Below are 55,189 nucleotides of genomic sequence, written 5' to 3' on the forward strand. Positions count from 1 at the left end.
ACCGCTGTTGGTGATGGTGTGGTCGGCTGCGCTGACGTTCAGCCCTCCTGCGGACTGCACCGTGCCGGCGTTGGTGAAGTCACCGTCGAGGGTGATGCTGCCGTCAGCGCCCGCTGCTGTGGAGGTGGTCAGCGCCGCACCGGCGTTGTTGACCAGGCTGGCAGCCGTGATGGTGCTGCCGTTCTTGGCTTGCAGCGTGCCGCTGTTGGTGATGCTGCCGCCGCTGATGGCCAGGGTGCTGTTGCTCAGCACGGTGCTGTCCGCACCGTTGTTGTGCAGGTTGAAGGTGTGGCCCGCCTGGCCCAGCGCCATGGCGCCCAGGCTCTGGATCAGGCCTGCGTTGGTCAGCTCGGCATTGGCGGCTGCGTTGGACAGGGTCAGCGCCTGGTCGGCCAGAATCTTGCCGCTGCCGGTGTTCTCGATGGCGCCACCTCCGGTGGCCAAGGACAGTTGCTCGCCCGTGGTGTGGATCTGGCCACTGTTGGTAATGGCAACACCGCTGGTGGCCGTGCCTGTCAGCGTCGTGGTGCCGGAGCCCACGATGTTGCCGCTGTTGTGCAGGGTGTTCCCCGTCAGGGTCAGCGCATAGGCAGCATCGTCTGCGACCGACAGGTTGCCGCTGTTGTGAATCGCACCATCGGCAACGACGGACAGCTCCCCCGCGGATTGCAGCGAGCCCTGGTTGCTCAGCCCTTCACTGAGGCGGATGCTGCCCGCCTGCCCGCTCTCGGTCGAGAGCAGCCATGCTGCGGAAGGCGCATTGTTGTCCAGGCTGACCGCCCGGATGGTCGTCGCATCGGTCGCCTGCACCCTGCCGGTGTTGCTGAGGTGGCCGCCCTCAATCTGCAGGGAAGCACCCGTCAGCAGGGTACCGCTGTTGTTCAAGTCAACAATCTGCCCCGCATTGCCCAAAACCAGGTCGCCAGATGCCTGGAGCGTCCCGCTGTTGTCCAGCAGTGTCGCGGCATCTGTTGCGCGCACATGGATCTGGGTGGCGCCCAGTATCTGGCCCTGGTTGCGGATGGCCGTGCCTGCACTCAGATCCAGTTGCGCGGTGGCATGGATGCGGCCTGCTGCGCCAACGGTGATCTCGCCGGCGGTCGCTTCCACGCTCAATGCGCCCGGCGAGACCAGGGAGGCAGAGCCCAGCTGGAGGTCCCCCTGCGTGGCGGTCAGCTGCAGGCTGCGGTCTGCAGCTGCAGCGTCACTGCCGCTGTAGAGCGAGGTGCCCTTGTCCCCCACGGCCAGACTGCCCACGGTCACATCCAGGCGTGCACCAGCACCGACCTGTCCTCCGTTGATGTCGGCATGGTCTTCGATCTGCCAGGTCTGGTTGCGGCTGGCAAAGCGCTTGGCCTCGGCAGAAGCGGTGTCGGCCAGCGCCTTGGCGCTGATCTGCAGATCCTGTCCCGCATGGAGGGCACCTTCGCTCAGATGCACCTGACCGGCTGTGGCGCTGAGATTCAGGTTCTGGCCAGCACTCAGGCTAGCCCCCTGGCTGTAAATAGCATCTGTGCCGCTGGCGGTGCTGGTGATGGCAGCGTTGCGCGCTGCACTGATGTTGGACTGCAGCTCGATCTTGCCTGCCGCGGTCAATGTGAAGTCGCTGCCGGTCGCAGCCACATCCCCCAGCATGCGCACGCCCACGCCCTGCTCGGTGGCAATGATGTCGATCTTGTTGGCATAGGCCCCACCTAGAATGGTGGAGTCAATGGCATATGCCACGGTCGGTGCACCGGAGGCGGTGACCGCATTGGCCACACGGGTGGCATAGCTGAATTCATTATTACCCACCACCAGCTTGAGGTCGTTGGCATTGACCTGCCCGTCCAGCACCACCGAGCGCGCCACGATATCCAGGATATTGACGCTGTTGCCATTCAGGCCACGGCCATTGATCAGAATATCGCCCTGGTTGGTTCTGAAACTGGAAATACTGCCATCCTGCGCAATATTCGGTGTGCCTGTGGTCAGCATGGCCCGGTCGGTATTGATGAATCCGCAGCCGCTGCAGGTAATACCCCAGGGGTTGGCCACAATCACATCCGCACGCGTCCCCGCCACCTCCATATAGCCTTGCAGCGTGGAGCGATTTTGCATCACCACTTCGTTCAGGATGACCTTGGCCGCGGCATTGAGGTTCATGTTCCGCTCGACCTGCCCCGCCAGATTGGACTGGATCGGTGAGGCCAGCGCATTGTTGTTCAGCACCAACCCCTTGGCATCCACATTGAACTGGTTGTACTTGTTGTGGGAAAGACCATTGGCATTGGCGGTGGCAATATCCACCACCGTCACCCCATTGAGCCCCGAATAAGCCTGCGTATTCCCTGACGACACGCTCACCTGGGCGGCTGCCGATTGCATGAAGAAGACTGCCAGGCTGCTGGCAGCCGCCAAAACCACGGAGCTGCTGCGTTTTCCGCATGCCCGGGCAAACTCCGGTACAGCCACATAGGTACAGAGTTCTTCACTCCAGATCACGCGGTAAGCTTTATTGTTCATTTTGTACGTCCATGCCCACAGTGCTGGTGACTGCCTGAGCTATTTGTTGGGGATTGATCGGCAGAAAATGCGGCTCAGATACTGGCACTCAGGCGCAGCCATACCTTGAAAGGATCAAACTGCATGAAATTGGGCTTGGATAAAGGCTTGGTGGCCTGAATGTCTGCGTTGATCCCGTTGCGGAGATTGAATTGCACACCCAGTGCCAAGCCAGTCAGCGCCCCTTCGGGTACGCCTTCGTTGCGGCTGTAGACCCGCCCGTAATCCAGACCCAGCCAGGGGCGGACGCTTCCTGTCACACCGGCCAGATCGAATGGGCGGCGCATCCCGACTTCATTGCGGACAAAAAAGCCATGGTCCCCAGAAATCGAGCTGCGATTGAAGCCGCGTACCGAGTACAGGCTGCCGATCATCATCTGCTCGGACCCGTACAGGACATCGTGTGAATATTGGGAGGACCATTGCGATGAGAATTCAAACCCTTGCTCGCCCACCTTGAATGGGCGGAAGAAATTCCCACTGAATGTCCACTTCCTGAACTGCGCACGCGGATCGCTGGCGGTCAGCCCATCGGCATCACGCAAAGCACCGAAAGATCTCAGACCTTGCGACACACCCAGGTCCAGATACAGAAAACCACCGGCCACCACCGTATTGACGGAGCCGCCCACGTCCAGAACACTCATTTTCCGGCTGGCCGCTTCCAACAGCGTGTCTTCCAGATAGCTTTTGGATTCTTTGGCGGTCAGGTTGGAATACAGATTCCAACGCGTGGTCGCGTCGCGCGACAAGACATGGTCCAGCCGAATCGAATAACTATCGGTGTCACCACTGTTTTTCAGGCGCGTGCCACTGGCGGTCGAAAAAGAGCTGGCATAACGCGAAACACTGCCATTGATACTGAGGGTGGTGTATCCAAATGGAATGATGTACGTCATCGAATCTGATTCACTCAGACGCTGTTTGTCACCCAAAGGGAATGTCCGGCGCTTGGTGTAGCTGACAAAATCATTGAAACCCAGGATATTGTCGATCGACACCGTCACTCCGGCCTGGGATTCTCCGGTACTTTCGGAACCTTGGTTATCCAGGCTTACCAAGGCGTGCAAGGGAAAAGTAGGCTTGTTGTGCAGCACCACAATGCTGTCTCCCGGGGTATTTCCCGGCAACATTTCCAGCGTGGCGTTGTTGGAGGCCAGGCGATTGGCCTGGTCCAGCGCCTGCTCCAGGTCACGGATATTGAGCGGCGCACCTTCCAGACCCGGAGCGATGGTTCCCACCGAAATGCTGTTTTTGCCACCATCCTCCACCCGGATCTTGGACAGCTTGCCTTCCACCACCAGAATCTTCAGCCGCCCCTCGCTCAGGTCCTGCTGCGGCAGATAGGCTCTCACCCCCACCCAGCCTTTTTGGACATACGCGCGGGTGATGTCACTCAGCAGGGCCTCGATGTGCCCGACGCCCAGACAGCGCTGCAGATAGGGCTGCGTGATGCGGTCCAGATCGGCTGGTGAAAACAGGCTGGCGCCATCCACATGGACCGTCTGAATGTCGCGGCATGCGCCGTTGTCCTTGCTGCTGGACTCTGGCTGCGTGATGGAGATCTGCGCCGGCGGAGAGGCGCTGAGCCGATCTCTGGCCAACTGTTCCTGAAGACGCTGCGCCTGCAATTGCTGCTGCCGCTGCGCATCCTGCGTGGCCTGCTGCAATTCCGAAGAGGTCTGTGCATACGTGTGCATGCACAGCATCGCGGCGGTGATGACCATGCCGCGCTGGGTAAAACGAAGAACTTGCAAGGGAGCCTCTGGTGCCTGTCGGGATAACGATTTCTTTTTTCTGTACGTCCGTCGTCCATATCCAGGAGCTGCCCACATGCATCGTGCATCGCGCAAGCAGCACATGACCCAAGCCGCACCGCACCACCGTGGTGCAATGCGCCAACCTGCTGCTGCTCGGCATCCGGTCTCCCCATCTACGTGGTTACCGTTTGCGCTCTTAAGTAACCCTTGGTTACAGACACCCCGAGTTCACCCGTTTCGAAAAGACCTTGCAATCACAAAACTTAGGTATTTCGCGCAGTTTTTGCGGAGGAAGCACGGTGCCAACCGCCCACACTGCACGGCCTGTCAGGCAACCAGATTCCGGCCCAGGCCACTGCCGGACTCTGGTGGGCACTTCTGCAATGGGAGGCCTGGGACCGCCAGATGCATGCGGAGCGTGATACCAGGCAGCTCCGGCCACCAGCTCTCACAACCGCTCCCAATGCAAAAAACCCCGCTGTGCAGAACACAGCGGGGTGTGGGATGGGCCAGCGCACCCGCACGGGTAGCGGGCATAGGCAAATTACAGAAGGCGCGGAAAATCAAGGCGTCGCAGCATGCGCCCCCTCCCGCGGCCCTGTCATGTGCTCAGTACCGGGGCTCCCCCAGCGACAGCATCAGCCGGTTGGCCCAGTTGAAGAAGGCCGCCGCGTGCAGCAGGTCGGCTGCTGCCTGTGCATCCAGCCCTTGAGCGCGCAGGGCGGCCACATGGGAGGCGTTGAACCGGGACGGGGTGTCCGTCAACGCCACACTGGCATCCACGATGGCGTTCCAGCGCGCGCCCAGATCGGCGTGCACGCCTTCATCCAGCAGGCGCTGCACATCCTCGCGGCGGCGGGCGAAATGGCTGGCGAAGCGCGCGTGCACCGAAGCGCAATAGATGCAGCCGTTGTGGCGCGACGTGGCTGCCGCTGCCAGCTCCCGCTCGGCCCGTGGCAGGCCGGCTTCGGGGTTGTAGAAAATGTCCTTGTCGGTGCGGGTGCGCGCGCCCAGGGTGTCCGGGTCGCGTGCCAGCAGGCGGAAATACGGCGACTTGGCGCGGACCGCATCCACCAGTCCATCATAGTGGCGGTGCGTCAACGCAGCCTCGTCCAGCGGCGCCAGCCAGGGCTGCCAGTCCAGCTCAGCCTGGGTGAACACGACGGGGGCCATGCCCGGCACCACCTCTTCGTGCACAGGCGCCACCTGCGGTGCGCCGGTGCGTTCCGCAGCGGCCACGGTGGTGCCCCAATGCGCCGACAGCACCCCTAGCCCCACCACCACCCGGATCTGGAAGCTGAGGAACGCCACCAGCTGCGACAGCACCACGATGTCGTCGGCCGACCAGCCAGCAGCCTCCAGCGCACGCAGGCGCTGCGGCTGTGCGTCTCGTGGATGGAACACCAGGAAATGCGCGTGCCGCAAGGCAGCATGGAGCCGCCCCCCCAGCACGGTGCGCAGCGTATCGGACAGGTGCAGCTCCAGCCCTTCACGGTCTTCCACCGTCAGCGGCCCTTCGGGAAAGCGCCCGTAAGGCCCTTGCACCGTGCCGACGGCAGCAGCATGGCGCACTGCCTGAGCCCAGGTGGGCGCCAGGGCTTCCAGGGCCTGCAGATGGAAATCCGCCACCGCCGCCTGCTGGTGCAGCAAGGCCACAAAGGCGGCCACCGCATGGCGCTCCGCCGCACTGACCTGGCCCGTCACCGGGGCTACCGGTGCAAACAGCGCATCATGGCTTTTTTGCGCCTGCTCACGGGTCTGTGGACGCGACCGGCGCAACTGGTCCAGCCAGTCGCCTGGCGCAATGCCGGCCAGCAGGTCGATCACATCCGACGTTGCCGCCTGTGCGACCACAGGGGTGTCCCCCTGGGTATCCGCCGCGATATCCGCCTGTGCGGCTTCGGATGCATGCACGATTTCTGTCATGGTTCTGCCTTTCTCAAGCCGCTTGCAATTCGCGTTCAACGCCGGCCGGCGCTGCCGCTGCAGCAGTGCCGCCGCTCCAGCCCAGCGCAGGCGCCACGATGCGGGCCGTCAGCTCCAGCGAGCGCAGGATGGCCGCATGCGGCGGGTCGATCGAATGCACCTGGAACACCAGATCCGTAGTGCGCGCCAGTGCCGTATCGGCCTGCAGCGAGGCGATCACCTCGTCGGGTGTACCCAGATGCACGTCATAGGCTTCGATCAGCCGCTCCAGGGGCGCCTGGGGGTCCACACGCGGGAACGGACCGGCCGATGCATGGGCATGGCGCACCGCCAGGCGGCGCAGCCCGGTCTCCGCCCAGCGCAACGCGTCTTCACGGCGGTCGGCCACCAGCAGCGTGCGCGAACCCAGAATGCGCGGGGCCTGCCCGGCCGGCAGCGCCGCCAGATAGGCATCGATGATGGGGTTCTGGATTTCCGACAGCGACAGCTTGGGCGCATGGTCCGGGCGGGGCTGGGTACGCGACAGCATCAGGCCTTCGCCTGCCGCGCCGGCGCGCTGGCCGCCCTCCACCGAGAACGTGGCCTGCCAGATACGGCCCAGCAGATGGGGGGCCGCGGGGTAGACCCGCACCCCACCTTGCAAGGCATCACCACGCCAGGCGGTACGCAGCACATCCAGATTGCGGCCATAGACCGCGCCCCGCTCCTGGCTGCCCACGCCAAAGGCTTCGAACGATTCGGCCGTACCGCCCGTTCCCAGCCCCACTTCCAGGCGGCCACCGGACAGCAGGTCCAGCACCGCAGCATCTTCTGCCACCCGGATGGCGTTTTCCATGCTCAGCGTCACCACGCCGGTCCCCAGGCGGATGCGCTGGGTGCGCGCCGCCACATGGGCCAGAAACACCAGCGGCGAAGGCAGTCCACCTTCATGTTCATGGAAATGGTGCTGGGCAACCCAGGCGGATTCGAAGCCCAGTGCCTCGGCATGGGCGATCTGCTCGGTCACCAGGCGGTAGCGTTCACCGGCAGAGGCGTCATCCAGCAAGCGGCTGAAGTAGCCCAGGCGTTTCTTCGGGGAGGTGGTGGGATTGGACAAAATCAATGCTCCTTGTGCCGGGAATGGCGGCGATCAGTTCACGGGTGTAATGGCTGCGGGGATGCAGGAACACCTGCTCCACCGTGCCCTGCTCCACCACCTTGCCGTGCTGCAGCACGGAGACGGTGTGGGCGATCTGGCGCACCACCGACAGGTCGTGCGTGACAAATACATAGGTCAGCTGCAGTTGCTGCTGCAGGGTTTCCAGCAAGCGCAGGATCTGGGCCTGCACCGTCACATCCAGTGCGGAAACGGCTTCGTCCAGTACCAGCACCTCGGGTTGCAGCACCAGGGCACGGGCAATGGCCACGCGCTGGCGTTGGCCGCCTGAGAGGGCATGCGGGCGGCGCTGGTGCAGCTCCGACGCCAGCCCCACCCGCTCCAGCGTGGCCAGCACGCGCTGGCGGCGCTCGGCGGCAGGCAGCGGCGCAAAGTTGCGCAGCGGCTCTTCCACAATGCTCCACACAGTCTGGCGCGGATCCAGCGAGGCATACGGGTTCTGGTAGACCAGTTGCACCTTGCGGCGGAACTGGCGCAAAGCCTCACCGCGCAGCGTAGTCACATCCTCTCCGGCAATGCGAATCTGCCCCGCCGTGGGCCGCAGCAGCCCCACCAGGGCGCGGATGGTGGTGGTCTTGCCCGAACCGGACTCTCCCACAATGGCATGGGTGCTGCCGCGCCGCACCTGGAACGACACCCCGTCCACGGCCTTGAACGGCTCGCGCTGGCCCGGCACGGGAAAGTGGTGCGCGACCTCTTGCACCTGCACCGCCCAATCGGTCACTGGCGCGGCATCGTCCGGCTCTGCCGTGCGCAGCACCGGCGTAGACAGGGCCGGTGCATCGGCCAGCAACTGGCGCGCATAGCTGCTTTGCGGCTGGCGCAGCACCTGCAGCGTCTCACCGGCTTCCTGCACGCGCCCCTGGCGCAGCACCACGATGCGGTGGGCCCGGTCGGCCGCCACCCCCAGATCGTGGGTAACCAGCAGCACGGCGGTCCCGGTCTCGCGGCGCAGGGTGTCGATCAGGTCCAGAATGCGCCGCTGCACGGTCACGTCCAGGGCACTGGTGGGCTCATCGGCAATGATCAGCGCAGGCTTCAGCGCCACGGCCATGGCAATCAGCACACGCTGCTTCATGCCGCCCGACAGCTCGTGCGGGTACTGGCGGTAGCGCAGCTCCGGCCGCGACAGGCCCACCTTGCGCAGCAGCTCCACCACCTGCTGTTCCACAGCAGCGGCATCGCGCCAGCCGTGCAGCTGCAACACCTCGGCCACCTGGGCCCCCACGGTGCGCACGGGGTTGAGCGAGGCCGTCGGGTCCTGGGGTACCAGGCTGACCACCCGGCCGCGCAGGCTTCGCCATTGCGCCTCGCCGGCATGGGTCACGTCCTCGCCCAGCAGGCGGATGCGGCCACCCACCACCTGGCCGTTGTTCGGCAGCAGCCCGATCGCGGCCTGCGACGTGGTGGATTTGCCGGAACCGGACTCCCCCACCAGCGCCACCACCTCACCGGCCCGTACGCTCAGCGACACGCCGTGCACCACGGTGCGCAGCCCGTCCGCCTCCCTGTAGGCGATCTGCAGGTTGTCGATTTCCAGCAACGGACCGTCCGCCGGAATCGGCGCGGTGACGGTGGCAGGTTCTGCCGCTGCCGTGCGCAGCAGGCGCTGGCGCCAGATTTGCCAGGCACTCATGGGCGTGCTCCTGACAGCGACACGCTGATGCGGTTGACCGCCAGCACCACAGCCACCACCACCAGCCCGGGGGCCGATGTCAGCCACCAGGCGGTGGACAGGTAATTGCGCCCTTCGGCAATCAGCAGCCCCCATTCCGGCGTGGGCGGCGGTGCGCCATAGCCCAGAAAGCCCAGGGTGGCGATGGCCAGAATCGCCGTACCGAACTGCAGCGCCGCCAGCGCCACCACCGAAGTCAGCGAGTTGGGCAGCACATGGCGCCACAGCACCGCACCAAAGCGCCCGCCGCTGCCAAAGGCCGCTTCCACATATTCCGTGCGGCGCACGCGCACTACTTCCGAGCGCACCAGGCGCGCAAAACTGGCCACCGATGCCACCCCGACAGCAATGGCCGCATTCACGGTGCCAAAGCCCAGCACGATGATGATGGTCAGCGACAGCAGCAGCGACGGCACGGCCAGCAGCACATCCACCACCCGCATCAGCGCCTCGTCGGTGCGGCCGCCCACGGCGCCCGCAATCAGGCCCAGCGCGGTGCCGGCCACCAGGCCCACCCCCACGGCCACCAGCGCGCCGGACAGCGAATGCACGGCACCGTGTACCACCCGGGCCCAGACATCGCGCCCCAGCGCATCCGTGCCCAGCCAATGGCCGGCACCCGGTGCGCGCAGTTGCTGGCCCGCCAGCCCGACCAGCGGGTCGTGGCTGCCGAACCAGCCGGGCACCACGGCCCACAGCAGCACCACGGCCAGCACCGTCCAGGCCAGCCACAGGCCCAGCGGCACCTGCCGTGCACGCTGCAGCAGCAAGCCCAGGCCAAGGCCCTGCGCCCATGGGCGTGCACGGGCGGGGGCAGCAGGCGCGGTAGCCGCTGTGGCCGCTGCGGCCGCCACGGCAACTTGCGGCACGGTGCCCTGCAAGGGATTCGCTGCCGGTGCGCGCAGCGCCAGCCCTTCGTTGTGTGTCAAAGCATTCATCGCGTCAGCCTCCTGCCGTATGGCGAAGCCGTGGATCCAGCCAGGGATAGAGCAGGTCCACGATCAGGTTGATGGTCACAAAGGCCGCGGCAGACACCATGACCACGGCCTGCAATACCGCCGTGTCCTGGTTGCCCACGGCCTGTTGGGTCAGGCTGCCCAACCCGTTGAGGCCGAACACCGCCTCGGTCACCACGGCGCCGGCCAGCAGCTCGCCGAACAGCACGCCAGCCATGGTCAGCACCGGCAGCAAGGCGTTGCGGGCGGCATGGCGCAGCAGCACATGCAGCTGCGAGGCGCCCTTGGCCCGTGCCACGGCCACATAGGGCTGGGCCAGTGCGGCGTCCAGGTTGCGCATCAGGATCTGCGCCAACGGCGCAGAAATGGGCACGGCCAGCGTCAGCGTGGGCAGGATCAGCCCCTGCCAAGGCCCCGGATTGATCACCGGCACCCAACCCCAGCGGAACGACACCCACTGGATCAGCATGATGCCCAGCCAGAACACCGGGATCGACACGAACAGCGAGGGCAGCGACTGCAGCAGCGCACGCACGGCCCGCACCCGCACCACGCTGGCGGCCAGCGCCAGCCCCAGGGCCAGCAGCAGTGCCGCGGCCAGCCCCAGTGCCGCCAGGCGCAGCGTGGGTGGCAGGTTGGTGGCCAGCCCTTCGCTGACCGGTACCCCGGCCTGCAGCGAATAGCCGAAATGGCCTGTCAGAAACTGCCCCAAGGTGTGCAGGTACTGGCGCCAGACCGGCTGGTCCGCGCCATAGGCAGCCTGGATATCGGCAATCTGCTCCGGCCCCAGCCCCAGATCGGGGTTCAGGAACTTGATCAGCACCGCATCCCCCGGCATCAGCTGCAGCAGCACGAACGAGACCGAGAACGCCGCCCACAGCACCAGCAGGGCCTGGCCGGTGCGCCGCAACAGATATGCCGTCATGCGCGCCTCCGCTTAGGGCTTGGCCAGCCAGGTGGCATAGAAGCTGGGTCGGCCCACGGCCTCGAACCCGACATCCTTGACCGTCGTGGCACCGGCAAAGGCCTGGGGCTCCTCGAAGATCGGAATCACATAGGCCTGCGCAATCAGATAGCGCTGCACGTCCCCGGTGAGCTGCAGGCGCTTGGCGGCATCGGTCTCGGCCGCAATCGCGTCCAGCAGACCATTGAGCTTGTCGTCCACAAAGCTGTTGACCTTCTGGCTCACACCGCCTTTTTGCAGCAGCACATTGCGGTTCGTGGGGTAGTAGTTGCTCTTGATCACATCCGGATCGGCGCGTCCCACCATGCCCGGCGCCACCGGTGTCTTGGCCGGATCCAGGCTGTCCAGCGTCTTGCTGCCCGCATCACCGGCCAGCACATTGAGCTTGACCCCCAGCTTGCCCCACTGCTGGGCCACCAGCTGCAGGGTTTCCTTGTTCTGTGGCTGTGGCAGAGATTCATACGCCGTCAGCACCAGCTCCTGGCCGTCCTTCTGGCGCAGGCCGTTGGCGCCCAGGGTCCAGCCGGCCTCGTCCAGCAAGCGTTGCGACTGCTGCGGATCGAACTTCAGCTCGGACGACAGGTCCACATACCCGGCTGCGGACTTGGCAATCACCGAAGTGGCCTGCGGGTAGTTGGCCGAGAACAGGGTCTGTACCACTTCAGCGGTGTTCGTCCCATGCAGCAGCGCCTGGCGCACGCGCAGATCGGCCACCAGGGCGTTGTCCGGCCGCAGGGCAATGCTGTTGTTCACGCCGCGGGTGGACGGCGCATAGATCTGGAAGCTCTGCTCCTGCACCCGCTTTTCGTCATAGGCCTGCACCTGGCGGATCAAGCCCGCCTGGCCCGACAGCAGCGCGCCAATGCGCACGCTGTCCTCCGGCGTCACCACCAGACGGATGCTGTCCAGCCGTGCACGGCCCTGGTGCGCATGCTGGGCCGGGCCCCACTTGTAGTCGGCACGCGCCTTGAACAGCAGCTCCTTGCCCAGCGTCTCCCGCTCCACCACGAAGGGGCCGGAGCCGATGATGCGCGTGGCATCCCCCAGCTCTTCAAAAGGCCGCGCCAGGGTGGCCAGCGACACCAGGCCCGAGCCGATCACCGAGGTGCCCTGCAGGAACCCCGGCGACGGCTTGCTGAAGTAGAACTTCACCGTCAGCGGGTCGACCACCTCGCTGCGTTCGTAGTTGTTGATCACTTCGGACACCGGCAGCTTCAGGGCCTTGTTGCCCAGACCGTAGGTGTCGAAGTTCTTGGCCACGGCCGCCGCATCCAGCGGTGTGCCGTCCGAGAACGTCACGCCGGAACGCAGCTTGAACGTGAACTCCGTGGCCTGGTCATTGATGGTCCAGGACTCGGCAATCCAGGGTTGGATTTCCAGCGTCTTCGGGTCCTGGTAGGTCAGCTTGTCGGTGATCTGGTTGAGCACCCCACCATTGGGATAGAAGCCGCCCGCCGGGGGGTACAGATTGGTGTGGGCCTGCTGCTCCAGGTAGACCAGCTCCCCGCCCTGTACGGCAGCACCTGCCGATGCGCCCTCCGAAGTGCCGCTTTGCTGGGAGCATCCCGCCACCCAGACCCCTGCAGCCATGGCTGCCAGCCACCACCATTGACGTTTGTTTTTGTGTTGCAGTTGCACGAGACCATCCATCCTTCATGCCATTGAGGCGCTGTTATGCAAGAGCCGGAAGACTCCGAGGGAAACCTTCCAGATGGCCTGCATGCTAGGAATACCGCTCGCCTTTTTGAACCTCTGTTTTCGCACTTGGATATGCGGCCAGCAGATATGCAGCACCCGGCACAAAGCGCATAACCAAAGCCGCATTCCGTATTTGCCGCCCGCCGCCGGGCGCGCGAGCATGGCGCTTTCCCACCTCAGAGAAGGCCTCCCATGTCACTGCCCCTGGACCACATCGTGATTGCCGTGCACGATCTGCCCACCGCCATCCACGACTACCGCAACCTGGGATTCACCGTCACCCCGGGTGGCGACCACCCCGGCCGCGCCACCCATAACGCGCTGGTGGTGTTCCAGGACGGCTCCTACTTCGAGCTGATCGCCTGGAAGGCCCCGGAAGACGCCCATCCCTGGTGGCCCAAGCTCAGCCGCTTCGGCCCCGGCATCGTGGACTTTGCGCTGCTGCCCGGCACCACGCCCCAGGTGGTGGCCCAGGCGCTGTCGCGCGGCCTGGCCTACCAGCCCCCGGTGGATGGCGGGCGGCTGCGCCCCGACGGGGTGGAACTGCGCTGGCAGAACGCCCGTCCGACCACACCCGATCTGCCCTTCCTGTGCGGCGATGTCACTCCCCGCGCCCTGCGCGTGCCCGAAGGCTCGGTGCGCGAGCACGCCAATGGCGTGCAGGGCGTGGCCGAGCTGCGTGTGGCCGTGCACGATGTCGCCGCCACGCTGGAGCGCTACCGCGCCCTGCTGGGCCTGGAGGATGTTCCGGCCCCGGTCGAAGGTGCCGCCAGTCTGCAACTGGGCCGCACCGTGCTGAAGCTGGAAACCGCCAGCGCCAATGCCGAGGCTGCACAGCGGCTGGCCCTGCAGGGTGAAGGCCCGTTTGCCATCGGCCTGCACACCACCCAGGCCCACCCGCTGGGCCCCGTGGTGCATGGCCACACCCATGGCACCCGGCTGGAGCTGATTGCCCTGCCCGATGCGCTGGCCGGCACGGCGCCCCGCGCTCATGCGCAAAGCGCATTTGCATAGCCGCAAAGCTTCGTTGCCCGGGCCCCGGCGGCTCGGGATACTGCCTTTCATTTCCTCCCACCGACCGGATTCACCATGAACAAACGCGACTTTCTGCGCACCTCTGCCGCCTTCCTGCTGCCTGCGGCCGCTGGCACCTTCTCTGCCCTGGCGACTGCCGCGGCCACCACCCCGGCCCTGATCCGCGTGGGCGTGCGCGGCGGTGTGGACGAGGAGATCTGGGAAGTGGTGACCAAGGTCGCCAAAGAGCGCGGCCTGAACGTCAAGCCCGTGGTGCTCAGCGGCTCGGTCAGCCCCAACGAAGGCGTGCACAACGGCGACCTGGAAGCCAACTCCTTCCAGCACCAGCCTTTCCTGCGCGACCAGAACCAGCAGCGCGGCTACCAGCTGGTGTCGGCGGGTGACACCTACATCTCGCCCATCGCCTTCTATTCCCGCAAGTACAAGCGCCTGGCCGACCTGCCCGCCGGGGCGCGCGTGGGTATTCCCAACGACCCCAGCAACCAGACCCGCGCCCTGGTGGTGCTGCGCGACCAGGGCGTGCTGGATCTCAAGCCCGGCTTCGACCCTTTCACCGGCACCGCCTCCCTGGCCGATGTGACGGCGCTGCGCCAGAAGGTGGAGCTGGTGGAAGTGGCCTCGGTGGTACTGGCCCGTTCGCTGGACGACCTGGCCGCCGCCGCCATCGTCAACAGCTTTGCCTACCAGGCGGGGCTGGTGGCCACCCGTGACGGCATTGCCGTGGAAAAGCGTGAGCGCAACCCCTATACCAACCTCATCGCCGTGCGCGCCAAGGACCAGGACACCCCCTGGGCCAAGCAGCTCGTGGCCGCTTACCAATCCGAACCGGTGCGCCAGTTCATCCTGCAGAAATACCAGGGCTCGGTGATCCCCGCGTTCTGAGAGAGCTTTCCATGATCCATTTTTCCCGAACTTCGCGCCGCGGCGCTCTGGCCGCCCTGTTGGGCGCTGGCGCCACCACCTGGCTGCAGCTTCCTTCCGCCCAGGCGGCCCAGCGCGTGCGCGTGGGCATCCGTGGCGGCATCGGTGAAGAGCTGTGGGCCGAAGTGGCCAAGGCCGCCAAGGCCAAGGGCCTGGATGTGCAGCTGGTCGTGCTGGGCGGTGCCGTCAGCCCCAACGAGGCACTGAACAACGGCGACCTGGAAGCCAATGCCTTCCAGCACCTGCCCTTTCTGCAGGACCAGGTGCGCCAGCGCGGCTACCAGATCGTCTCCGCAGGCAACACCCTCATCGCCCCGATCGCCTTCTACTCCAACAAGCACAAGCGCCTGCAGGATCTGCCGGCCAAGGCACGCGTGGGCATCCCCAACGACCCCAGCAACCAGACCCGCGCCCTGGTTATCCTGCGCGACCAGGGGCTGATCAAGCTGCGCGACGGGTTCGACCCCTTCTCCGGCACAGCAGGGCTGGCCGACATCACCGCCAACCCGCGCCAGCTGCAGCTGGTGGAAGCCGCCTCCAACGTCCTGGCCCGCTCGGTACCCGATCTGGATGCCGCCGCCGTCATCAACACCTTTGCCTACCAGGTGGGCCTGATCGCCACCCGCGACGGCATCGCCGTGGAAAAGCGCGAGCACAACCCCTACGTCAACATCATTGCCGTGCGCAGCAAGGACCAGGACGCGCCCTGGGTCAAGGCCCTGGTGGCGTCCTTCCAGACCGAAGCCATCCGCCGCTTCATCGAAACCAAGTACGAAGGCACGCTGATTCCGGCGTTCTGAGCGACTGCATGACCACCCTCCCTCCTCCGGTGCAACTGGCACCGCACATCGTGTTCGACGGCGTGGGCAAGTCCTACGCCGGCCGCAGCAGCCAGGTCCAGGCGCTGTCGGGCGTGAACTTTGACATCCACCATGGCGAGGTCTTCGGCATCATCGGCCGCAGCGGCGCCGGCAAGTCCACGCTGCTGCGCACCATCAATGCGCTCGAGACCCCGTCCGAAGGCCGGGTGCAGATCCACGGCGTGGACCCAGCGCAGCTGGACGAAAACGCCCTGGTCGCGCTGCGCCGGCGCGTGGGCATGATCTTTCAGCACTTCAACCTGCTGTCCGCCAAGACCGTGCGCGAAAACGTGGCCCTGCCGCTGCGTGTGGCCGGTGAACGCCCGGCCATCATCAAGGCCCGGGTGGACGAGCTGCTGGCCCTGGTCGGCCTGTCGGACAAGGGCCAGGCCTACCCGGCCCAGCTGTCCGGCGGCCAAAAGCAGCGCGTCGGCATTGCCCGCGCCCTGGTGCACGGGCCTGAAGTGCTGCTGTGCGACGAAGCCACCAGCGCGCTGGACCCGGAAACCACACAGTCCATCCTGTCCCTGCTGCGCGACATCAACCGCCAGCTGCGCCTGACGGTGGTGCTGATCACCCACGACATGGCCGTGATCCGCGCCATCTGCGACCGCGTGCTGGTGCTGGACCAGGGCCAGGTGCAGGAAATTGGCGAGGTCTGGCGCGTCTTCGGTGCGCCGCAGGCCACCGCCACCCAGGCGCTTCTGCAACCGCTGCAGCAAGGCCTGCCGCCCGACCTGGCCCGCCAGCTGCTGCCCCAGCCGTCCAGCAGCGCCGACCGCGCCGTGCTCAGCCTGCGCTTTGCCGGCGCGCAGCGCCCCCAGGGCCTGCCGCTGCAGGCCCTGGCCGCACTGGGCAGCCAGGCCACCTTGCTGCATGGCGGGCTGGACCGGTTGCGCGGCCATTCTCTGGGTCAGTTGCTGGTGTCCACACCAGCCACCGGCCTGCCTTCCCTTGATGCATTGCGCCAATCCACCGGCGCCGACCACCTGGAGCTGCTGGGCTATGTCCGCGCCGATTGACAAATACCTGCAGGCTTTTGCCGAAACCCTGTTGATGGTGGCCACCTCCTCGCTGATCGCCATCGGCCTGGGGCTGTTGCTGGCCATCGTGCTCACCATCACCGGCCCGCGCGGTCTGTACACACGGCCGCGCTTCTACAAAGGGCTGTCGGTGACAGTGAACATCTTCCGTGCCATTCCCTTCATCATCCTGCTGGTGGCCTTGCTGCCGGTCACCCGCAGCATCGTCGGCACCACCCTGGGCACCTGGGCGGCCGTGGTGCCGCTGTCGGTCAACCTGATCCCCTTCTATGCCCGCATCGCCCAGGTCAGCCTCAACGATGTGGATCCAGGTCTGGTGGAAGCCGCGCGCGCCATGGGCTGCAAGCGCTGGCACATCGTGCGCCATGTGCTGCTGCCCGAAGCCCTGCCCGGCATCATCGGCGGGATGACGGTGAGCGTGATCGCCATGGTCAACGCCTCGGCCATGGCCGGCGCCGTGGGCGCGGGCGGCCTGGGCGACCTGGCCATCCGCTACGGCTACGAACGCTATGAAACCCGGGTGATGTTCGAAGTCATCGTGATCCTGGTGGCCCTGGTGTCCATCGTGCAGTTCGCCGGCGAAACCTTGTCGCGCAAGGTCAACCACCGGCACTGACACCGCAGCCGCCCCTGAGGCACGGCACCCCACCGCCAGCGACCCCAGCCACCTGTGGCACGGGTCGCTGGCGGTTTTCACATGGACGCCCGCACGCCGGCCTGGTCCTGCACACGGCCCCCAACCCCAAGCGCTGCATGACCAATCACCAACGACAGAGCACCCAGCACAAACAGCCCTGCAGGCATATTCAGCAATCTAAATATCTTTAGGTAATTAAAAAGTAATAAAACATTTATTGTATTTATAAGAGTCTTTTTTTATAGTGAATGCCATACCCACTTTCTTCCCGGGCGAGGCATTGATGAGCGCCACTGACCTACTCCAGCGCACGGTATTTCCCTGTCCCTGACGGGCTCCTTGACCGCCCCGTCAGACCCCACGGGTTTCTGCCGTCGGTAGGCCCAGCACACGCTGGCGCCGCTTCCCCATCCCTTTGAATACACCAGGCTTGTTGCAACCCGGCAGATCGTCCCGGGCCGCAAGGGCTGCGCACGCACATGATCATCACCTCGGTCAACCATATCCATTTTCAGTTTCCGGCCCATTCGAAGGAAGCCATCCGCTTTTTCTATGCCACGGTGCTGGGCGCCCACGAACTGCATTCCCCCGAAACCAAGCAGCTGCTGCAGTTCGAGATGGGCGAGCAGCGTCTGTGCTTTACACCGGAAACCGGGGCCACGGGCCGCAAGCCCTCGCAGCATGTGGCGTTCAACGTACAAGGCATTGGCGATCTGAAGCAGCGCCTGCATGCCTTTGACCTGGCCTTCATCGAAAGCCACCCCGACCAGCCGGCGCAGCAGATCTACATCAAGGACCCGGCCGGCAACCAGCTGGAGTTTCTGGAACCCGCCCACTGAAAAACCATTACAGACCGTGGAGCCCTCACCATGAATTTCCAGCAACTGCGCTCCATCCGTGAAGCCGCCCGCAACAACTACAACCTGACGGAAGTGGCGTCCGTGCTGTTCACTTCCCAGCCGGCCATCAGCCGGCAGATCCGCGAACTGGAAGAGGAGCTGGGGGTCGAGATCTTCACCCGCGCCGGCAAGCGGCTGACCGGGCTGACCACCCCCGGCAAGACCCTGCTTCCCATCATCGACCGGCTGCTGCTGGAGGCCGGCAACCTCAAGAACGCGGGCAAGGACTTCAAGGAAAAGGACACCGGCGTTTTCTATGTGGCCGCCACCCACTCCCAGGCCCGCTACGCCCTGCCCGCCGTGGTGCGGGACTTCCGCCAGATCTACCCCGGCGTCACCCTGCACCTGCGCCAGGGCTCGCCCCAGCAGATTGCCGACATGCTGCTGACCGGGGAAGCCGACATCGGCGTGGCCACCGAAGCCCTGGCCGATTACGACCAGCTCGTCACCCTGCCCGGTTACCGCTGGTCCCACAGCGTGATCGTGCCGCCCGAGCACCCTCTGCTGCAGCAGAGCACGCCGATTTCACTGGAAGATCTGGCCCGCCACCCCATCATCACCTACGAGCATGGCTTCACCGGACGTGCCCACATCGACGAAGCCTTTGCGCGCGAAGGCCTGGCACCGGAGGTGGTGCTGACCGCCATGGATGCCGACGTGATCAAGACCTATGTGGAGCTGGGTATGGGCATCGGCATCGTGGCCTCCATCGCTTTCGACCCCGAACGGGACCGCCTGCTGCGCGCCATCGATGCCCGCCACCTGTTCGAGATCAACCTCACCCGCATTGCCGTGCGTCGGGGCATCTGGCTGCGCGACTATGCCTACCACTTCATTGAAAGCTTTGTGCCCACCCTGACGCCGGACGTGGTGCGCCAGAAGCTGAACGAAGACAACGACGGCTGAAGACAGAGCCCTTGCGCACTCCCTCTGCCTCAAAAAAAGCAGTCCTGCCGCCATGCAGGACTGCTTTTTTTATCCGCAACCAATGCGACCGCGTTCAGCGGCCGCCGTGCACCCGCCCACCCTGGACATAGCCCAGCGGCTCGGCATCCATGCGCCGCAGAATGCGGGTCAGGCCGTCCTCTTCGGTCTGCCCCCCGGTGGCGGCCGGTGCATCCGTGGTGCGGCACAGCAGATCGTCATCGCTCCAGCTCTCCATGCCCCGTCCGTTGCGTGCCCGCAGCCAGCCGGCCTTGTCCGCCAGCAACTGCACCTCGCGCACGGATTCGCCTGCATTGATCCAGCCCAGCGCCTGCAGCGCGGTCGCCCCGGAAGTGATGGCGCAATCCACCTGCTCGGGCAGCTGCGCAGCGTTCTGCCCCGGCTGGGGCAGCCACAGCGTCACCATGCGCGGGTCCGGTGCCACCTCCTGCACGCGGGCGCTGCTCACCACCCGCAGGCGCTGGCCCTGCCAGTCATGCACCTGCAGCTTGTCCGGGCGGTGGCAGCGCAGCGGCATATCTGGCAAGGCAATCGGCTGGGCCCAGTTGCCCGTGGCGCGCAGCAACTGCCCTGCCGCCTGGGCACGCAGAAAATGCAGCAGCGCCCAGCTCTCGGGAACCGACAGCTGCGTAGCAAAGCCGGGCATGGTCGTGCGCCCCTGCGCATCCTGCATGCCATGGCGCACCGCCTGCAGCAGATCCCCTTCCGCACGGCGCCACAGCAGCGGGCCGGCAAAACTGGGCGGCCAGACCGGCTGGTCCGCCGCATCCGGCCCCTGCCCATTGCCTGCGGCGCCATGGCAGTGCAGGCACATGCGCTGGTAGAGCGCCGCGCCTTGCACAATCGCCGCATCGGAAAAAGGCAAAGGGTTGCGGTGAAAGCTGGTGGGCACGGCCGATGCCAGCACCACCTGGCGCTGCGGCCAGGGCGCCAGCACCAGGGCCAGCAAGGCCCCGGCCAGCAGCCAGGGCCGGCCGCGCCGCCACAGTACCGCAGCGCCCAGCAGCACCAGCACGGCGGCCACGGCCGCCAGACTCCACACCAGCTGGCGTGCCTGGCCCAGGTCCTGCAGCAGGCGCTCGCCCGCCAGGCGCTGTGCCCAGGGCCAGGCGGGCTGCCCGTCCACCTCGCCGCTCAGACCCAGCGCCTGCCACAGCTGCAGCAGGCCCAGCTGGCACCGGTGCACCGCTTCCAGCAGCCAGAACAGCCAGGGCGCGTCCGCAATCCGCTCAGGCATCAGGTTGCATCACCCAGTCCCAGATGGCGCAGCGCCTGCTGGCGCAGCTCCACAAAGCGTGCCTGCGTGCGGTGGCGCGGATAGGGCAGATCCACGGCCAGTTCGGCCACGGTGCGGGCTGGACGGTCGGAGAACACCACCACCCGGTTGGCCAGGAACAAGGCCTCTTCCACGTCGTGCGTCACCAGCAGCACCGAAAAGCCCGCACGCTGCCACAGCTTCAGCAGCTCGGCCTGCATGGTCAGCCGGGTCAGCGAATCCAGCTTGCCCAGCGGTTCATCCAGGATCAGCAATTGCGGCTCGTTCACCAGGGCCCGTGCCAGCGCGGCACGCTGGGCCATGCCGCCCGAGAGCTGGTGCGGGTAGCTGTCCGCAAACTCGGACAGCCCCACCAATGCCAGCACCTCGTCCACCCGGGCATGCTGTGCCTTGGGGACTTTGCGCGCCTGCAGCCCCAGGGCCACGTTGTCGCGCACCGTGCGCCAGGGAAACAAGGTCGGGTCCTGGAAGACCACGATGCGCGAAGGATCGGGCCGCGTGATGGGCTGGCCATCCTGCGTGATATGGCCGCTGCGCGGCGGCTCCAGTCCGGCCACCAGGCGCAGCAGCGTGGACTTGCCGCAGCCGCTGGGCCCCAGCAGGGCCACGAACTCGCCCGGCTGCACCTGCAGGCTGACATCGCTCAGCACCGGCAGCTGGGCGCCGCCCGGCTGGGCGAACTGATGCGACACCTGGGCGATATCGATGCGTGCCCCGGTCTGGGACGCCGGGCTTTCCTGCGCCGGCACACTGTTTGCAATTGCAGCGCTCACCATTTCACAGTTCCTTTCTGCCAGCCCAGCAGCCGGTCACGCACGGTGAACAGCAGAGTGATCAAGCCCGAGCACAACACCGCCATCACCAGCAGCGCGCCGTACATATTGGCGTAGGCAGCCCAGCCCTGGGCCCACTGCAGGTACCAGCCCAGACCGGCCTTCACGCCCATCATCTCGGCCGTGATCAGCACCGAGAACGATGCGCCCAGCCCCATGAACAGGCCCACAAACACCTGGGGCAGCGCGGCCGGAATCGCCACGCGCAGCACCAGAAACCATTCCGATGCACCCAGGGTGCGTGCCACGTCGTAATAGCTCTTGCTGACATTGGCCACCCCGGACCAGGTCAGTACCGCCACCGGGAAGAAGGTGGCCAGCGCCACCAGGAACACGGCGGCGCTGTAGCTGCTGGGCGCAAAGAAGAACGCCAGCGGCAGCAGGGCCGACGCCGGAACCGGCCCCAGAAAGCGCAGCAAGGGATGGACCCAGTAGCCCGCCACGCGCGACCAACCCACCCACACGCCGGTGACAAAACCCACCAGGCTGCCGATCACGATGCCGTGCACCAGCAGCCGCAGCGAATGTGCCACCGACAGCCCCAGCCGGGCGGAATCGTCCAGGTAGACCTCCAGCAGGCTTTGCGGCGGCGCAAAGAAAGGCGGTGGCAGCACGCCCAGCTTGGCCGTCAGCACCTCCCACACCGCCAGCAGCACGGGGGCGGCAATCAACCAGGCCCCCGCCGGTCGCAGCCAGCGCAGCACCCGGCCTGCGCGTTCGCCCGCCAGGGCCAGCGCGGCCAGCAGCACGGCCAGCGTGGCCGTGAGCACGGCAAACTCCGTGGTGTACGCCCAGTCGCTGAAACCGATTTCCTTGTTGGGCCACCACCAGGTCAGCGCACCCAGCAGCAACCAGGCCAGGGCCGCCACCAAGCCCTGGCGCCAGACGCCCTGCGCCGCCGAAGACAGTGCCGGGTCCGCAGCCACGGCAGTGGTCGAGGCAGCGGCTGTGGGCGTGGACGTTGGCGTGGCGGGCTGCAGAATCGGCGCGCCGGCCTGCGGTGCCAGTTCCAGAAGCACGGTGGCGCCGCTCATGACAGCACATCCTGCGTGATGTGGCGCGCAAAGCGTGCCGGGTCGGTGCTCTTCTTCAGGATGCCGGCCGAGCGGAAATCGGCCGCAAATTCACGTACCTCGTCCTGCAGGCGGCTGTTGTGCGGATGGTGCTTGTACGTCAGCTCCGCAATCAGGCGCTGCAGATCGGGCACCTCGAACTTGGGCGTGTACTTGGCGAATATCTTGGCGGACTCGTTGGGATTCTCGGCCACATAGTCCGATGCCTGCGCCAGTGCACGCACCACGGCAGCGGCGCTCTTGCGGTCGTCGCGCACGAACTTGGCGCCGGCGCCCAGCACGCAGCAAATCTTCTCGGCATATTCCCCGGTGGCGCTGTTGCCCAGTTCGGTGAACACGCCGGGGTTGCGCTTTTCGATCAGGTAGAGATTGGGGTCGCCATCGGCAATGGCATGGACCTCGCCCTTCTTCACCGCCACATCCAGCAGATCGGCGGGGTAGACGCGCCACTCCACATCCTTGTCGATGTCCAGCCCCAGCTTGGCCAGGTGAATGCCATAGAACTGCTTGGCCGGGCTGTTCAGGTCGGACACGCCGATCACCTTGCCCTTGAGCGACTTCACATCGCGCGTTACACCCGCTGCATTGACCCCCACCAGACGCAGGCAGCCGCCGTGCACGCTGCCCACGATCTTCACGTCCAGCCCGGCTTCCAGCGGCTTGACCCAGCGGTGGATCAGGCCCACCCCCACTTCGGCCTTGCCGGTGGCCAGCGCCTCCAGCAACTGGTCGGCAGAGCCGCCCCAGTTCAGCACCTCCACCTGCAGACCGTTCTTCTCGAACAGGCCGCGCTCCAGTGCAATCGGCACCGGCACCTGGCAGAAGCTGGCCTGGCTCCAGGCCAGGGTGATCTTGCGCGGCTGCGAATGCACCGCCAGCGGCAGCAGGCCCGCAGCACCGGCTGCACCAGCGGCCGCAGCCGCTCCCAGGAAATGGCGGCGGTTCCAGGGCGTGCCGTGCGCCGTGGGCAGAAATTCGTCCATGTGCTCCCTCCAGGAAACTGTGAAAAGTGGCAGCACGATAGGACGGCGGCCCGCCCTGCGACAACGAACGAAAGCGTGTATCCATATGCGCAAAACACCGCCCGGACAGGCGGCGGCCGCGCAGCAAAAAGCGCATATGCAAACACAAAAAGCTTCGTAGCCTTGCGGTGCAGGCTTGGCCGACCATGGCGGCATTCCAACGGAGCACACCATGAGCCTGAACGACTATCTGTCCCACAAACGCCGCGCCGTCCTGGCACGCCAGCAACGCATTGCCGACGGCAGTGCCCAGGCCACGTCCTTGCACGCCCATGTCACCGCCGAAGGTCGCAGCGGCATCCGCCGCCTGCGCATCCGCGAACACCAGGTCATCAGCGACAGCCCCTATGACTTTGCCGGCTTCAACCTGGGCCCCTCCTCGCCCGAGCTGCAACTGGGCGTGCTGGGCACCTGCGTGACCCATATCTTTGAAATCCAGGCCGCGCTGCTGCAGGTGCCGCTGGACAGCATCGAAGTGGATGTGCGCGGCACCATCGACCCGCGCGGCGGCCACCCCGGCCACGAAGCCACCCCCATCTGGCCGCACAACATCCAGTACGAAGTCCAGGTCGCCTCCAGCGCCTCGGACGCCCAGCTCAACGAGCTGTTCGCGGCGGTCGAGAAGAACTGCCCCATCCTGAACCTGCTGCGCAACCCGCAACAGGTCGTGGGCACGCTGGTGCGTGCCAAGCCAGCGCCCCAGGCCACCGCGGCAGCATCGGCACCCGCCAAGCACGCACAGCCCGCATGAGTGCCGCACCTGCCCAGGGCCGGCTACCGCCTACGCCACAGTCCACACCCGCATGGCAGCCCGACACCGTCGTGCTCCATGCCGGCTACGACGGGCTGCAGCACCAGCGCAGCGCCGCAGTGCCCATCTACCAGACCACGTCCTTTCTGTTCGAGGATGCACAGCACGGTGCCGAACTGTTCGACCTGGTGCAGGAAGGCCACATCTATGCCCGCACCGGCAACCCCACGCAGACCGTGCTGGAGCAGCGCATCACCCAGCTCGAAGGCGGCACGGCCGCGCTGGCCGTGGCCTCCGGTATGGCGGCCATCGACATCACGCTGGCCACGCTGGCCCAGGCCGGTGACCATGTGATCCTGGCTTCGGCCCTGTATGGCGGCTCCCACAACCTGGTGGTGCACGTGCTGCAAGGCCGCGGCATTGCCAGCACCGTGGTGGGCCGGGGCGACCACGACGCCCTGCGCGCGGCCTTCACCCCGCAGACCAAAGCCGTGTTCCTGGAATCCGTGGGCAACCCTTCCGGCGATGTCGCCGACATCGCCGCCATTGCCGCGCTGGCCCATGCCCAGGGCGTGGCCGTGGTGGTGGACAACACCAGCGCCACGCCCCTGCTGATCCGCCCGCTGGAGCATGGTGCCGATGTGGTGGTGCACTCGGCCACCAAGTACATCGGCGGTCACGGCACGGCCATCGGTGGGCTGATCGTGGATGGCGGCCGCTTCGACTGGCAGGCCCGGTCTGCCCGCTACCCCCAGCTGACCCGCCCCGACCCCGCATTTCACCAGGTGGTGTTCACCGAACGCTATCCCGATGCCCCCCTGGTCGCCCGTGCGCGCACCGTCATGCTGCGCAATGCCGGCGCCACGCTGGCGGCGCACTCGGCTTTCTTGCTGCTGCAGGGACTGGAAACGCTGGCGCTGCGCATGGAACGCATCAGCAGCAACACCCGAGCCGTGCTGGACTTTCTGCAGGCCCAGCCCCAGGTGGCACGCATCCACCATGTGGCCCACCCCGGCCATCCCGACCACGGCCATGCCACGCAGTACCTGCGTGGCGGCCTCCTGCCCGGGCTGCTGTCCCTGGAGCTGCACGGCGGCCGGCCCGCCGCCCAGCGCTTCTATGACGCACTGCAGCTGTTTCTGCGCCTGGTCAACATCGGCGACAGCAAATCCCTGGCCGCCATCCCGGCGGAAACCACCCACCATCTGCTGAGCGATGCCGAGCTGGCACGGGTGGGCATTGCCCCGGGGCTGGTGCGCCTGTCCATCGGCATCGAACACCCGGACGACCTGCTGGCCGACCTGCGCCAGGCCTTGCGCCACGCGCAGACCGCCACGGCCCTGCCCGCCACCACACCCCACCTAGACCTTCTCCAGGAGCCTTCATGAGCACCGTCGCACAAGCCCTTCGCCCCGCCACACCCCCCAACGCCCCCCAGGCCCTTTCCGCGCAGGAGTCCCCGCTGGACACCCTGCCGGTCATCAACCTGGCAGAGCTGGGCGACTCCACCCGGCACACCCCCGCCCATGCCCGGCTGGCGCGCATTGCACGCGACATTGGCTTCTTCTATCTGGAAGGGCATGGCATTGCGCCCGAACAGATCGAGCGGCTGGAGGCCGTGGCCCGCCAGTTCTTCGCCCTGCCCGCCGAGGTGAAGCAGCGCATTGCCATCCACCACTCCCGCCATTTCCGGGGCTACACCGGCGTGGGCGGCGAAATCACCCGCCTGCAGCCCGATTTGCGCGAGCAGATCGACTTTGGCGAAGAGCTGGAGCCCGTGGCGCAAGCCGCCGACACGCCCGCATGGTGGGGACTGCAAGGCCCCAACCAGTGGCCCGCCGAGCTGCCGCAGCTGCAAAGCGACATCCTGGCCTGGCTGGATACCACACGCGATGTGGCCAAGCGCCTGCTGCAGGCCTTTCTGGTGGCGCTGGAGCAGCCTGCCACGGCCCTGAACGCGCTGGTGGCGCCGCCGCACAACAACCGCCTGAAGATCATCCACTACCCCGGCCAGGCCCAGGGCCAGTCCGACCAGGGCGTGGGTGCCCACAAGGACGGAGGCCTGCTCACGCTGCTGCTGCAGGACCAGGTGGGCGGGCTGCAGGTGCAGACCCCACAAGGCTGGCTGGATGTACCTCCCCGCAAGAACGCCTTTGTGGTGAACATCGGTGAAATGCTGGAGCTGGCCACCAACGGCTATCTGCGCGCCAATGTGCACCGCGTGCAGTCCCCCCGCTCGGGCGTCAGCCGCTACTCGATCGCATATTTCTTCTCGCCCAGCCTGCACGCCCAGGAAGTGCCGCTGCTGGACCTGCCATCCCATCTGGCGCAGCAGGCCCGTGGCCCCGAAAGCGACCCGCTGAACCCCTTGTTCAGCCACATCGGCACCAATGCGCTCAAGGGCCGGGTGCGCTCCCACCTGGATGTGGCCGAGAAGTTCTACCCGGCGCAATTTGCCCTGCTGGACAAGACCGCCAAGCCCAGCGCCTACTGAAGCTGGTTCAGGATGGAGGAGCGCTGCCAGGCACTGCGGAGCGCTTTGCAAGCCCCACGGGGGCTGCTCCCCCCGCACGGTGAGGCACGGGAACACCGGCGAACGCAGTGAAGAAGGCCCTGGCTGTGCTTGCACCCAGGGCCTTCTTCATGGCGGGTCTCCGCCGTGCGGATGGGCGGTGCACCAGTCGCAGTCGCAGCCGCCGTGGTCCGTGCTCACACCGCTACCCGCCATCAGCCCGCAGGGTTGCTCACTTGTCGGGTCCGGCCTGTAAGGTTTCCAGCTTCAACAGATCGTCCTGCACCCGCAAGGCCATGTCCGACCCGGGCTCCATCTGCGCCAGCAAGGCCTGCCAATGCTGGCGGGCCAGGGCGATGTCCCCGCGCCGCACCGCGGCACTGCCGGCCAAAGCCAGGGCCTTGGCCTGGGTGGGTTGCAGCCGCAGGGCCTGGGCAATGGCAGCGCCCGCTTCGCCTTCCAGACTGCCTCCGGCCGCCGATGCCAGTGCATCGGCCTGGTCCGCCAGCAGCCGCGCCTGGGTGTCGGTGTCCAGGCCGCTGCGGCGAGCTTCCTGCAATGCCTGCTGGTAGGCCTGGGCGGCATCGCCGTAGCGCTCCAGCGTTTCATAGGACCGCGCCAGCATCAGCCAGCCGGGCAGATTCTGCGGCTCCTCCTGCAGCTTGTGGGCCAGGCTGGCCACCATGGCCTGCACCTGCCCCTCCTGGGCCATGTGGTCGCTTTCCTGCACCTGGCCCAGCCGCACCACGGCCTGCGGATCGCCCACCTGGGTATAGAGCAGCAACGCCCCCACAGGCAGCAGCACCGCCAGCAGCAGGCCGCTGCCACGCTGCAGCCACACACTGTGCCGGCGCAGGCCCGCCGGAGTGCGCCGCTCCAGCTCGGCCAGCAGCCGCGCCTGCAACTCCTCCACGGCCTGGGCATGGTCGGTCGCGCTCAGGCGCTCTCCCGCCCGTTCACGCTCCAGCTCGGCCAGCTGCGTCTGGTACAGGCGCCGCAACGCATCGTCGCTGCGCGGCAGCGATTCCGGCGCCACCTCCACCAGCAGCGCCGGCAGCAACACCCCCAGGCTCAGCAGGATCAGGGCCAGCACGCCCACCCACAGCAGTTGCACATCGTTCATGGCTGTTCCTTCCCATCGGACTGCTGCAGCCACGCCTGCACCTGCTGGCGCTGCGCCGCCGACAGCGTGGACGCAGGCGTCTGGCGCCGCCGCAGGGTGCGGCGCAGCAGCAGCAACCCCGCCACCACCACCGCAAAGGGACCGCCCCACAGCAGCCAGGTGGACGGCTTCCAGGGCGGGTTGTAGCGCACGAAGGCGCCGTAGCGCTGCTCGAAGAAGGCCACCACCTCGGCATCGCTGCGTCCCTGCTCCATCTGCACACGGATTTCACGCCGCATGTCCGCCGCCATGGGGGCGTGCGACTCGGCCACGGTCTGGTTCTGGCAGACCACGCAGCGCAGCTGCGCCGCCAGCGCCATCTCCCTGGCCTGCAAGGGTTCGTCCGGGTTGGCATGTACCCCCAGGGCCGCCAGCAGCAGGCCCGCGCCCCATACGGTGCGGATCTTCATCGCACGGCCTCCAGCACCGGACGGATGCGGTCGCGCCAGACCTCGGCCGTCACCGGCCCGGCATGGCGGTAGCGCACCCGCCCCTGTCCATCGATCACAAACGTCTCGGGCACACCCTGTATGCCCCAGTCCATGCCCACGCGGCCATCCGCATCCACGGCCGATGCCCGGTAGGGATTGCCCGCCACGCGCAGCAGCGCCTGGGCCTTGGCCGGCTGGTCCTTGTAGTTCAGGCCATACACCGGCACCTGGTCAGCCTGTGACATGGCCTGCAGCACCGGCAGCTCCTGCCGGCATGGCGCACACCAGGAAGCCCACACATTCAGCACCCAGGCCTGCCCCTGCAGCGCCTGCACGCTCAGCAACTGCTCCGGCTTGTCCAGCAGGGGGCGTTCAATGGCCGGCGCCACCTGCTCCACCAGCGCGGATGGGATGTCGCGCGGATTGCGCTGCAGCCCCAGGCCCAGCATCACCGCCAAGGCCAGAAAGGCCGCCAAAGGCAAGATGAACCGCATCAGGCGCTCCTTTCCTGCAGGGGCTGCACAGCGGCCCGCACCTGGCGGTGCGGCGCCAGTCGGAAACGCCGGTCCAACAGGCTCAGGCCGGCGCCCAGCGCCATCAGCACCGTGCCCACCCAGATCCAGTCCATGAACGGCTTGATCTGCAGGCGCACCGTCCAGGCACGGCCCTCGGGGTCCAGCGGCTCCCCCAGGGCCAGGAACACGTCACGCGTCCAGCCGCTGTCGATGGCCGCCTGGCTCAGTGGCATGCTCTGGGCACGGAAAACGCGCTTTTCGGGGAACATCCGCCACGGCGCCTGGCCTTCGGTGTGCACGCTGAACTGCGCACGCTGTGCGTCGTAGTTCGGTCCTTCCACCGGTGCCAGGCTGTCAAAGCGGAAGTGGTAACCCGCCAGCTCCACCGATTCGCCCTGCGCCAGAGCGGTTTCCAGCTTGCGCTCCAGGCCGTTGGCCAGGCTCACCGCCAGAATGAAAACACCCACCCCGGTGTGTGCCGCCAGCATGCCCCACCAGCCCCAGGGCTGGCGCAGCACACGCTGCCACCCCTGGCCGCTGTCCACCCCCTGGCGCAGGCGCTGCACGGCATGGCCCGCGGTGCCCAGAATGCACCACAGCCCCAACGCCATGCCCAGCAGCGTGGCAGCGGAAACCTGCGCGCCCAGCCAGCCTTCGGCCAGCACCAGCACCGTGGTGCAGACTCCGGTCCACAGCACCGGCATGCGCAAACGGACCCACAGCTCCCGCGCGGTGCTGTGCTTCCAGCGCGCCACCGTGCCCACGGCCATCAACAGCAGGGCCGGCAGCACCAGCGGCACGAACACGGCTTCAAAGTACGGCGGGCCCACCGAAATCTTCTCGCCGCTGAGCACATCCAGGGCCAGCGGGTACAGCGTGCCGATCAGCACCGCCAGCGCGGCCGCGCTGAACAGCACGTTGTTCACCAGCAGCAGCGACTCGCGAGAGAGCATGGCAAACCGGCCTTCGCCCTGCCCCAGCGCCTGGGCCCGCCAGGCAAACAGCCACAGCGAAGTCCCCACCACCGCCACGATGAAGCACAGGATGTACAGCCCGCGCCCGGGATCGACGGCAAAGGCATGCACCGAGGTCAGCACCCCCGAGCGCACCAGGAACGTGCCCAGCAGGCTCAGCGAGAACGCCGAAATCGCCAACAAGGCCGACCAGCTGCGGAAGGCGCCGCGCTGGTCGGTCACGATCAGCGAATGCAGCAACGCCGTGCCCACCAGCCAGGGCATGAAGGACGCGTTCTCCACCGGGTCCCAGAACCACCAGCCGCCCCAGCCCAGCACGTAGTACGCCCAGGCACTGCCCAGCAGAATGCCCACGGTCAGAAAGCCCCAGGCGGCCAGCGTCCACGACCGGGACCAGCGCGCCCAGGCAGCGCCCAGCTCCCCCGAAATCAGCGCTGCCAGCGCAAAGGCGAAGGGCACGGCAAAGCCCACATAGCCCATGTACAGCAGTGGTGGATGCAGCACCATGCCGGGGTCCTGCAGCAGCGGATTCAGGTCCTTGCCTTCGGGTGCGCCAGGCACCAGCCGGGTAAAGGGGTTGGAGAGAAACAGCAGAAACAGCAGCAGGCCCACGCTGATCCAGGCCAGCACCGCCAACACCCGGGCCACGAACGCCGGGGGCAGATGGCGGCTGCGCCAGGCCACCACCCAGGTCCAGCAGGCCAGCAGCACCTGCCACAGCAGCATGGAGCCTTCGTGCCCCCCCCACATGGCGGCCAGCTTGTAGACGGCAGGCAGCGCGCTGTGCGAATTGCCCGCCACATACAGCACGGAAAAGTCATCCCGCCAGAAAGACCAGACCAGGCAGCCGGCCGACAGCAGGCTCAGCACGGCCAGCAGCATGGCAGCAGGCCGCGCCAGGCGCACCCAGCCCACCACGCCCCAGTGCGCGCCGGCCAATGGCACCACGGCCTGGACCACGGCCACGATCAGCGCCAGCACCAGTGCGAACAGTCCCAGCTCCGGAATCATGGCTGCTCCTTGGCAGGCTGGGCCTGTTTCAATGCGTGCGCGGCTTCGGGAGGCATGTAGTTCTCATCGTGCTTGGCCAGCACTTCGCGGGCCTGAAACCCGCCGCCCGCCTGCAGCCTGCCGGACACCACCACCCCCTTGCCCTCGCGGAACAGGTCCGGCAGCAGGCCCCGGTACTGCACCGGCACGCGCTGCGCGCCATCCGTCACCATGAACCGCACCTGCAGCCCATCCGGGCTGCGCTGCAGCGAGCCGGACTCCACCAGCCCGCCCAGGCGGAAAGCGGCAGACGGCGGCGCTTCCCCGGCCAGCACTTGCGTGGGGCTGTAGAAGAACATCACATTGGCATTCAGTGCCCGCAACACCAGGGTCACTGCCGTCGCCACCAGTACCAGACCCGCCAGCACCCACAGCAACCTTCTCTGACGAGGCTTCATTCCGGCAACTCCCCATCGTTGTGCGCAGCCTGCCCACGGCATCGCCGCCACAGCGACCAGACTTCGGCCACCAGCAGCACGGCGCTCACGCCGTAGGCCAGGGCAATGAAAAAAGCATGGTTCTGCATCACAGCTGCTCCTCGCCTGCGCGTTCCACAATCAGGCATCGGGTGCGCACCAGCGCCATGGCCAGGGTGTAGGCCCAGCAGGCCAGCGCCATCAGCAGCATGCCGGCCAGCATGGTGTGCGTCATGCTGGGCGCGGCATCCATGCGGATGGTGGCGCCCTGGTGCAGCGTGCTCCACCACTGCACCGAGAAATAGATGATGGGAACGTTGACCACGCCCGCCAGCAGCACGACGGCGCCGGCGCTGTCGGCACGGCGCGGGTCCTCGATGGCGGACACCACGCCCAGATAGCCCAGGTACAGGAACAGCAGGATCAGCTCCGACGTGAGCCGGGCATCCCACACCCACCAGGCGCCCCAGGTGGGCTTGCCCCAGGCGGCACCGGTCCACAGCGCGATGACCGTGAAAACCGCGCCCGTCGGCGCCAGGGCCCGTGCCAGCAGCGGCGACAGGCGGGTGCCATAGACCAGACCCAGGGCCGCATGCAGGGCGGCCACCAGGTAGATGAACATCGACATCCAGGCCGCAGGCACATGCAGGAAGATGATGCGGTACACCTCGCCCTGCTGGTGGTCGGTGGGGGCCACCGCAAACCCCAGCCACAGACCGGCCACCGCCAGCACCACCGCCAGCACCGCCATCCAGGGCCAGATCCGGCCAGCCCAGTGGTAGAAGACGGGGGGTGATGCCAGCTGGCGCCAGCGCCGGGGCGCGGTGCGGGCCGAAGATGCCACCGTCTGGGAGGAAACGGGGTTCAGGGTTTTCATGTCACTCCAAGGCAAGGCGCAGTGCCGCGCCAATGGCCCACGGCCCTGCCAGCAGGGCCAGGCACAGAAATGCGCCCAGCAGGTTCAGCGCAGGCGCCGCACTCAGCCCCTGCTGGGCCTGGGCCACCGCATGGCTGCCAAAAATCAGAACGGGGATGGACAGCGGCAGCACCACCAGCACCAGCAGCAACTGCCCGCGCAACCCCAAGGTCAGTGCAGCGCCCAGGGCCGCCAGCAGGTACAGGCTGGGCGTGCCCAGCGCCAGGGACGCCAGCAGCACAGCGATCACCGCGCCGTCCAGCCCGTACTGCCAGCCCAGCAACGGCGCCACCAGCAGCAAGGGGGCGACGCCCAACAGCCAGTGCGCCGCGACCTTGGCCAGTACCAGCAACGACAACGGCTGGGGCGCCAGCAGCCACTGCTCCAGCGAGCCATCGGCCCAGTCGCCTTCAAACAGACGGTGCTGACCCAGCAGCACGGCCAGCAAGGCGGCCACCCACATCACACCAGGCGCAATCTGCTGCAGCAAGTTGGCGTCCGGCCCCAGCGCCAGCGGAAACAGGCTGCCCACCAGCACAAAGAACAGCAGCCCGCCCAGCGCATCGGCCGGGCGCCTGGCTGCCAGGCGCAGCTCACGCCCCAAAACCGCGGCTAGCATGGCGCAGCCTCCCGCGCCGGTGCCGGGGCACGCTCTGCCGCCGCAGACAGTGAAAGGGTCTGGGTGCGCTGCGGGGGCAGCGCCAGGCCGCGGTGGCTGACCACCACCGCCAGCCCTCCGGACTCTAGGTGCTGCTCCAGCATCTGCACCAGACGCTGGCAGCCTTCGCCATCCAGGGAATTGTCCGGTTCGTCCAGCAGCCACAACGGCCGCTGGCTGAGCCACACGCGGGCCAGTGCCAGCCTGCGCCGCTGCCCCTGGGACAGCCGGCCCAGGGGGCGCGACACCACATCCTGCAGGGCCAGCTGCAGCAGCACCTGCTGCACCTGACCGGCATCCCAAGGGACTTCCGCCAGGGTCAGCGCAAAACGCAGATTTTCCAGCCCGGTCAAGGTGTCGCTCATGCCGCTGTGGTGGCCCAGATAGGCCAGACGCTGCGCATACGCCGCATCGGTGGGTTTCAAGGCGTGCCCACACCACTGCAACTGCCCGGCCCGCCAGGGCAGCAGACCTGCCAGGCTGCGCAGCAGGCTGCTCTTGCCCGCACCATTGGCGCCATTCACCACCAGGGCCTGCCCGCATTCCAGCACAAAGCCGAGGTCCCGGAACAGCACCTTGCCGCCGCGCACACACCCCAGACCCGATACCGCCAGCGATACCGGTCGGTCCGGGGCTGCGGCACCGTCTCCTGCCATGCCCACTACTTCGCTTGCGCCACCGGTGTGGTGGCCATGGGGACAACCTGGCCCGGGGTGTCGTTGCCAGGACCCTGCCCCGGTGGAATGTGCGGCAGCTTATGGGCAATGCCCTTGTGGCAGTCGATGCAGGTCTTTTCCTTGTTGGCCAGGTAGGTCGCGTGCATGTTCTGCGCGCGCAGACTCTGGCGGGTGAAGTCCATGGAGTCGTAGTTGTGGCAGTTGCGGCACTCCAGCGAATCATTGGCCTTCAGGCGTGCCCATTCATGCTGCGCCAGCTCCAGGCGCTTTTCCTGGAATTTTTCCGGCGTGTCGATGGTGCCGAAGATCTTGCCCCAGACCTCCTTGGAGGCCTGCATCTTGCGGGCCATCTTGTCGGTCCAGTCATGCGGCACGTGGCAGTTGGAGCACACGGCCCGCACACCGGAGCGGTTGGTGTAGTGGATGGTGCTCTTCAGCTCGGCATACACGTTGTCGCGCATTTCATGGCAGCTGGTACAGAATTTCTCGGTGTTGGTGAACTCCATGGCGGTATTGAAGGCACCCCAGAACAGGATGCCGCCAATAAAGCCCCCGATGGTCAGAAACCCCAGGCTGAAGTGCACGCTGGGGCGGCGGATGACCGCCCAGTAGCGCTTGAGAAGTGTCAACATGATGGTTCTCTTGTGCCGCACAAGGCAGCGTCAGTTTTTCTTGGTGGCCTGTGCGCCCGACTGCGACCGCATGGACTTCAGGATCAGGGCATCCACATCCATGAAGGTGTTGTTCACCAGAGGACGCACCGCATCCTGGCTCACATGGCACTGCATGCAGAAGTAGCGGCGCGTGGACACCAGGCCCAGCATGTGACCGTCGCGGTCCATGTAGTGCGTCACCGACACCGGCACCGCCTGCGAGACCTCTGCCTTGGTGCGCGAATGGCAGTCCATGCACTTGTTGAAGTTCTTGTCCACTTGGTAGCCATCCACCCGGTGCGGAATGGTGGGCGGCTGCCAGGTGTAGTTGCGCGTGCGGCGCACATCGTCATTGATGGCATTGCCCAGCACCGGAGGCTTGGTGGTCTCCATGATGGGCGCTGGGCCGCGTGCAGCGTCCGTGAAGGGGCGTGCCACCGGCTGTGCCAGGGCGGCTCCCATGCACAGCATCAGAAAAAGAGTACGAATGAAGTTCATGATCCACACTCCTGCCATCAAACCTTGGTGATCTTGACGGCACATTTTTTGAAGTCCGTCTGCAGCGAGATCGGGTCTGTCGCATCCAGCGTGACCTTGTTGATCAGCTGGCTGGCATCGAACCAGGGCACATAGACCAGGCCGCGCGGCGGCTTGTTGCGGCCCCGGGTCTCCACCCGCGAACGCATGGCGCCACGGCGCGATGCGATCTCCACCTCGCTACCCCGGCGCAGGCCCAGCGCCTTTGCATCCTCGGGGTGCATGTAGCACAGGGCATTGGGCACGGCACGGTGCAGCTCGGGCACGCGGCGGGTCATCGACCCCGAATGCCAGTGCTCCAGCACGCGGCCGGTCGATAGCCAGAACGGGAACTCCTTGTCCGGTGACTCGGCGGCCGGCTCGTACGGCAGGGCAAAGATATTGGCCTTGTTGTCCACGTTGCCGTAGAACTGGTAGCCCGTGCCGGCCTTCACATAGGGGTCGGAGCCTTCGCGGTAGCGCCAGCGGGTTTCCTTGCCGTCCACCACGGGCCAGCGCAGGCCGCGTACCTTGTGGTATTCGTCAAACGGCGCCAGATCGTGGCCATGGCCGCGACCAAAGGCCGCGTACTCTTCGAACAGGCCTTTTTGCACATAGAAGCCGAAGTGGGCCGATTCTTCGTTGTCGTAGGCCTTGTCCATGTCCGTGACCGGGAACTTGTCCACCTGGCCGTTGCGGAACAGCACTTCGTACATGGTCTTGCCGCGGTAGGCGGGCTTCTTGGCCAGCAGTTCCTCGGGCCAGACTTCCTCGATCTTGAAGCGCTTGGAGAACTCCATCAGCTGCCACAGGTCCGAATGGGCTTCCCCCGGCGCCTTCACCAACTGGTGCCAGAAGTGGGTGCGGCGCTCGGCGTTGCCGTAGGCCCCCTCTTTTTCCACCCACATGGCGGTGGGCAGAATCAGGTCGGCGGCCACGGCTGTCACCGTGGGATAGGCATCCGAGACCACAATGAAGTTCTCGGGGTTGCGATAGCCGGGGTAGCCTTCCTGGGCCAGGTTGGCACCGGCCTGGATGTTGTTGTTCACCATCACCCAGTAGGCATTGAGCTTGCCGTCCTTGAGCATGCGGTTTTGCAGCACGGCGTGGTAGCCCGGCTTGCCCGGGATGGTGCCTTCCGGCAGCTTCCACATGGCTTCGGCCATGGCGCGGTGCTTGGGGTTGGTCACCACCATGTCCGCCGGCAGACGGTGCGAGAACGTGCCCACTTCCCGTGCGGTGCCGCAGGCCGAAGGCTGGCCCGTCAGCGAGAACGGGCTGTTGCCGGGCGTGGCGATCTTGCCGGTCAGCAGGTGGATGTTGTAGACCATGTTGTTGGCCCAGACACCACGCGTGTGCTGGTTGAAACCCATGGTCCAGAAGGACACCACCTTGGTCTTGGGGTCGGCGTACAGCTCGGCCAGCGCCTTCAACCGGTTCGCGGGCACACCGGTCAGCTCGGCCGTGTACTCCAGCGTGTATTTAGAGACGTACTTGGCGTACTCCTCATAGGTCATCGGCTTGGCGCCGTTCGGATCGTCCGCATTCTTGGCCGCTTGCTGCAGCGGATGCTCGGGGCGCAGGCCATAGCCGATGTCGGTGTTGCCCAGCTTGAAGTTGCAGTGCTTGGAGACGAAGTCCTGGTTCACGCGCCCGGTGGCGATGATGTGGTTGGCGATGTAGTTCAGGATCGCCAGATCGGTCTGGGGCTTGAACGTCAGCTCGATATCGGCCAGCTCGTAGGAGCGGTGTTCGAAGGTGGACAGCACGGCCACCTTGACGTCCGGACTGCTCAGCCGGCGGTCGGTCACGCGGGTCCACAGCACCGGATGCATTTCCGCCATGTTCGAGCCCCACAGCACAAAGACCGTGGCCTGCTCGATGTCGTCATAGCAGCCCATGGGCTCGTCCATGCCGAAGGTGCGCATGAAGCCCGCCACCGCGGACGCCATGCAGTGGCGCGCGTTGGGGTCGATATTGTTGGAACGGAACCCCGCCTTGAACAGCTTGGAGGCGGCATAGCCTTCCCACACCGTCCACTGGCCCGAGCCGAACATGCCCACCCCCGAAGGACCCTGCTTCTTCAGCGCCTTCTTGAACTGCTCGGCCATCACGTCGAAGGCCTTGTCCCAGGACACAGGCTGGAATTCGCCGTCCTTGGCGTACACGCCGTTTTTCATGCGCAGCAGCGGCTTGGTCAGCCGGTCTTCGCCGTACATGATCTTGGACAGGAAGTAGCCCTTGACGCAGTTGAGCCCCCGGTTCACCTCGGCTTCCGGGTCGCCCTGCGTGGCCACCACGCGGTTGTCCTTGACGGCCACCATCACCCCGCAGCCCGTGCCACAGAAGCGGCAGGGGGCCTTGGACCATGTCAGTTGCGCGCCACCGGCCTGCGGTACGGTTCCCTGCGAAATGGCTTCAATGGGAATGCCGGCCACGGCACCTGCGGCCGCGGCGGCAGATTGACGAACGAAGTCACGCCTTGTGCTGCTCATGCTTTACCTCTTGATGGAGTGAATGCCATGCCTCGGCATGCTGGTAGACCAGAGAGACGTTGATCACGCCCTCCAGGTGTTGGATGTTGGAAACACGGTCCAGGACGGAAGCGGCGCTGGGCCCTTCCAGGGTGACGACCAGCTTGCCGCTGGGGTGGGTGCCGTGCAGCACCAGCCCGTCGACTCCGGTCACCGCCTGCGCCACCCCCGTCAACGACGCGGGCGCCACATGCACGACCAGGCTGGCGATATGCAGTTCATCGCTCATGCATCACTCCCCATCAGGCGTGGGGAGGGCCGGCGAACATTTGATAGAACCAGACGAGAAAACCGTAGGTCACGATGATGGCTCCCGTAATGACGGGGGCCATGACCACGGTCAGGAACGCAAAACTGCGCAGTTCCTCTTGGCGGGTAGAGGGGGATTGAGGGTCGGCCATAAGGACTCCCGTGGGTGTGGCACCGAGGTGCCTTGTAGGTCGCGCCACATGCTTGCCAGCCCTTGCGGGGCAGCCCTTCCAGGCTGGGTCAGCAGTTCAGCGCAACGGGTTTTTATTCATGCGCCCATATTATTTTTGATGGTACGCCAAGTACTTGATGAAAATCAAACGCTGCGCACCAACTTGGTGTCGCTTTCCATATTTCGCACCAATCCGAAGCATTTTCATCCGACGCCTGGCGCGCCACGCACCCACACGCGCCATACCGCAGCAGCCAGCTAACGCCATCGGCGCTACAGTGCAGCCATGCCTGAGACTGCCGCACTCCCTGTTTCCCCTGCCTCCTCCACTTCCGCTGGATCGCCTGAATCGGCCACGCCCTCTACGCCCTGCTGGACTGTCCACATCGATGGCAGCGCCCTGCCCAACCCTGGCCGCATGGCGCTGGGAGCAGTCTTGGTCAGCCCTGCCGGTGTCTGCCACACCGTGTCCCAGGACACCCATCGCACCGGCTGCAACAACGAGGCCGAGGTACTGGCCCTGCTGGCCGCGCTGGAAGTGCTGCACACCCAGCAGGCCCAGCATGCCCATGTCTACAGCGACAGCAGCATCCTGGTGGAACAGCTCACCCTGGCCAAGCCCAAACCCGTGGTGCGTCTCACACCGCTGTATGACCTGGCCCGTGCCGCCGTGCGGCAGTTTTCCGGGGTGACCTTGCACTGGGTGCCGCGCCACCGCAACCAGCAGGCCGATGCCCTGGCCCGCGCGGCCTTGCAGCTCCCGGGGGCTGTACCTGCCCCCACGGCCATCAAGCGCAAGCCGTAAGGCTTATCAGGCAGCCTGTGCCTCATCTGCACGCCTGCCGTCGTTGGCCGGCGGCGTGGCTGGAGCCGCGGCGGGATCGGCAGGGGCGGTGCCAGCAGCCGTGGCAGTACTCGCAGTACCCGCTGTGCTGGCAGTACTGCCGGCACCGGCAGCACCCACATCCGGAGCCGCCCGCACCGAACCTGCTTCGGCCTCGCTACGCTCCTCCATCAACCGGGTGCCGCAACGCCGGCAGAAGCGGGCGTCGTCCTCATGGCGTGCTTCACCGCAGGTCTCGCAGTGCAGCGGCCGCCGGCAGGGCTTGGTGCCAAAGCCGCGCGACAGCTCTACGCCCACAATGCCGGTGGGCACCGCCAGAATGCTCCAGCCCACCAGCATCATCGCGGAGGCAAAGATCTTGCCCAGCGGCGTGGACGGCGTGACATCGCCATAACCCACGGTGGTCACGGTGGAGATGGCCCAGTACATGCCCATGGGCATGCTGGTAAAGCCATGCTCGGGACCTTCGATCACAAAGATCAGCGCGCCCATCACGAACACGATCACCGCCACCACGCTGAGGAAGACAAAGATCTTGCGTGCGCTGTGCTTCAGCGCCCGGCCCAGCATGAAGTAGTCCTCCAGAAAGCCGCGCAGGATGGGGAACACATGGAAGGTGCGCACCAGCCGCAGTGCACGGATGGCGCCCAGGAACTGGTATTCCGGATGGAACAGCGACAGATAGCCGGGAATGATGGCCAGCAGGTCCACCAGCCCGTAGAAGCTCAACGCATAGCGCCATGGCCGGCGCACGGAAATCAGCCGCAGCCCGTATTCCACCGTGAACGCCAGCGTGAACAGCCACTCCAGCGTGCGCAGCCCGTACACCACCCAGCCCTGGGCAATCGACGGGATGCTGTGCGCAATCACCACGCACAGGCTCAGCACGATGGCCACGGTCAGCCGCTTTTCAAAGCGTTTGCCCATGGGGGTGTTGGTCTCGAACACCGTGCGGTAGATGCTCTGGCGCCAGCGCGCCACCGGCACCCCCAGGCGTTCGGCCGAGGGGTATTTATCGTGGAAAAAGTCGATCAGAAAATCCAGCCAGCGCATGGGTCACCATCAGGTGGAGCGCATGACCGGCTGCTGGCACGCGGCACGCCCCGCCTGCCCAAACCCCGCGGCTGGTCGCACGCCCCTGAAAATAAAGCGGCTTGCGCCATCCATCCAGGCTTTCACCGGAAAAACCGCCAGGATCAAAGCTGCAAGCGCACAAGTTGCTCACATTTTGCCTAATCTCGCCTGTGCCATGCCTGGAGCGACCGGCAAAAACCCCGCCCTGTCGCCGCCATCCACCGCTGTGCGCCCCCTCTGCCGCCACTGACGGCGTGGGGCCAGCACCAAATGAAACACCCCGCCAGAAGCGGGGTGTGGTGTCAGCAGTGCGCATGCACTGCTGCAGGGGGCTCCGGGCCTTAGGGACGGATCACGACCTGCGGACTGATCACGATCGCACCAGGTGGCGCTGCCGGATACACCATGACGGGCGGCGGTGGGCGGTGGTAGACCATGGGCTGCGCACGGCACTTGCGCTTTTCCTTGAATTCGCCGTTGCGCTTCCACTTGCGCTCCACCTTGCAGTGGCCGTCCCAGAATTCTTCCTTGTAGCTGCCGCCTTTGTGCTTGTGGCGGTGGCCATGGTCGTCATGGTCCGCCAGCACCGACAACGGGAGCGCGCACAACAAGGCTGGCAACAGCCAGCGGGGAGCCAGGGAAAAGATCATTGTTCGGAACCAGAAAAACAGAACGCGCAAGCCTACTGGAATGCCGTCCGGTCAGGTGTTTCCAATCATCACAGCATCCCGACCCCAGCTCAGCAATTGCCCTTCTTGGCCTGACCGGGCGGGCAGAAGTCCCGGTCGTTTCCACGGCCATGGTCATGACCATAGCCCGGGTACACCACACAGCCCGACAACAGAGCCACCACAGACAGCATCGCACACCATTTCTTCATCGCACAGCTCCTTCGCAAAGCGTGGGAAGTCTAGAAAGTTTGCACCGCCAGCAATGGAAAGTCCTGTAAGAAATTGTCCGCTGCGCCGCCCTGCCCCTTAGCCCGCGGCGCGTGCATGCCTTGCATACCCACGCGATTGGCACACCGCAGCCTGCACGCTGACATGCCAATCAGCTCCCGGCTGACAAGCAGACACCCTGCCTGCCTCACATGGCGCCTCCCGCCGCCACCGATAGTGGACAGACGAACCCACCATCCCATCCCCAGCCAGGAGAACGCCCATGACCGACGCTGATGCTGCACGCCTGGAATCCCATGCACCACCACCCGTCCTGGCGCCCTTGCCGGAACCGCTGCCACCGGAAGAGGTGCTGCAGTTGCTGGCCCAGCAGTCCCCGTTGGGCGAACACAGCGTGGACGCGTTCTGAACTTCCACTGGCTCAGTTCCAGCACCCTGCGCTGCGGTAGCTGCTAGAATTTGCACACCAGCTTCAAGCGCTGGTCGCCCGAGTTATGACTATTGCAGGGGCGTTACCAACTGCTAAAACGTTGAGCCGCGCACTCCTCCCCGCACGTAGCAGACGTTTCAACAGTCTGCGGGGAAACAGGAGTCCACATGGCAATCACCCAAACCACCGTATGCGCACAACTGGATGCCACCATCCAGTCTTTGGGGGCAAACCAGCACCACCTGCTGATCACCAGCGTCATCCCCAGCGCGCGGCGGCCGGAGCACCAGGTGCGCTACAGCAGCGCACTGAGCACCGCAGAACTGCGCCGTCTGCGCGATGTGATCGACCAGGCGCTGACGCAGGCAGCCTGAGCCGTCACAACCCAAAGCCGACAGCCTCTGCATCCTTGTGCGCACCAGGTCAGCCCTACACAGCAGCGTGCCGCTGATCCGTATGGTGGCTATGTTCTGCGCTAGTCGATGGCGGAGGCTTTTCTACCCTTTGTTGAATCCAGCGCAGCGACGGCATGCCGCCATGAAGGCTGCAAGCACACGTGCCCCTGCGATCAGACGCACGGTCAACAAGCAGATGAATAGGACAACCATGCCGGCAGCAGAAACGTTCGAATCCGGATGACCCAAGCCAATTGCATCAATGGCTGATCCATTCTTGCGTGGCTGCCCGCAAGCAGCAGCCCTGGGGGTGCATGCATGGCAAACGGTACCTCCGTGGCCAAGCAAAATCCCCAACCACACCGGTCAACCGCAAAACGCTAATCCATCCTGAACTGCGGACAAATCATTCGATTCATGCCGATCCGAATGCTCTGATCGGGCTGAGAGCAGACAAAAGAACCGGCGTGCTGTGCAAGTAAGATAAAACAAAATATTTCACTCAGGGAGGAAATCAAATGTTTTGCACCCACTGCGGCACCGCACTGCCTACGCAAGCGCAATTCTGCCAAGCCTGCGGCAAGGCAGTGGCCGTTTCGGCAGCCTCGCCGAATTGGCTAGATGCACAGGTAAACAAGCCCACCACCTTCAGTACGCCTGAATCTTTTTCTTCTTCAAAGAGTCAAACGGCCGAGGAAACAGACGTCAATCAAGTGCGACCATGGGTTCGGTTCTTTGCGCGGATCTTCGACATATGGTTATGGTCATTTACCATCGGAGTTCTATGGGGGATATTTGCTCCCCAACTACCTATCACAAAGGAAAATGAATACGCAATTGGTCTGCTTGCACTATTCACGTGGGTTTTTGTAGAACCGTTCTGCCTGTCCACATTTGGCACCACGCCAGGCAAGTTCCTGCTCAAGACCCGGTTGATCTACAACGGCCCCCATGCCCTTACCTACGGTCAGGCATTGAAACGCAGCGCCAAAGTCTGGTGGCGAGGCTTGGCCGCAGGATTCCCTTTCATCAACTTGGGTACATTGATTTACGCCTATAGGATGCTTCGCGCGAACGGTCGGACCACCTGGGATGCGGAAGAAGGATTCAAGGTATCCCATGGGCGGATTGGGATAGGGCGTCGCCTGCTCGTGGTTGCTCTTTTTATCTTTTTTCTTGCAGTGATTGTTGTAGGTTCGATTCCAGATAACTGACTATATTGCTCAATACCTCTCCGACAACGGTGAGCAACAGATCCGACAACGCGTCAAAAACTCCAGGGACAAACTGCTTTTGATGCATGCCCGCCAGCAGCGGCATAGAAAAATAAAAAGGCCCGCAATTGCGGGCCTTTTTAATTTGCAGTGGAGCGCAATGCCCCACCGGACAGCGGGATTATTCCCACTCGATGGTTGCAGGCGGCTTGGTGCTCACGTCATAGGTCACGCGGTTGATGCCACGCACCTCATTGATGATGCGGCCGGACACCTTCTTCAGCAGACCGTAAGGCAGCTCGGCCCAGTCGGCAGTCATGAAGTCGCTGGTCTGCACCGCACGCAGGGCCACCACGTAGTCGTAGGTACGGCCGTCGCCCATCACGCCCACGCTCTTCACAGGCAGGAAGACGGTGAAAGCCTGGCTGGTCAGGTCGTACCAGCTCTTGCCGGTCTTCTCGTCGATCCAGTTGTTCAGCTCTTCGATGAAGATGGCATCGGCGCGGCGCAGCAGGTCCGCGTATTCCTTCTTCACCTCGCCCAGGATACGCACACCCAGGCCCGGGCCGGGGAAGGGATGGCGGTAGACCATGCCGCGCGGCAGGCCCAGGGCCACGCCCAGTTCGCGCACTTCGTCCTTGAACAGGTCGCGCAGCGGCTCCAGCAGCTTCAGACCCAGCTGTTCCGGCAGGCCGCCCACATTGTGGTGGCTCTTGATGGTGACAGCCTTCTTGCTCTTGGCGCCGCCGGATTCGATCACGTCGGGGTAGATCGTGCCCTGGGCCAGGAAGGTTGCGCCCTTGCTGCCGGCGTTGGCCGCCTTGAGCTTGGAGGCTTCGGCCTTGAAAACGTCCACGAACAGGCGGCCGATGATCTTGCGCTTTTGCTCGGGCTCGGACACGCCGGCCAGCTCGCCCAGAAACAGATCAGAAGCATCGACACGCACCACCTTGGCGTGCAGCTTGCCTTCGAACATCTCCATGACCATATCGCCTTCGTTCAGGCGCAGCAGACCGTGGTCCACGAACACGCAGGTCAGCTGGTCGCCGATGGCGCGGTGGATCAGCGCCGCAGCCACCGAAGAATCCACGCCGCCGGACAGACCCAGAATCACTTCTTCGTCACCCACCTGCTCACGGATCTTGGCTACTGCTTCTTCGATGTAGTCGCCCATGATCCAGTCAGCCTGCGTGCCGCAGATGTCCAGCACAAAGCGGTTGAGCAGCGCCTGGCCTTGCACGGTGTGCGTGACTTCGGGGTGAAACTGCACGGCGTAGTAACGGCGTGCTTCGTCGGCCATGCCGGCGATGGGGCAGCTGGGGGTCGAGGCCATGACCTTGAAGCCGGGAGGCAGCTCGGTGACCTTGTCGCCGTGGCTCATCCAGACCTTGAGCATGCCGTGGCCTTCGGGCGTGACGAAGTCTTCGATGCCTTTGAGCAGTTCGGTGTGGCCATGGGCGCGCACTTCGGCGTAACCGAATTCGCGGCTGTTGCTGCCTTCAACCTTGCCGCCCAGCTGGGTGGCCATGGTCTGCATGCCGTAGCAGATGCCCAGCACGGGCAGGCCCAGCTCGAACACGGCGTCCGATGCACGGTCGTCCACTTCGTAGACGGAAGCATGGCTGCCGGACAGGATGATGCCCTTGAGCTTGCCGTCAGCGGCGAATTCGCGCACCCAGTCGCTGCTCACATCGCAGGGGTGGACTTCGCAGTAGACATGGGCTTCGCGCACGCGGCGGGCAATCAGTTGCGTGACCTGAGAGCCGAAGTCCAAAATGAGAATCTTGTCGTGTTGCATGGTGATCAAGGGCAAGAGGGTGACAAAAAGGGGCTAGAAATCTTCGGGCGCCAGCAGTGTGACGCCGCTTTTGCGGGCGGCAGCCATCTGGGCGGCATCGAATGTGGCAAGTGGCAGGCGCAGCGACTGCGCCAGCCACAGATAGGCGGCGTCGTAGGTGGGCAAGCCCGTGTCCAGCGCCACATCCAGCACGGCTTTGTGCTGGGCGGGCGCCAACTCGTGCAGCTCCACGCGGTGGCGAATGGCTTCCAGCACGCCCCACAGGCCTTCGACAGACCCATGCGGAATGCGGCCATTATTCACACCCGAGGCGATCAGATTGCCGCATTCCCACTGCCAGAGGTTGGGGGCTTGCGGATCGACCTCATCGCGGCGGATGCGGGTGTACAGGCGCTCGGTGTGGCGGCTGGCATGCTCGGGCAGCAGCCAGGCGGCGGTGACAGAGGCATCCAGAATGAAAGCACTCATGCCACGCTCCGCCCAGTCTGGCGCAGAGGGGCAGCTTCATCCGCCGCCGTGGCTGGGCGGATGGAGCGCTGCAGCGCCTGGATCTGCTCCAGCTCGCGAGCGATCTGCTCATCGGTGATCACCGGCTTGCGCCGCACCGGCAGCATGCGCACCACTTCCTTGCCGTGGCGCGTGATGCGCACTTCCTCGCCCTGCTCGACCAGTTCGATCAAGGCAGAGAAACGGGTCTTGGCTTCGTAGATGCCGACGGATTGCATAAGGTGGTTGCGCAAAAAGAAAAATCTGGCCTGACGTTGGAGTCAGACCAGATTTTAGCATTCAGACCAGAATTTGCAATCTAGTCAGATTAGGCAGAACTCAGTCCGCGCGGTAGTTCGGCGCTTCCTTGGTGATCTGCACATCATGCACATGGGATTCACGGATGCCGGCGGCCGTGATTTCCACGAACTCGGCGCGTTCGTTCATCTCGGCAATCGTGGCGCAACCGCAGTAGCCCATGGAGGCGCGCACGCCGCCGGCCATCTGGTAGACGATGGAGACCATGGAGCCCTTGTAAGGGACGCGGCCTTCAATGCCCTCGGGCACCAGCTTGTCGGCATTGGGGTTGCCGGTGGAAGATTCCTGGAAGTAGCGGTCGGCCGAGCCTTGCTGCATGGCACCGATCGAGCCCATGCCACGGTAGCTCTTGTACGAGCGGCCCTGGTACAGGATCACTTCGCCCGGAGCCTCTTCGGTACCGGCGAACATGCCGCCCATCATGATGGTGGAGGCACCAGCAGCCAGGGCCTTGGCGATGTCACCCGAGAAACGGATACCACCGTCACCGATCAGCGGCACGCCCGTGCCCTTCAGGGCCTGTGCCACGTTGTCGATGGCCATGATCTGAGGCACGCCCACACCTGCCACGATACGGGTGGTGCAGATGGAGCCTGGGCCGATACCGACCTTCACGCCATCGGCACCGGCTTCCACCAGTGCCAGCGCAGCCGCGCCGGTGGCGATATTGCCGCCGATCACGTCCACCTGCGGGTAGTGCTGCTTGACCCAGCGCACGCGGTCGATCACGCCCTTGGAGTGGCCGTGTGCCGTGTCCACCACCAGCGCATCCACACCGGCCTTGACCAGCAGTTCCACACGCTCTTCGGTGCCAGCACCCACGCCCACGGCAGCGGCCACGCGCAGGCGGCCGGCGGAGTCACGCGCCGCATTGGGGAAGGTGGTCTGCTTGTTGATGTCCTTGACCGTGATCAGGCCCTTGAGCTCAAATGCATCGTTCACCACCAGGATACGTTCGAGCTTGTGCTTGTTCAGCAGCGCCTTGGCCTGTGCCGGGGTGGTGCCGTCTTTTTCATTGACGGTGATGAGCTTCTCACGCGGCGTCATGATCTCGCGGACCTTGACGTCGTAGCGCGTCTCGAAGCGCACATCGCGGCTGGTCACAATGCCGACCACCTTGCCGCCGTCGCACACGGGGAAACCGGAGATACCGCGCTCTTCCGACAGCTGCAGCACTTGCAGCACGGTGTGATCGGGGGTGATCACCACGGGATCGTGCACCACACCGGATTCGTGGCGCTTGACCTTGGACACTTCGGCGGCTTGCTGCTCGGCCGTCATGTTCTTGTGGATCACGCCAATGCCGCCTTCCTGGGCAATGGCAATCGCCAGACGCGCTTCTGTCACAGTGTCCATCGCGGCCGAAACCAGGGGCAGGTTCAGCGTGATGTTGCGCGTGAATTGGGTGGAGAGGGAAACGTCCTTGGGCAGGACTTCAGAGAATGCGGGAACCAGCAGAACGTCGTCGAACGTCAGTGCTTTACCGAGAAGGCGCATGTGAAAGCTCCAAAAGAAAGATTGTACCTGCCCTTCGATTCCCTTTGCCACCGGATGGCCCCAGTCCCCATGCATGGCACACCCTGAACTGCCCTGCCCGCCGCACCCGTGGCCGACTTCTGCTAGTGCGGCGCAGCGTCCCTTGCGACACGGCGCGCCCACAAGAGCTATGCCAGAACAACCACCATGCGCCCGGCCCGATGCGACACCACATCGGGACCTGGGAACGCACCGTTCTGAAGTTGAGGGGACGACCAAGAAATCGCGGGAGGACGTACCCCCCGCCTACAAGAATCAGACACGGCGCGCACCTGGCGCACAGCCCTCAAGCGATCAGTAGCCTGCCTTGCTGTTCGCCCGGCGCTTGGCAAACAGCCCGGAGCGGCGCGCGCCTTGCTGGGCAAAGCGTTCGCGGCGCGCCACCTTGGGATCTACTGTCAAGGGGCGGTACAGCTCCACCCTGTCCCCGGGATGCAGCAAAGTGGCGGCATCGCACACCCGCCCCCAGATGCCACAGGCCTGCCCTTCCTGCCAGGCCAGGCTAGCCGCCTGCAGGGCATCGGCCACGGTGGCGGGCGCCGGCAGTTGCAGGCAGTGCTCCTGCACTTCACCCGGCACGGGCGAATGGCACACCCACACCTCCAGCTCTGCCGGGTGGGCGGCTGCTTCAGATGGGGCATGCTCAGCCATACACGGCTTCGGCACGCTTGATGAAGGCATCCACCATGGAGTTGGCGATGCGGTCGAACACCGGCCCGACCAACGCCGCCAGCGGCGCGGAGTCAAAACCGTAGTCCAGTTGCAGCTCGACCTTGCAAGCGCGCTGGCTGCCATCACCTACGGGGTGGAAGATCCAGCGCCCTTCCAGCCGCGAGAACGGCCCCTTGACCAGCCGCATGCCCACGCTGTGGCCTGCTTCGTGTGTGTTGCGGGTGATGAAGGACTTCTTGAGTCCGCCCAGGGACATACCCACCTCGGCCGTCATGCCCGTGGCGTCCTGCTCCAGCACCTGGGTGTGGGAGCACCATGGCAAAAACTCCGGATAGCGCGCCACATCGGTAACGAGGGCGTACATTTCAGCAGGGCTGTACCAGATCAGGACGGATTTGTGGACGTTTTTCATCAGAGCGCTGCAGGGCCCCTGCGCCCACCGGGAATGATTTCCCTGGCGGCACGACAGACCGTGCGAAACTAGAATTGCATCTTGCGGCAAAGCGCCCATTGTAGAGAGAGCCCTGCTGGCACGGGGCGCACCGTATCAAAGACCCATGGCAACGAAAAAAACCGAAACACCCTCGCGCATTGCAGACAACAAGAAAGCGGCTTTCAATTACTTCTTCGAAGAGCGCTACGAAGCCGGCGTGGTGCTGCACGGCTGGGAGGTCAAGGCCCTGCGCGAAGGCAAGGTGCAGCTGACCGATGGCTACGTCCTCATCAAGGAGGGCGAGATGTTCCTGCTGGGCTGCCAGATCAACCCGCTCAAGACCGCCTCCACCCACGTCAACCCCGACGCCGCGCGCATCAAGAAGCTGCTGCTCAAGAAGAACGACATCGAGCGCCTGACGACCAAGGTCGAACAAAAAGGCTACACCCTGGTGCCCATCAACCTGCACTGGAAGAACGGCTTCGTGAAGTGCGACATCGCACTGGCCAAGGGCAAGGCCGAGCACGACAAGCGCGATGTCATCAAGGACCGCGAAGGCAAGCGCGAGGTCGAACGCGCACTGAAAAGCCGCAACCGCTAAGGCGCACACTCACCCTGCCATAGGCCGCCTTGCGCGGCCTTTTTTACGCCCGCGCGACAACGCGGCCGTACATGGCGCAGCGGGCTGCCCACGCAGCATCGGGCATGGTCCAACTGCTGCTGGTGGCTGCGCAGCACCCAGCACCCCATCGGGCAGAAAAAAGCCGCACCTGGGTGCGGCCTCGGTCTGCGGCGCGGCGGCGCCTAAAGCGCCTGCCGTGCCGGCTTACGCGTCTTTCAGCATGGCCAGCGGGTGGGAATGTGCCGGCCAGGGACTGACAAAGAAGGCGCGCCACAACTCCTCGCTCACCTCCTCAATGCGTGGCGGGTTCCATTGCGGGTTGTGGTCCTTGTCCACAGCCAGTGCACGCACGCCCTCCACGGTCTCGCTCTGGCCAGGGCGCAGATAGAAGCAGTGGCGCACCATGTCGCGCTCCATGCGCAGATCGCTGGCCACATCCATGCCGCGCGCGCGGCGGATCTGCTCCAGCACCACATGCAGCATCAGGGGCGAACGCTTGCGCAGCGCCGCCGCCGTGCTTTGGGCCCATTCGCTGCCATCGGCTTCCAGCGTGTCGATGATGGCCTGCACCGTGGGCAGGGCAAACACACGGTCGATATCGGCCGTGCTGCGCACCGTGCCCGGTGCCTGCGTCTGCGTGCGTGCCTGTGCAAAAGCCTGCACCGCCTGCCCGTCGGCAAAGGACTGGGTGGCCAGCGCCTCCCACAGCGCACCCTGCTCTGCCGTGGGCAGATAGGCATCGGCCAGCTTGAACGCGATGGCATCGGCCGCGGTGATGGTGTCACCGGTCAACGCCAGCCACTCCCCCACATGACCGGGACAGCGCGCCAGGAAGTAGCCGCCGCCGACATCGGGGAACAGACCGATGACGGTCTCGGGCATGGCCATCTTGGTCTTCTCGGTCACGATGCGCAGGCTGGCCCCCTGGCTGATGCCCATGCCGCCGCCCATGACGATGCCATCCATGAAGGCGATGTAGGGCTTGGGGTAGTTGAAGATCAGGTGGTTGAGGGCGTATTCCTCGGTGAAGAAATCCTCCAGCTCGGGGTTGCCCGTGCTGCCTGCCGCATGCAGAAAGCGGATGTCCCCGCCCGCGCAGAAGTGGCCGAACACGCCTTCCTTGTGGCTGCCGCGGATCGCCACGGCCAGCACCTTGTCGTCGTGCTGCCAGGCCAGCAGCTGGGCCAGCAGCGCACGCACCATGCCCAGCGACAGGGCGTTGATGGCCTTGGGGCGGTTCAGGGTGATAAAGCCGACCTGGCCACGCACTTCGGCCAGAACGTCTGCGGTTGTCTCTGTCATGGGGGAAATCTCTCCGTAGGGGTTCGCGGATCCGGCGCACACCACACGCTCTGCGGCTGCGCCCGGTCAAACCGGCACGATAACCGAGGATGGTGCCGATTTCTGTCCCCCGCGCGCACCACCGCCAGCGTATTGCGCGATCTGGCCCTGCGGCGGCAGCTATTGCAACCGCAATGCCCAAAGAAAAAGGCCGCACAGGGCGGCCTTTGCTTGCAACAGCTGCCGAAGCAGCCGCTGGCTTACGCGTTTTCGCGCGAAGCACGCTTGCGGTCGTGCTCCTTCAGGTGGCGCTTGCGCACGCGCAGACTGGTGGGGGTGATTTCCAGCAGCTCGTCGTCTTCGATGAATTCCACGCCGTATTCCAGCGACAGCTCGATGGGAGGCGTGATCTTGATCGCGTCTTCCTTGCCGCTCACGCGGAAGTTGGTCAGCTGCTTGGTACGGGTGGCGTTCACCACCAGATCGTTGTCACGGCTGTGGATACCAACGATCATGCCTTCGTACACGGGGTCGTTGGGCTTGACGAACATGCGGCCACGGTCGTCCAGCTTGCCCAGGGCGTAGGTGAAGATTTCACCGTCGTCCATGGAGATCAGCACGCCGTTCTTGCGGCCGCCGATGTCGCCCTTATGGGGTTCGTAGCTGTCGAAGATGTTGGCGATCAGGCCGGAACCACGGGTCAGGTTCAGGAATTCGTTGGTGAAACCGATCAGGCCACGGGCCGGGATGCGGTATTCCAGACGGACGCGACCGCGGCCATCGGGTTCCATGTTCACCAGCTCGCCCTTGCGCTCGCCCAGGGCCTGCATCACGCCGCCTTGGTGACCTTCTTCGATGTCGGCCGTCACCAGCTCGATAGGCTCGTGGCGGACACCGTCAATCATCTGCATCACCACGCGGGGCTTGGACACAGCCAGCTCATAGCCTTCGCGGCGCATTTCTTCCAGCAGAATGGTCAGGTGCAGTTCACCACGGCCCGAGACTTCAAAGATACCGTCTTCGTCGGTTTCCTTGACGCGCAGCGCCACGTTGGAACGCAGTTCCTTTTGCAGGCGGTCCCAGATCTGGCGGCTGGTCACGAACTTGCCTTCACGACCTGCCAGAGGCGAGGTGTTCACGCAGAAGTTCATGGTCAGCGTGGGCTCGTCAATCTTCAGCATCGGCAGAGGCTGGGGATTGGCGGGATCGGTGATGGTTTCGCCGATACCGATGTTTTCGATACCGCTGATCAGCACGATGTCCGAAGGACCGGCTTCGGTCACTTGCACGCGATCGATACCCTGGAACTGGTGGATCTGGTTGATCTTGCCGTTGTAGGGCTTGCCTTCCGGACCGGCCATGACCGTCACGCTCTGGTTCACCTTCAGCGTACCTTGGGTGATGCGGCCCACGCCGATACGGCCCACGAACGTGGAGTAGTCCAGCGCCGAGATCTGCATCTGCAGGGGTGCCGAAGCATCGCCTTGCACCGAAGGCACGTGCTCCAGAATGGTGTCGAACAGGGCCGACATGTCGGTACCCCATTGCGCGCCGGGCTCGCCCTCTTCCTTCGAAGACCAGCCGTTGATGCCCGAGGCATACACCACGGGGAAGTCCAGCTGTTCATCGGTAGCGCCCAGCTTGTCGAACAGGTCGAACGCAGCGTTGACGACCTTGTCGGGGTTGGCACCCGGCTTGTCCACCTTGTTCACGACCACGATGGGGCGCAGGCCCAGGGCCAGCGCCTTCTTGGTCACGAAACGCGTCTGGGGCATGGGGCCTTCCTGCGCATCGATCAGCAGCACCACGCCGTCCACCATGGACAGGGCACGTTCCACTTCGCCACCGAAGTCCGCGTGACCGGGGGTGTCGAGAATGTTGATGTGGGTGTCCTTCCAGGACACGGCGCAGTTCTTGGCCAGAATCGTGATGCCACGTTCACGTTCGATGGCGTGGTTGTCCATCACCGTGTCCACGACTTTTTCGTGTTCGGCAAAGGTACCGGATTGGCGCAGCAGCTGGTCAACCATGGTGGTCTTGCCATGGTCAACGTGCGCGATGATGGCGATGTTGCGGATTTGTTTGCTCATAAAGTTTCCAAACTGCCGCGCTCTGTGTGCAGCGGCGTGCCTTCCAAAATCTGTTGAATTTCCAGGGGACTGAGCAGGCGGTCAGGAATCAGCTCCCCGCTTGTGACATGCCCCACACCCAACAGGGCACGGGGTTGGTCTCCATACACCGCCACGGCACTGGCATCGGGCCAGTCGCCACGGCGGCGCAAGCCGGACAGGAAACGTCCGGCATCTTGCTCGCCCAATGTGACAGGCACATGGGCATGCAGCAATGTGTCCGCAGGCAGCACATGCTGCATGCGTTCGGCCTCCGGCATATCGATCAGCGCCTGCAGCGTCACGCAGCGTGCAAGATCGATGCCACCGGTATCGGTACGGCGCAGCGCGCGCAGGTGCGCACCACAGCCCAGGGCCTCACCTACATCCTCGGCCAGCGTACGGATGTACGTGCCCTTGCTGCAGGTCACCACCATTTCAATGGCCGGCTGGCCGTCCTCGTCCTGCGTCAGCGCCAGCTTCAGTGCGTGGATCGTGACCGCGCGCGCCGGGCGCTCGATCTCCACACCCGCACGGGCGTACTCATACAAGGCCTTGCCGTCTTTCTTCAGGGCGCTGTACATCGGCGGCACCTGCTGGATGTCGCCGCTGAACTGTGCCTGCACGGCCGCCAGACGCTCGGGCGTGATGGACGCCAGGTCCACCGCACGCTCGCGCAGCACCGCGCCCTCGGCATCGGCCGTGGTCGTAGTCTGCCCCAGGCGGGCAATGGCGGTATAGGTCTTGGGTGCTTCCAGCTGCAGCTGGCTGAACTTGGTGGCCGCACCAAAGCACAGCGGTAGCACGCCACTGGCCAGGGGGTCCAGGGTTCCGGTATGGCCGGCCTTTTCCGCGCGCAACAACCACTTCACCTTCTGCAAAGCGTCATTGCTGGAAAGGCCCAGCGGCTTGTCAAGCAGCAACACCCCATGCACAGGGCGCCGCTGCACCCGTGTGCGAGGGGCGTTCATATGCTCAGCCTTCTTCAGGTCCGCGCGACGCCACAGCCTTGGCAATCAAGGCGTTCATGTCGGCCGCACGCTCGGTGGTGCGGTCGAAATGGAAGTGCAGCGTGGGCACGGTATGGATGTGCAGGCGCTTGAACAGGCCGTTGCGCAGAAAGCCTGCGGCCTGGTTCAGTGCCATTTCGGTTTGTTCAGGATCACCCACCAGCAGGCTGAAGTAGACCTTGGCGTGGGCATAGTCGGGAGTCACCTCCACGCTTTGCAGCGTGACCATGCCAACGCGCGGGTCCTTCAACTCGCGGGCGATCAGCTCCGACAGATCGCGCTGGATCTGGTCGGAGACTTTGAAGCTGCGATTGGGCGCAGCGGACTTCTTGCGTGTTGCCATCGGTGATTACAGCGTACGCGCGATTTCCTTGATCTCGAACACTTCGAGCATGTCGTTCTCACGAATGTCGTTGTAGTTCTTGAGCTTGATACCGCACTCGAAGCCTTCCTTGACTTCCTTGACGTCGTCCTTCATACGGCGCAGCGACTCGATCTCGCCCGTGTAGATGACCACGTTGTCGCGCAGCAGACGGAAGTGTGCATTGCGGGTGACGTGACCTTGCGTGATGTACGAGCCGGCAATGGTGCCGATCTTCGTTGCCACGAACACGGTGCGGATCTCGGCCATACCGATGATCTCTTCGCGCTTCTCGGGGGCCAGCATGCCCGACATGGCCGACTTCACTTCATCCACGGCGTCGTAGATGATGTTGTAGTAGCGGATGTCCACGTCGTTGCCTTCGGCCGTCTTGCGGGCCTGAGCGTCTGCACGCACGTTGAAACCGATGATGATGGCCTTGGAAGCCAGCGCCAGGTTGACGTCGGATTCCGAGATACCGCCCACGCCCGAGTACACCAGCTGGACCTTGATTTCCTCGGTCGACAGCTTGAGCAGCGAGGCAGCCAGTGCTTCCTGCGAACCCTGCATGTCGGCCTTGATGATGATGGGCAGCGTCTGCACATCGCCAGCGGACATTTCGGCGAACATGTTTTCCAGCTTGGCGGCTTGTTGCTTGGCCAGCTTGGTATTGCGGAACTTGCCAGCGCGGTAGGTGGCGATTTCACGGGCACGGCGTTCATCGCTCAGCACCATGAAGTCATCACCGGCCATGGGCACTTCGTTCAGACCCTGGATTTCGACCGGAATCGACGGACCGGCTTCCTTGGTCTGCTTGCCGTCTTCGTCCAGCATGGCACGCACGCGGCCATAGGTCTGGCCTGCCAGCACGATGTCGCCCACCTTCAGCGTACCGGACTGCACCAGCACGGTGGCCACGGTACCGCGGCCCTTGTCCAGCTGGGCTTCGATCACGAGACCCTTGGCAGCGGCGTCCACAGGCGCCTTCAGTTCCAGCACTTCGGCCTGCAGCAGCACCTGCTCCAGCAGCTCGTCGATGCCCTGGCCGGTCTTGGACGACACGGACACGAAAGGCGAGTCACCACCGTACTCTTCGGGCAGCACCTCTTCCACCACCAGCTCCTGCTTGACGCGGTCGGGGTTGGCATCGGGCTTGTCCGACTTGGTGATGGCCACAACGATAGGAACACCAGCCGCCTTGGCGTGCTTGATGGCTTCCTTGGTCTGGGGCATCACGCCGTCGTCGGCAGCGGCCACCAGAATCACGATGTCGGTGGACTTGGCGCCGCGGGCACGCATGGCCGTGAAGGCCTCGTGACCCGGGGTGTCCAGGAAGGTGATCATGCCGCGTGGCGTCTGCACGTGGTAGGCACCGATGTGCTGGGTAATGCCACCGGCTTCGCCCGACGCCACCTTGGTGCGGCGGATGTAGTCCAGCAGCGAGGTCTTGCCGTGGTCCACGTGGCCCATGACGGTCACCACAGGAGCGCGGGAGATCATCTCGGCTTCGGAGTTGGACACTTCCTCGGCGGTGAACGCTTCCGGATCGTCCAGTGCAGCCACCTTGGCCACGTGGCCCATTTCTTCCACCACGATCATGGCGGTGTCCTGGTCCAGCGGCTGATTGATGGTGACCATCTGGCCCATCTTCATCAGCGACTTGATCACTTCGGAAGCCTTGATGGCCATCTTGTGCGCCAGTTCGGCCACAGTGATGGTTTCGGGCACCGAAATCTCCAGCTGGCGGAATTCCTGGCTCTGCTGCTGGTGCTGGTCGTTGCGGTCATTGCCGCGACGGCCACCACGCGGACCACCGCGCCAGTTCGAACGGCCCACGCCGCCCGAGCTGTCGCCACGGGTCTTGATTTCCTTCTTCTTGCCGTTGGCGTCATTGGCCCAGCTGGAGGACAGCTTGGCCGACTTGACTTCCTTGCCACCGCCATTGCGGTTGCCGGCACCCGCGTTGGCGGTCGCACCGCCGGCGGCAGGCTTGCCATCCTTGGCTGCAGGCGCGGCCTTCTTGGCGTCGGCCGTGGTTGCTGCAGGCTTCTTGGGCTCTTCCGGCTTCTTGGCGACCAGCACCTTCTTGGGCGCGGCCATCATGGCGCGGATGGCTTCAGCTTCTGCCAGGGCCTTGCGGCGGCGCTCGTCCAGATCCTTGGCACGTGCGGCTTCTTCCGCAGCGCGCTGGCGGGATTCCTCGTCGGCCTTGGCACGGGCTTCGGCCTGTGCCGAAACGCGGGCTTCCTGAGCGGCCACAGCTTCTGCAGCGGCTTCCTTCTTGGCTTCCTTTTCCTGG

At 65.0% G+C, this 55,189-nt stretch carries 56 protein-coding genes and 1 pseudogene (1 of these 57 cut by a window edge); 16 read left to right on the forward strand and 41 right to left on the reverse strand.

Annotated features, from left to right (window positions below; genetic code table 11):
* From QM470_RS06215 to QM470_RS06250, 9 genes and pseudogenes are all read right to left on the reverse strand, one after another.
* The coding region (locus tag QM470_RS06215; protein WP_283338579.1) for a two-partner secretion domain-containing protein at positions 1-2,505 on the reverse strand (2,505 nt) is incomplete at its 3' end.
* 74 nt (positions 2,506-2,579) lie between these two features.
* Positions 2,580-4,301: a ShlB/FhaC/HecB family hemolysin secretion/activation protein gene (locus tag QM470_RS06220; protein WP_283338580.1), complete on the reverse strand. Its 1,722-nt coding sequence runs from the start codon at positions 4,299-4,301 to the stop codon at positions 2,580-2,582.
* Positions 4,302-4,913: 612 nt separating this feature from the next.
* Positions 4,914-5,477: an alkylhydroperoxidase domain protein gene (locus QM470_RS21395; RefSeq protein ID WP_349307064.1), complete on the reverse strand. Its 564-nt coding sequence runs from the start codon at positions 5,475-5,477 to the stop codon at positions 4,914-4,916.
* A gap of 99 nt (positions 5,478-5,576) precedes the next feature.
* A pseudogene (locus QM470_RS21400) lies at positions 5,577-6,230 on the reverse strand (CMD domain protein); the annotation flags it as partial.
* A 13-nt stretch (positions 6,231-6,243) separates the two neighbouring features.
* Complete coding sequence (locus QM470_RS06230) at positions 6,244-7,326, reverse strand: putative FMN-dependent luciferase-like monooxygenase (RefSeq protein ID WP_349307059.1); 1,083 nt, start codon at positions 7,324-7,326, stop codon at positions 6,244-6,246.
* The gene (locus QM470_RS06235; protein WP_283338583.1) at positions 7,265-9,022 is read right to left on the reverse strand and encodes a dipeptide ABC transporter ATP-binding protein; all 1,758 of its coding nucleotides are present in this window, start codon (positions 9,020-9,022) and stop codon (positions 7,265-7,267) included. Before QM470_RS06235 ends, QM470_RS06230 begins: the two co-directional genes overlap by 62 nt.
* Complete coding sequence (locus QM470_RS06240; protein ID WP_283338584.1) at positions 9,019-9,999, reverse strand: ABC transporter permease; 981 nt, start codon at positions 9,997-9,999, stop codon at positions 9,019-9,021. Before QM470_RS06240 ends, QM470_RS06235 begins: the two co-directional genes overlap by 4 nt.
* 4 nt (positions 10,000-10,003) lie before the next feature.
* The gene (locus QM470_RS06245) at positions 10,004-10,942 is read right to left on the reverse strand and encodes an ABC transporter permease (protein ID WP_283338585.1); all 939 of its coding nucleotides are present in this window, start codon (positions 10,940-10,942) and stop codon (positions 10,004-10,006) included.
* A gap of 12 nt (positions 10,943-10,954) precedes the next feature.
* Positions 10,955-12,571 carry a TIGR04028 family ABC transporter substrate-binding protein gene (locus tag QM470_RS06250; protein ID WP_283338869.1) on the reverse strand — a complete coding sequence of 539 codons (1,617 nt, stop codon included), beginning with the start codon at positions 12,569-12,571 and terminating at the stop codon, positions 10,955-10,957.
* Positions 12,572-12,871: 300 nt separating this feature from the next.
* On the opposite strand from QM470_RS06250, the gene QM470_RS06255 reads away from it, so the two are divergent.
* The 7 genes from QM470_RS06255 (at position 12,872) to QM470_RS06285 (ending at position 18,980) form a co-directional block, all read left to right on the forward strand.
* On the forward strand, positions 12,872-13,693 hold the full coding sequence (locus QM470_RS06255; protein ID WP_283338586.1) for a VOC family protein: 822 nt from the start codon (positions 12,872-12,874) through the stop codon (positions 13,691-13,693).
* Between the two features lie 75 nt (positions 13,694-13,768).
* A complete protein-coding gene (locus tag QM470_RS06260) occupies positions 13,769-14,596 on the forward strand; it encodes a MetQ/NlpA family ABC transporter substrate-binding protein (RefSeq protein ID WP_283338587.1) in 828 nt (275 codons plus the stop codon).
* Between the two features lie 11 nt (positions 14,597-14,607).
* Positions 14,608-15,435, forward strand: coding sequence for a MetQ/NlpA family ABC transporter substrate-binding protein (locus QM470_RS06265; protein WP_280014014.1), 828 nt, complete (start codon positions 14,608-14,610; stop codon positions 15,433-15,435).
* Between the two features lie 8 nt (positions 15,436-15,443).
* Entirely contained in the window at positions 15,444-16,517 is a 1,074-nt protein-coding gene (locus QM470_RS06270) for a methionine ABC transporter ATP-binding protein (RefSeq protein ID WP_283338588.1), read from the forward strand.
* Positions 16,501-17,154, forward strand: coding sequence for a methionine ABC transporter permease (locus QM470_RS06275; protein ID WP_066534906.1), 654 nt, complete (start codon positions 16,501-16,503; stop codon positions 17,152-17,154). Before QM470_RS06270 ends, QM470_RS06275 begins: the two co-directional genes overlap by 17 nt.
* Before the next feature lie 500 nt (positions 17,155-17,654).
* Positions 17,655-18,014, forward strand: coding sequence for a VOC family protein (locus tag QM470_RS06280; protein ID WP_066534908.1), 360 nt, complete (start codon positions 17,655-17,657; stop codon positions 18,012-18,014).
* A 30-nt stretch (positions 18,015-18,044) separates the two neighbouring features.
* Positions 18,045-18,980 (forward strand): CysB family HTH-type transcriptional regulator, encoded by a 936-nt coding sequence (locus QM470_RS06285; RefSeq protein WP_283338589.1) that lies wholly within the window; start codon positions 18,045-18,047, stop codon positions 18,978-18,980.
* Positions 18,981-19,074: 94 nt separating this feature from the next.
* On the opposite strand, the gene QM470_RS06290 is transcribed toward QM470_RS06285, so the two are convergent.
* From QM470_RS06290 to QM470_RS06305, 4 genes are read right to left on the reverse strand one after another with little or no spacing between them, the layout of a single operon-like run.
* Complete coding sequence (locus tag QM470_RS06290) at positions 19,075-20,256, reverse strand: c-type cytochrome (protein WP_283338590.1); 1,182 nt, start codon at positions 20,254-20,256, stop codon at positions 19,075-19,077.
* Entirely contained in the window at positions 20,256-21,071 is an 816-nt protein-coding gene (locus QM470_RS06295; protein WP_283338591.1) for an ABC transporter ATP-binding protein, read from the reverse strand. The genes QM470_RS06290 and QM470_RS06295 overlap by 1 nt, the downstream gene beginning before the upstream one ends.
* Entirely contained in the window at positions 21,065-22,162 is a 1,098-nt protein-coding gene (locus tag QM470_RS06300) for an ABC transporter permease (protein ID WP_283338592.1), read from the reverse strand. Before QM470_RS06300 ends, QM470_RS06295 begins: the two co-directional genes overlap by 7 nt.
* Positions 22,159-23,184, reverse strand: coding sequence for an ABC transporter substrate-binding protein (locus tag QM470_RS06305; protein WP_283338593.1), 1,026 nt, complete (start codon positions 23,182-23,184; stop codon positions 22,159-22,161). The genes QM470_RS06300 and QM470_RS06305 overlap by 4 nt, the downstream gene beginning before the upstream one ends.
* 211 nt (positions 23,185-23,395) lie before the next feature.
* Between QM470_RS06305 and QM470_RS06310 the strand changes: the two genes are divergently transcribed.
* From QM470_RS06310 to QM470_RS06320, 3 genes are read left to right on the forward strand one after another with little or no spacing between them, the layout of a single operon-like run.
* Complete coding sequence (locus QM470_RS06310; protein ID WP_283338594.1) at positions 23,396-23,974, forward strand: OsmC family protein; 579 nt, start codon at positions 23,396-23,398, stop codon at positions 23,972-23,974.
* Complete coding sequence (locus QM470_RS06315) at positions 23,971-25,362, forward strand: O-acetylhomoserine aminocarboxypropyltransferase/cysteine synthase family protein (RefSeq protein ID WP_283338595.1); 1,392 nt, start codon at positions 23,971-23,973, stop codon at positions 25,360-25,362. The genes QM470_RS06310 and QM470_RS06315 overlap by 4 nt, the downstream gene beginning before the upstream one ends.
* Entirely contained in the window at positions 25,359-26,468 is a 1,110-nt protein-coding gene (locus QM470_RS06320; protein ID WP_283338596.1) for an isopenicillin N synthase family dioxygenase, read from the forward strand. Before QM470_RS06315 ends, QM470_RS06320 begins: the two co-directional genes overlap by 4 nt.
* 250 nt (positions 26,469-26,718) lie before the next feature.
* On the opposite strand, the gene ccmI is transcribed toward QM470_RS06320, so the two are convergent.
* The 14 genes from ccmI to napE are packed head-to-tail and all read right to left on the reverse strand — an operon-like array spanning position 26,719 to position 37,389.
* Positions 26,719-27,609 (reverse strand): c-type cytochrome biogenesis protein CcmI, encoded by an 891-nt coding sequence (gene ccmI, locus QM470_RS06325; RefSeq protein ID WP_283338597.1) that lies wholly within the window; start codon positions 27,607-27,609, stop codon positions 26,719-26,721.
* Complete coding sequence (locus QM470_RS06330) at positions 27,606-28,058, reverse strand: cytochrome c-type biogenesis protein (RefSeq protein WP_283338598.1); 453 nt, start codon at positions 28,056-28,058, stop codon at positions 27,606-27,608. Before QM470_RS06330 ends, ccmI begins: the two co-directional genes overlap by 4 nt.
* Positions 28,055-28,573, reverse strand: coding sequence for a DsbE family thiol:disulfide interchange protein (locus QM470_RS06335; protein WP_283338599.1), 519 nt, complete (start codon positions 28,571-28,573; stop codon positions 28,055-28,057). Before QM470_RS06335 ends, QM470_RS06330 begins: the two co-directional genes overlap by 4 nt.
* On the reverse strand, positions 28,573-30,579 hold the full coding sequence (locus QM470_RS06340) for a heme lyase CcmF/NrfE family subunit (RefSeq protein ID WP_283338600.1): 2,007 nt from the start codon (positions 30,577-30,579) through the stop codon (positions 28,573-28,575). The genes QM470_RS06335 and QM470_RS06340 overlap by 1 nt, the downstream gene beginning before the upstream one ends.
* Complete coding sequence (gene ccmE, locus QM470_RS06345; protein ID WP_283338601.1) at positions 30,576-31,016, reverse strand: cytochrome c maturation protein CcmE; 441 nt, start codon at positions 31,014-31,016, stop codon at positions 30,576-30,578. Before ccmE ends, QM470_RS06340 begins: the two co-directional genes overlap by 4 nt.
* The gene (gene ccmD, locus QM470_RS06350; protein ID WP_283338602.1) at positions 31,013-31,144 is read right to left on the reverse strand and encodes a heme exporter protein CcmD; all 132 of its coding nucleotides are present in this window, start codon (positions 31,142-31,144) and stop codon (positions 31,013-31,015) included. The genes ccmE and ccmD overlap by 4 nt, the downstream gene beginning before the upstream one ends.
* The gene (gene ccmC, locus QM470_RS06355; RefSeq protein ID WP_283338603.1) at positions 31,144-31,911 is read right to left on the reverse strand and encodes a heme ABC transporter permease CcmC; all 768 of its coding nucleotides are present in this window, start codon (positions 31,909-31,911) and stop codon (positions 31,144-31,146) included. Before ccmC ends, ccmD begins: the two co-directional genes overlap by 1 nt.
* 1 nt (position 31,912) lies before the next feature.
* A complete protein-coding gene (gene ccmB / locus QM470_RS06360) occupies positions 31,913-32,509 on the reverse strand; it encodes a heme exporter protein CcmB (protein ID WP_502846816.1) in 597 nt (198 codons plus the stop codon).
* 53 nt (positions 32,510-32,562) lie between these two features.
* On the reverse strand, positions 32,563-33,264 hold the full coding sequence (gene ccmA / locus QM470_RS06365; RefSeq protein ID WP_283338605.1) for a cytochrome c biogenesis heme-transporting ATPase CcmA: 702 nt from the start codon (positions 33,262-33,264) through the stop codon (positions 32,563-32,565).
* Positions 33,265-33,269: 5 nt separating this feature from the next.
* A complete protein-coding gene (locus QM470_RS06370; RefSeq protein WP_283338606.1) occupies positions 33,270-33,917 on the reverse strand; it encodes a cytochrome c3 family protein in 648 nt (215 codons plus the stop codon).
* A 30-nt stretch (positions 33,918-33,947) separates the two neighbouring features.
* On the reverse strand, positions 33,948-34,436 hold the full coding sequence (locus QM470_RS06375) for a nitrate reductase cytochrome c-type subunit (protein WP_502846812.1): 489 nt from the start codon (positions 34,434-34,436) through the stop codon (positions 33,948-33,950).
* Positions 34,437-34,453: 17 nt separating this feature from the next.
* Positions 34,454-36,949 carry a periplasmic nitrate reductase subunit alpha gene (napA, locus tag QM470_RS06380; protein WP_283338607.1) on the reverse strand — a complete coding sequence of 832 codons (2,496 nt, stop codon included), beginning with the start codon at positions 36,947-36,949 and terminating at the stop codon, positions 34,454-34,456.
* Positions 36,930-37,217, reverse strand: a complete 288-nt coding sequence (locus QM470_RS06385; RefSeq protein WP_283338608.1) for a chaperone NapD — start codon at positions 37,215-37,217, stop codon at positions 36,930-36,932. Before QM470_RS06385 ends, napA begins: the two co-directional genes overlap by 20 nt.
* A 13-nt stretch (positions 37,218-37,230) precedes the next feature.
* A complete protein-coding gene (napE, locus tag QM470_RS06390; RefSeq protein WP_066534945.1) occupies positions 37,231-37,389 on the reverse strand; it encodes a periplasmic nitrate reductase, NapE protein in 159 nt (52 codons plus the stop codon).
* Positions 37,390-37,437: 48 nt separating this feature from the next.
* Between napE and QM470_RS06395 the strand changes: the two genes are divergently transcribed.
* On the forward strand, positions 37,438-37,671 hold the full coding sequence (locus QM470_RS06395) for a hypothetical protein (RefSeq protein WP_283338609.1): 234 nt from the start codon (positions 37,438-37,440) through the stop codon (positions 37,669-37,671).
* A 24-nt stretch (positions 37,672-37,695) separates the two neighbouring features.
* The gene (locus tag QM470_RS06400; protein WP_283338610.1) at positions 37,696-38,214 is read left to right on the forward strand and encodes a ribonuclease HI family protein; all 519 of its coding nucleotides are present in this window, start codon (positions 37,696-37,698) and stop codon (positions 38,212-38,214) included.
* Positions 38,215-38,220: 6 nt separating this feature from the next.
* On the opposite strand, the gene QM470_RS06405 is transcribed toward QM470_RS06400, so the two are convergent.
* The 3 genes from QM470_RS06405 to QM470_RS06415 form a co-directional block, all read right to left on the reverse strand.
* Positions 38,221-39,306 (reverse strand): ion transporter, encoded by a 1,086-nt coding sequence (locus tag QM470_RS06405; protein WP_283338611.1) that lies wholly within the window; start codon positions 39,304-39,306, stop codon positions 38,221-38,223.
* Positions 39,307-39,668: 362 nt separating this feature from the next.
* The gene (locus QM470_RS06410; RefSeq protein ID WP_280013499.1) at positions 39,669-39,977 is read right to left on the reverse strand and encodes a hypothetical protein; all 309 of its coding nucleotides are present in this window, start codon (positions 39,975-39,977) and stop codon (positions 39,669-39,671) included.
* 89 nt (positions 39,978-40,066) lie between these two features.
* Positions 40,067-40,207, reverse strand: coding sequence for a hypothetical protein (locus QM470_RS06415; protein ID WP_172591822.1), 141 nt, complete (start codon positions 40,205-40,207; stop codon positions 40,067-40,069).
* Positions 40,208-40,488: 281 nt separating this feature from the next.
* Here QM470_RS06415 and QM470_RS06420 point away from each other — a divergent pair, with 281 nt between their 5' ends.
* The 3 genes from QM470_RS06420 to QM470_RS06430 all read left to right on the forward strand — a co-directional run bounded on the left by QM470_RS06420 (position 40,489) and on the right by QM470_RS06430 (position 42,265).
* Positions 40,489-40,635, forward strand: coding sequence for a hypothetical protein (locus QM470_RS06420; protein WP_172591823.1), 147 nt, complete (start codon positions 40,489-40,491; stop codon positions 40,633-40,635).
* 188 nt (positions 40,636-40,823) lie between these two features.
* Positions 40,824-41,030 carry a hypothetical protein gene (locus QM470_RS06425; RefSeq protein WP_283338612.1) on the forward strand — a complete coding sequence of 69 codons (207 nt, stop codon included), beginning with the start codon at positions 40,824-40,826 and terminating at the stop codon, positions 41,028-41,030.
* Positions 41,031-41,569: 539 nt separating this feature from the next.
* Complete coding sequence (locus QM470_RS06430; protein WP_283338613.1) at positions 41,570-42,265, forward strand: RDD family protein; 696 nt, start codon at positions 41,570-41,572, stop codon at positions 42,263-42,265.
* A gap of 181 nt (positions 42,266-42,446) precedes the next feature.
* Here the strand turns inward: QM470_RS06430 and guaA are convergent, their stop codons facing one another.
* The 6 genes from guaA to QM470_RS06460 all read right to left on the reverse strand — a co-directional run bounded on the left by guaA (position 42,447) and on the right by QM470_RS06460 (position 47,487).
* Positions 42,447-44,063 (reverse strand): glutamine-hydrolyzing GMP synthase, encoded by a 1,617-nt coding sequence (guaA, locus tag QM470_RS06435; RefSeq protein ID WP_283338614.1) that lies wholly within the window; start codon positions 44,061-44,063, stop codon positions 42,447-42,449.
* Positions 44,064-44,096: 33 nt separating this feature from the next.
* Complete coding sequence (locus QM470_RS06440; RefSeq protein ID WP_192333074.1) at positions 44,097-44,531, reverse strand: type II toxin-antitoxin system VapC family toxin; 435 nt, start codon at positions 44,529-44,531, stop codon at positions 44,097-44,099.
* The gene (locus QM470_RS06445) at positions 44,528-44,788 is read right to left on the reverse strand and encodes a type II toxin-antitoxin system Phd/YefM family antitoxin (RefSeq protein ID WP_066534965.1); all 261 of its coding nucleotides are present in this window, start codon (positions 44,786-44,788) and stop codon (positions 44,528-44,530) included. The genes QM470_RS06440 and QM470_RS06445 overlap by 4 nt, the downstream gene beginning before the upstream one ends.
* A gap of 100 nt (positions 44,789-44,888) precedes the next feature.
* Positions 44,889-46,364 carry an IMP dehydrogenase gene (gene guaB / locus QM470_RS06450; protein WP_283338615.1) on the reverse strand — a complete coding sequence of 492 codons (1,476 nt, stop codon included), beginning with the start codon at positions 46,362-46,364 and terminating at the stop codon, positions 44,889-44,891.
* A gap of 333 nt (positions 46,365-46,697) precedes the next feature.
* Positions 46,698-47,054 carry an RnfH family protein gene (locus tag QM470_RS06455; protein ID WP_283338616.1) on the reverse strand — a complete coding sequence of 119 codons (357 nt, stop codon included), beginning with the start codon at positions 47,052-47,054 and terminating at the stop codon, positions 46,698-46,700.
* Positions 47,047-47,487, reverse strand: a complete 441-nt coding sequence (locus tag QM470_RS06460) for a type II toxin-antitoxin system RatA family toxin (RefSeq protein WP_279998479.1) — start codon at positions 47,485-47,487, stop codon at positions 47,047-47,049. Before QM470_RS06460 ends, QM470_RS06455 begins: the two co-directional genes overlap by 8 nt.
* A 145-nt stretch (positions 47,488-47,632) precedes the next feature.
* On the opposite strand from QM470_RS06460, the gene smpB reads away from it, so the two are divergent.
* Complete coding sequence (gene smpB / locus QM470_RS06465; RefSeq protein WP_066534976.1) at positions 47,633-48,109, forward strand: SsrA-binding protein SmpB; 477 nt, start codon at positions 47,633-47,635, stop codon at positions 48,107-48,109.
* 225 nt (positions 48,110-48,334) lie between these two features.
* Here the strand turns inward: smpB and QM470_RS06470 are convergent, their stop codons facing one another.
* The 5 genes from QM470_RS06470 to infB all read right to left on the reverse strand — a co-directional run.
* The gene (locus QM470_RS06470) at positions 48,335-49,432 is read right to left on the reverse strand and encodes an enoyl-CoA hydratase/isomerase family protein (protein ID WP_283338617.1); all 1,098 of its coding nucleotides are present in this window, start codon (positions 49,430-49,432) and stop codon (positions 48,335-48,337) included.
* Positions 49,433-49,671: 239 nt separating this feature from the next.
* Positions 49,672-51,501: a translational GTPase TypA gene (gene typA / locus QM470_RS06475; protein WP_066534982.1), complete on the reverse strand. Its 1,830-nt coding sequence runs from the start codon at positions 51,499-51,501 to the stop codon at positions 49,672-49,674.
* Positions 51,498-52,490, reverse strand: coding sequence for a tRNA pseudouridine(55) synthase TruB (gene truB, locus QM470_RS06480; RefSeq protein WP_283338618.1), 993 nt, complete (start codon positions 52,488-52,490; stop codon positions 51,498-51,500). The genes typA and truB overlap by 4 nt, the downstream gene beginning before the upstream one ends.
* Before the next feature lie 4 nt (positions 52,491-52,494).
* Positions 52,495-52,872: a 30S ribosome-binding factor RbfA gene (gene rbfA, locus QM470_RS06485; protein WP_066534991.1), complete on the reverse strand. Its 378-nt coding sequence runs from the start codon at positions 52,870-52,872 to the stop codon at positions 52,495-52,497.
* 6 nt (positions 52,873-52,878) lie between these two features.
* Positions 52,879-55,189 carry the 3' portion of a translation initiation factor IF-2 gene (gene infB / locus QM470_RS06490; protein WP_283338619.1) on the reverse strand. The gene runs 521 nt beyond the window's last position, so only the last 2,311 of its 2,832 coding nucleotides appear in the window; the start codon falls outside the window, past its right edge; the stop codon is at positions 52,879-52,881.

The sequence above is a fragment of the Comamonas sp. 17RB genome (assembly GCF_030056555.1).
GTDB classification, from domain to species: Bacteria; Pseudomonadota; Gammaproteobacteria; order Burkholderiales; family Burkholderiaceae_C; genus Comamonas; species Comamonas terrigena.

What these genes read in the sequence shown, in the direction of transcription:
- QM470_RS06270 (WP_283338588.1), top strand. Translation starts at nt 15,444, where the DNA reads ATGACCACCCTCCCTCCTCCGGTGCAACTGGCACCGCACATCGTGTTC.
- rbfA (WP_066534991.1), bottom strand. Translation starts at nt 52,872, where the DNA reads ATGGCAACACGCAAGAAGTCCGCTGCGCCCAATCGCAGCTTCAAAGTC.
- QM470_RS06235 (WP_283338583.1), bottom strand. Translation starts at nt 9,022, where the DNA reads ATGAGTGCCTGGCAAATCTGGCGCCAGCGCCTGCTGCGCACGGCAGCG.
- QM470_RS06400 (WP_283338610.1), top strand. Translation starts at nt 37,696, where the DNA reads ATGCCTGAGACTGCCGCACTCCCTGTTTCCCCTGCCTCCTCCACTTCC.
- QM470_RS06290 (WP_283338590.1), bottom strand. Translation starts at nt 20,256, where the DNA reads ATGCCTGAGCGGATTGCGGACGCGCCCTGGCTGTTCTGGCTGCTGGAA.
- QM470_RS06310 (WP_283338594.1), top strand. Translation starts at nt 23,396, where the DNA reads ATGAGCCTGAACGACTATCTGTCCCACAAACGCCGCGCCGTCCTGGCA.
- typA (WP_066534982.1), bottom strand. Translation starts at nt 51,501, where the DNA reads ATGAGCAAACAAATCCGCAACATCGCCATCATCGCGCACGTTGACCAT.
- QM470_RS06415 (WP_172591822.1), bottom strand. Translation starts at nt 40,207, where the DNA reads ATGAAGAAATGGTGTGCGATGCTGTCTGTGGTGGCTCTGTTGTCGGGC.
- ccmD (WP_283338602.1), bottom strand. Translation starts at nt 31,144, where the DNA reads ATGCAGAACCATGCTTTTTTCATTGCCCTGGCCTACGGCGTGAGCGCC.
- QM470_RS06315 (WP_283338595.1), top strand. Translation starts at nt 23,971, where the DNA reads ATGAGTGCCGCACCTGCCCAGGGCCGGCTACCGCCTACGCCACAGTCC.
- QM470_RS06255 (WP_283338586.1), top strand. Translation starts at nt 12,872, where the DNA reads ATGTCACTGCCCCTGGACCACATCGTGATTGCCGTGCACGATCTGCCC.
- QM470_RS06430 (WP_283338613.1), top strand. Translation starts at nt 41,570, where the DNA reads ATGTTTTGCACCCACTGCGGCACCGCACTGCCTACGCAAGCGCAATTC.
- QM470_RS06375 (WP_502846812.1), bottom strand. Translation starts at nt 34,436, where the DNA reads ATGAACTTCATTCGTACTCTTTTTCTGATGCTGTGCATGGGAGCCGCC.
- guaB (WP_283338615.1), bottom strand. Translation starts at nt 46,364, where the DNA reads ATGCGCCTTCTCGGTAAAGCACTGACGTTCGACGACGTTCTGCTGGTT.
- QM470_RS06280 (WP_066534908.1), top strand. Translation starts at nt 17,655, where the DNA reads ATGATCATCACCTCGGTCAACCATATCCATTTTCAGTTTCCGGCCCAT.
- QM470_RS06305 (WP_283338593.1), bottom strand. Translation starts at nt 23,184, where the DNA reads ATGGACGAATTTCTGCCCACGGCGCACGGCACGCCCTGGAACCGCCGC.
- ccmC (WP_283338603.1), bottom strand. Translation starts at nt 31,911, where the DNA reads ATGAAAACCCTGAACCCCGTTTCCTCCCAGACGGTGGCATCTTCGGCC.
- QM470_RS06330 (WP_283338598.1), bottom strand. Translation starts at nt 28,058, where the DNA reads ATGAAGATCCGCACCGTATGGGGCGCGGGCCTGCTGCTGGCGGCCCTG.
- QM470_RS06245 (WP_283338585.1), bottom strand. Translation starts at nt 10,942, where the DNA reads ATGACGGCATATCTGTTGCGGCGCACCGGCCAGGCCCTGCTGGTGCTG.
- QM470_RS06440 (WP_192333074.1), bottom strand. Translation starts at nt 44,531, where the DNA reads ATGAGTGCTTTCATTCTGGATGCCTCTGTCACCGCCGCCTGGCTGCTG.
- QM470_RS06455 (WP_283338616.1), bottom strand. Translation starts at nt 47,054, where the DNA reads ATGGCTGAGCATGCCCCATCTGAAGCAGCCGCCCACCCGGCAGAGCTG.
- QM470_RS06370 (WP_283338606.1), bottom strand. Translation starts at nt 33,917, where the DNA reads ATGTTGACACTTCTCAAGCGCTACTGGGCGGTCATCCGCCGCCCCAGC.
- QM470_RS06300 (WP_283338592.1), bottom strand. Translation starts at nt 22,162, where the DNA reads ATGAGCGGCGCCACCGTGCTTCTGGAACTGGCACCGCAGGCCGGCGCG.
- QM470_RS06285 (WP_283338589.1), top strand. Translation starts at nt 18,045, where the DNA reads ATGAATTTCCAGCAACTGCGCTCCATCCGTGAAGCCGCCCGCAACAAC.
- QM470_RS06335 (WP_283338599.1), bottom strand. Translation starts at nt 28,573, where the DNA reads ATGCGGTTCATCTTGCCTTTGGCGGCCTTTCTGGCCTTGGCGGTGATG.
- QM470_RS06470 (WP_283338617.1), bottom strand. Translation starts at nt 49,432, where the DNA reads ATGACAGAGACAACCGCAGACGTTCTGGCCGAAGTGCGTGGCCAGGTC.
- QM470_RS06340 (WP_283338600.1), bottom strand. Translation starts at nt 30,579, where the DNA reads ATGATTCCGGAGCTGGGACTGTTCGCACTGGTGCTGGCGCTGATCGTG.
- ccmA (WP_283338605.1), bottom strand. Translation starts at nt 33,264, where the DNA reads ATGGCAGGAGACGGTGCCGCAGCCCCGGACCGACCGGTATCGCTGGCG.
- QM470_RS06320 (WP_283338596.1), top strand. Translation starts at nt 25,359, where the DNA reads ATGAGCACCGTCGCACAAGCCCTTCGCCCCGCCACACCCCCCAACGCC.
- QM470_RS06420 (WP_172591823.1), top strand. Translation starts at nt 40,489, where the DNA reads ATGACCGACGCTGATGCTGCACGCCTGGAATCCCATGCACCACCACCC.
- napE (WP_066534945.1), bottom strand. Translation starts at nt 37,389, where the DNA reads ATGGCCGACCCTCAATCCCCCTCTACCCGCCAAGAGGAACTGCGCAGT.
- ccmI (WP_283338597.1), bottom strand. Translation starts at nt 27,609, where the DNA reads ATGAACGATGTGCAACTGCTGTGGGTGGGCGTGCTGGCCCTGATCCTG.
- QM470_RS06295 (WP_283338591.1), bottom strand. Translation starts at nt 21,071, where the DNA reads ATGGTGAGCGCTGCAATTGCAAACAGTGTGCCGGCGCAGGAAAGCCCG.
- guaA (WP_283338614.1), bottom strand. Translation starts at nt 44,063, where the DNA reads ATGCAACACGACAAGATTCTCATTTTGGACTTCGGCTCTCAGGTCACG.
- QM470_RS06275 (WP_066534906.1), top strand. Translation starts at nt 16,501, where the DNA reads ATGTCCGCGCCGATTGACAAATACCTGCAGGCTTTTGCCGAAACCCTG.
- smpB (WP_066534976.1), top strand. Translation starts at nt 47,633, where the DNA reads ATGGCAACGAAAAAAACCGAAACACCCTCGCGCATTGCAGACAACAAG.
- QM470_RS06425 (WP_283338612.1), top strand. Translation starts at nt 40,824, where the DNA reads ATGGCAATCACCCAAACCACCGTATGCGCACAACTGGATGCCACCATC.
- QM470_RS06240 (WP_283338584.1), bottom strand. Translation starts at nt 9,999, where the DNA reads ATGAATGCTTTGACACACAACGAAGGGCTGGCGCTGCGCGCACCGGCA.
- QM470_RS21395 (WP_349307064.1), bottom strand. Translation starts at nt 5,477, where the DNA reads ATGGCCCCCGTCGTGTTCACCCAGGCTGAGCTGGACTGGCAGCCCTGG.
- QM470_RS06460 (WP_279998479.1), bottom strand. Translation starts at nt 47,487, where the DNA reads ATGAAAAACGTCCACAAATCCGTCCTGATCTGGTACAGCCCTGCTGAA.
- QM470_RS06445 (WP_066534965.1), bottom strand. Translation starts at nt 44,788, where the DNA reads ATGCAATCCGTCGGCATCTACGAAGCCAAGACCCGTTTCTCTGCCTTG.
- napA (WP_283338607.1), bottom strand. Translation starts at nt 36,949, where the DNA reads ATGAGCAGCACAAGGCGTGACTTCGTTCGTCAATCTGCCGCCGCGGCC.
- QM470_RS06265 (WP_280014014.1), top strand. Translation starts at nt 14,608, where the DNA reads ATGATCCATTTTTCCCGAACTTCGCGCCGCGGCGCTCTGGCCGCCCTG.
- QM470_RS06405 (WP_283338611.1), bottom strand. Translation starts at nt 39,306, where the DNA reads ATGCGCTGGCTGGATTTTCTGATCGACTTTTTCCACGATAAATACCCC.
- QM470_RS06260 (WP_283338587.1), top strand. Translation starts at nt 13,769, where the DNA reads ATGAACAAACGCGACTTTCTGCGCACCTCTGCCGCCTTCCTGCTGCCT.
- QM470_RS06385 (WP_283338608.1), bottom strand. Translation starts at nt 37,217, where the DNA reads ATGAGCGATGAACTGCATATCGCCAGCCTGGTCGTGCATGTGGCGCCC.
- truB (WP_283338618.1), bottom strand. Translation starts at nt 52,490, where the DNA reads ATGAACGCCCCTCGCACACGGGTGCAGCGGCGCCCTGTGCATGGGGTG.
- QM470_RS06410 (WP_280013499.1), bottom strand. Translation starts at nt 39,977, where the DNA reads ATGATCTTTTCCCTGGCTCCCCGCTGGCTGTTGCCAGCCTTGTTGTGC.
- QM470_RS06250 (WP_283338869.1), bottom strand. Translation starts at nt 12,571, where the DNA reads ATGGCTGCAGGGGTCTGGGTGGCGGGATGCTCCCAGCAAAGCGGCACT.
- ccmE (WP_283338601.1), bottom strand. Translation starts at nt 31,016, where the DNA reads ATGAAGCCTCGTCAGAGAAGGTTGCTGTGGGTGCTGGCGGGTCTGGTA.
- QM470_RS06395 (WP_283338609.1), top strand. Translation starts at nt 37,438, where the DNA reads ATGCTTGCCAGCCCTTGCGGGGCAGCCCTTCCAGGCTGGGTCAGCAGT.